Annotated in this window: 46 protein-coding genes and 1 pseudogene (2 of these 47 running past the window's edge); 13 read left to right on the top strand and 34 right to left on the bottom strand. The window is 63.2% G+C overall.

Annotated elements, in window-relative coordinates; all coding sequences use genetic code 11:
• Nucleotides 1-381: the 5' portion of a YidB family protein gene (locus tag KP001_RS18705; protein ID WP_217287050.1), read on the bottom strand. It extends 21 nt beyond the left edge of the window; only the first 381 of its 402 coding nucleotides appear in the window; it begins with the start codon at nucleotides 379-381; its stop codon lies beyond the left edge, outside the window.
• Between the two features lie 168 nt (nucleotides 382-549).
• Between KP001_RS18705 and KP001_RS18710 the strand changes: the two genes are divergently transcribed.
• From KP001_RS18710 to KP001_RS18740, 7 genes are all read left to right on the top strand, one after another.
• A complete protein-coding gene (locus KP001_RS18710) occupies nucleotides 550-999 on the top strand; it encodes a DNA-processing protein DprA (RefSeq protein ID WP_217287051.1) in 450 nt (149 codons plus the stop codon).
• A 273-nt stretch (nucleotides 1,000-1,272) separates the two neighbouring features.
• A complete protein-coding gene (locus KP001_RS18715; protein WP_224959810.1) occupies nucleotides 1,273-1,719 on the top strand; it encodes a Fur family transcriptional regulator in 447 nt (148 codons plus the stop codon).
• 249 nt (nucleotides 1,720-1,968) lie between these two features.
• Nucleotides 1,969-3,402: a carbohydrate porin gene (locus KP001_RS18720; protein ID WP_217287052.1), complete on the top strand. Its 1,434-nt coding sequence runs from the start codon at nucleotides 1,969-1,971 to the stop codon at nucleotides 3,400-3,402.
• Between the two features lie 76 nt (nucleotides 3,403-3,478).
• Nucleotides 3,479-3,733, top strand: coding sequence for a FeoA family protein (locus KP001_RS18725; protein WP_217287053.1), 255 nt, complete (start codon nucleotides 3,479-3,481; stop codon nucleotides 3,731-3,733).
• Nucleotides 3,734-3,737: 4 nt separating this feature from the next.
• The gene (locus KP001_RS18730; protein ID WP_129124708.1) at nucleotides 3,738-3,965 is read left to right on the top strand and encodes a FeoA family protein; all 228 of its coding nucleotides are present in this window, start codon (nucleotides 3,738-3,740) and stop codon (nucleotides 3,963-3,965) included.
• Nucleotides 3,962-6,175 carry a ferrous iron transport protein B gene (gene feoB / locus KP001_RS18735; protein ID WP_217287054.1) on the top strand — a complete coding sequence of 738 codons (2,214 nt, stop codon included), beginning with the start codon at nucleotides 3,962-3,964 and terminating at the stop codon, nucleotides 6,173-6,175. Before KP001_RS18730 ends, feoB begins: the two co-directional genes overlap by 4 nt.
• 2 nt (nucleotides 6,176-6,177) lie before the next feature.
• Nucleotides 6,178-6,303 (top strand): FeoB-associated Cys-rich membrane protein, encoded by a 126-nt coding sequence (locus KP001_RS18740; protein ID WP_183349179.1) that lies wholly within the window; start codon nucleotides 6,178-6,180, stop codon nucleotides 6,301-6,303.
• A 59-nt stretch (nucleotides 6,304-6,362) separates the two neighbouring features.
• Here KP001_RS18740 and KP001_RS18745 read toward each other — a convergent pair whose 3' ends face one another.
• Together KP001_RS18745 and KP001_RS18750 are read right to left on the bottom strand one after the other, a co-directional pair.
• Nucleotides 6,363-6,539 carry a hypothetical protein gene (locus KP001_RS18745; protein WP_217287055.1) on the bottom strand — a complete coding sequence of 59 codons (177 nt, stop codon included), beginning with the start codon at nucleotides 6,537-6,539 and terminating at the stop codon, nucleotides 6,363-6,365.
• A 149-nt stretch (nucleotides 6,540-6,688) separates the two neighbouring features.
• Complete coding sequence (locus KP001_RS18750) at nucleotides 6,689-7,933, bottom strand: bifunctional alpha/beta hydrolase/OsmC family protein (RefSeq protein WP_217287056.1); 1,245 nt, start codon at nucleotides 7,931-7,933, stop codon at nucleotides 6,689-6,691.
• A 267-nt stretch (nucleotides 7,934-8,200) separates the two neighbouring features.
• Between KP001_RS18750 and KP001_RS18755 the strand changes: the two genes are divergently transcribed.
• From KP001_RS18755 to KP001_RS18765, 3 genes are all read left to right on the top strand, one after another.
• The gene (locus KP001_RS18755; RefSeq protein ID WP_217287057.1) at nucleotides 8,201-10,666 is read left to right on the top strand and encodes a methyl-accepting chemotaxis protein; all 2,466 of its coding nucleotides are present in this window, start codon (nucleotides 8,201-8,203) and stop codon (nucleotides 10,664-10,666) included.
• Nucleotides 10,667-10,917: 251 nt separating this feature from the next.
• A complete protein-coding gene (locus tag KP001_RS18760) occupies nucleotides 10,918-11,682 on the top strand; it encodes an endonuclease/exonuclease/phosphatase family protein (protein ID WP_217287058.1) in 765 nt (254 codons plus the stop codon).
• 115 nt (nucleotides 11,683-11,797) lie between these two features.
• Nucleotides 11,798-12,139, top strand: coding sequence for a hypothetical protein (locus KP001_RS18765; protein WP_217287059.1), 342 nt, complete (start codon nucleotides 11,798-11,800; stop codon nucleotides 12,137-12,139).
• Between the two features lie 164 nt (nucleotides 12,140-12,303).
• On the opposite strand, the gene KP001_RS18770 is transcribed toward KP001_RS18765, so the two are convergent.
• A complete protein-coding gene (locus KP001_RS18770) occupies nucleotides 12,304-14,121 on the bottom strand; it encodes a KUP/HAK/KT family potassium transporter (RefSeq protein WP_217287060.1) in 1,818 nt (605 codons plus the stop codon).
• A gap of 88 nt (nucleotides 14,122-14,209) precedes the next feature.
• Nucleotides 14,210-16,030, bottom strand: coding sequence for a KUP/HAK/KT family potassium transporter (locus tag KP001_RS18775; RefSeq protein ID WP_217287061.1), 1,821 nt, complete (start codon nucleotides 16,028-16,030; stop codon nucleotides 14,210-14,212).
• Nucleotides 16,031-16,280: 250 nt separating this feature from the next.
• On the opposite strand from KP001_RS18775, the gene ileS reads away from it, so the two are divergent.
• Together ileS and lspA are read left to right on the top strand one after the other, a co-directional pair.
• A complete protein-coding gene (ileS, locus tag KP001_RS18780; protein WP_217287062.1) occupies nucleotides 16,281-19,058 on the top strand; it encodes an isoleucine--tRNA ligase in 2,778 nt (925 codons plus the stop codon).
• Nucleotides 19,059-19,201: 143 nt separating this feature from the next.
• Nucleotides 19,202-19,708, top strand: a complete 507-nt coding sequence (lspA, locus tag KP001_RS18785) for a signal peptidase II (RefSeq protein ID WP_217287063.1) — start codon at nucleotides 19,202-19,204, stop codon at nucleotides 19,706-19,708.
• Between the two features lie 151 nt (nucleotides 19,709-19,859).
• On the opposite strand, the gene ybgC is transcribed toward lspA, so the two are convergent.
• From ybgC to larB, 26 genes and pseudogenes are all read right to left on the bottom strand, one after another.
• Nucleotides 19,860-20,270, bottom strand: coding sequence for a tol-pal system-associated acyl-CoA thioesterase (gene ybgC, locus KP001_RS18790; protein ID WP_217287064.1), 411 nt, complete (start codon nucleotides 20,268-20,270; stop codon nucleotides 19,860-19,862).
• A 172-nt stretch (nucleotides 20,271-20,442) separates the two neighbouring features.
• Nucleotides 20,443-23,645: pseudogene (glnE, locus tag KP001_RS18795) on the bottom strand (bifunctional [glutamate--ammonia ligase]-adenylyl-L-tyrosine phosphorylase/[glutamate--ammonia-ligase] adenylyltransferase).
• Nucleotides 23,642-24,682, bottom strand: a complete 1,041-nt coding sequence (mtnA, locus tag KP001_RS18800; protein WP_217287065.1) for an S-methyl-5-thioribose-1-phosphate isomerase — start codon at nucleotides 24,680-24,682, stop codon at nucleotides 23,642-23,644. Before mtnA ends, glnE begins: the two are co-directional and overlap by 4 nt.
• A gap of 140 nt (nucleotides 24,683-24,822) precedes the next feature.
• A complete protein-coding gene (gatB, locus tag KP001_RS18805; protein ID WP_217287066.1) occupies nucleotides 24,823-26,262 on the bottom strand; it encodes an Asp-tRNA(Asn)/Glu-tRNA(Gln) amidotransferase subunit GatB in 1,440 nt (479 codons plus the stop codon).
• 172 nt (nucleotides 26,263-26,434) lie between these two features.
• A complete protein-coding gene (gene gatA, locus KP001_RS18810) occupies nucleotides 26,435-27,892 on the bottom strand; it encodes an Asp-tRNA(Asn)/Glu-tRNA(Gln) amidotransferase subunit GatA (protein WP_217287067.1) in 1,458 nt (485 codons plus the stop codon).
• A 139-nt stretch (nucleotides 27,893-28,031) separates the two neighbouring features.
• On the bottom strand, nucleotides 28,032-28,319 hold the full coding sequence (gatC, locus tag KP001_RS18815; RefSeq protein WP_199390778.1) for an Asp-tRNA(Asn)/Glu-tRNA(Gln) amidotransferase subunit GatC: 288 nt from the start codon (nucleotides 28,317-28,319) through the stop codon (nucleotides 28,032-28,034).
• A gap of 89 nt (nucleotides 28,320-28,408) precedes the next feature.
• Nucleotides 28,409-29,179 (bottom strand): fibronectin type III domain-containing protein, encoded by a 771-nt coding sequence (locus KP001_RS18820; RefSeq protein WP_217287068.1) that lies wholly within the window; start codon nucleotides 29,177-29,179, stop codon nucleotides 28,409-28,411.
• Between the two features lie 2 nt (nucleotides 29,180-29,181).
• Entirely contained in the window at nucleotides 29,182-30,558 is a 1,377-nt protein-coding gene (gene argH, locus KP001_RS18825) for an argininosuccinate lyase (RefSeq protein WP_217287069.1), read from the bottom strand.
• Nucleotides 30,559-30,658: 100 nt separating this feature from the next.
• The gene (locus KP001_RS18830) at nucleotides 30,659-31,801 is read right to left on the bottom strand and encodes a hypothetical protein (RefSeq protein ID WP_217287070.1); all 1,143 of its coding nucleotides are present in this window, start codon (nucleotides 31,799-31,801) and stop codon (nucleotides 30,659-30,661) included.
• A gap of 243 nt (nucleotides 31,802-32,044) precedes the next feature.
• A complete protein-coding gene (locus tag KP001_RS18835) occupies nucleotides 32,045-32,482 on the bottom strand; it encodes an NUDIX domain-containing protein (RefSeq protein ID WP_217289656.1) in 438 nt (145 codons plus the stop codon).
• A 61-nt stretch (nucleotides 32,483-32,543) separates the two neighbouring features.
• Nucleotides 32,544-33,764 (bottom strand): argininosuccinate synthase, encoded by a 1,221-nt coding sequence (locus tag KP001_RS18840; protein WP_217287071.1) that lies wholly within the window; start codon nucleotides 33,762-33,764, stop codon nucleotides 32,544-32,546.
• Nucleotides 33,765-33,773: 9 nt separating this feature from the next.
• Nucleotides 33,774-34,133, bottom strand: a complete 360-nt coding sequence (locus KP001_RS18845) for a HepT-like ribonuclease domain-containing protein (RefSeq protein WP_217287072.1) — start codon at nucleotides 34,131-34,133, stop codon at nucleotides 33,774-33,776.
• Complete coding sequence (locus KP001_RS18850) at nucleotides 34,126-34,422, bottom strand: nucleotidyltransferase family protein (RefSeq protein ID WP_217287073.1); 297 nt, start codon at nucleotides 34,420-34,422, stop codon at nucleotides 34,126-34,128. Before KP001_RS18850 ends, KP001_RS18845 begins: the two co-directional genes overlap by 8 nt.
• Nucleotides 34,423-34,447: 25 nt before the next feature.
• Nucleotides 34,448-35,359 carry an ornithine carbamoyltransferase gene (gene argF / locus KP001_RS18855; protein WP_217287074.1) on the bottom strand — a complete coding sequence of 304 codons (912 nt, stop codon included), beginning with the start codon at nucleotides 35,357-35,359 and terminating at the stop codon, nucleotides 34,448-34,450.
• Nucleotides 35,360-35,570: 211 nt separating this feature from the next.
• Entirely contained in the window at nucleotides 35,571-36,764 is a 1,194-nt protein-coding gene (locus KP001_RS18860; RefSeq protein ID WP_217287075.1) for an acetylornithine transaminase, read from the bottom strand.
• A 58-nt stretch (nucleotides 36,765-36,822) separates the two neighbouring features.
• Nucleotides 36,823-37,701 (bottom strand): acetylglutamate kinase, encoded by an 879-nt coding sequence (argB, locus tag KP001_RS18865; RefSeq protein ID WP_217287076.1) that lies wholly within the window; start codon nucleotides 37,699-37,701, stop codon nucleotides 36,823-36,825.
• Between the two features lie 97 nt (nucleotides 37,702-37,798).
• A complete protein-coding gene (locus KP001_RS18870; protein ID WP_217287077.1) occupies nucleotides 37,799-38,932 on the bottom strand; it encodes a hybrid sensor histidine kinase/response regulator in 1,134 nt (377 codons plus the stop codon).
• 136 nt (nucleotides 38,933-39,068) lie between these two features.
• Entirely contained in the window at nucleotides 39,069-41,696 is a 2,628-nt protein-coding gene (alaS, locus tag KP001_RS18875; RefSeq protein ID WP_217287078.1) for an alanine--tRNA ligase, read from the bottom strand.
• A gap of 280 nt (nucleotides 41,697-41,976) precedes the next feature.
• A complete protein-coding gene (locus KP001_RS18880) occupies nucleotides 41,977-42,438 on the bottom strand; it encodes a regulatory protein RecX (protein ID WP_217287079.1) in 462 nt (153 codons plus the stop codon).
• Nucleotides 42,439-43,596, bottom strand: a complete 1,158-nt coding sequence (locus tag KP001_RS18885; RefSeq protein WP_217287080.1) for a type IV pilus twitching motility protein PilT — start codon at nucleotides 43,594-43,596, stop codon at nucleotides 42,439-42,441.
• Nucleotides 43,597-43,599: 3 nt separating this feature from the next.
• The gene (recA, locus tag KP001_RS18890) at nucleotides 43,600-44,616 is read right to left on the bottom strand and encodes a recombinase RecA (RefSeq protein WP_217287081.1); all 1,017 of its coding nucleotides are present in this window, start codon (nucleotides 44,614-44,616) and stop codon (nucleotides 43,600-43,602) included.
• A gap of 252 nt (nucleotides 44,617-44,868) precedes the next feature.
• On the bottom strand, nucleotides 44,869-46,839 hold the full coding sequence (locus KP001_RS18895; protein ID WP_217287082.1) for a sensor histidine kinase: 1,971 nt from the start codon (nucleotides 46,837-46,839) through the stop codon (nucleotides 44,869-44,871).
• A gap of 36 nt (nucleotides 46,840-46,875) precedes the next feature.
• Nucleotides 46,876-48,120 (bottom strand): competence/damage-inducible protein A, encoded by a 1,245-nt coding sequence (locus KP001_RS18900; RefSeq protein ID WP_217287083.1) that lies wholly within the window; start codon nucleotides 48,118-48,120, stop codon nucleotides 46,876-46,878.
• Nucleotides 48,117-48,566 carry a phosphatidylglycerophosphatase A family protein gene (locus KP001_RS18905; RefSeq protein WP_217287084.1) on the bottom strand — a complete coding sequence of 150 codons (450 nt, stop codon included), beginning with the start codon at nucleotides 48,564-48,566 and terminating at the stop codon, nucleotides 48,117-48,119. Before KP001_RS18905 ends, KP001_RS18900 begins: the two co-directional genes overlap by 4 nt.
• Nucleotides 48,563-49,720 (bottom strand): nickel pincer cofactor biosynthesis protein LarC, encoded by a 1,158-nt coding sequence (larC, locus tag KP001_RS18910; RefSeq protein WP_217287085.1) that lies wholly within the window; start codon nucleotides 49,718-49,720, stop codon nucleotides 48,563-48,565. Before larC ends, KP001_RS18905 begins: the two co-directional genes overlap by 4 nt.
• The gene (larB, locus tag KP001_RS18915) at nucleotides 49,717-50,472 is read right to left on the bottom strand and encodes a nickel pincer cofactor biosynthesis protein LarB (RefSeq protein ID WP_217287086.1); all 756 of its coding nucleotides are present in this window, start codon (nucleotides 50,470-50,472) and stop codon (nucleotides 49,717-49,719) included. The genes larC and larB overlap by 4 nt, the downstream gene beginning before the upstream one ends.
• Nucleotides 50,473-51,063: 591 nt before the next feature.
• Between larB and KP001_RS18920 the strand changes: the two genes are divergently transcribed.
• A complete protein-coding gene (locus tag KP001_RS18920; protein WP_217287087.1) occupies nucleotides 51,064-51,813 on the top strand; it encodes an SDR family oxidoreductase in 750 nt (249 codons plus the stop codon).
• Nucleotides 51,814-52,035: 222 nt separating this feature from the next.
• Here the strand turns inward: KP001_RS18920 and KP001_RS18925 are convergent, their stop codons facing one another.
• From KP001_RS18925 to KP001_RS18935, 3 genes are all read right to left on the bottom strand, one after another.
• On the bottom strand, nucleotides 52,036-53,937 hold the full coding sequence (locus KP001_RS18925) for an LTA synthase family protein (protein ID WP_217287088.1): 1,902 nt from the start codon (nucleotides 53,935-53,937) through the stop codon (nucleotides 52,036-52,038).
• Nucleotides 53,938-54,328: 391 nt separating this feature from the next.
• A complete protein-coding gene (locus KP001_RS18930) occupies nucleotides 54,329-56,545 on the bottom strand; it encodes a hybrid sensor histidine kinase/response regulator (RefSeq protein ID WP_239027827.1) in 2,217 nt (738 codons plus the stop codon).
• Nucleotides 56,532-57,671, bottom strand: the 3' portion of a protein-coding gene (locus KP001_RS18935; RefSeq protein WP_217287089.1) for a heavy metal sensor histidine kinase. 300 nt of this gene lie beyond the right edge of the window; 1,140 of the gene's 1,440 nt are visible here — the last part of the coding sequence; the start codon falls outside the window, past its right edge — the gene reads right to left on this strand; the stop codon is at nucleotides 56,532-56,534. The genes KP001_RS18930 and KP001_RS18935 overlap by 14 nt, the downstream gene beginning before the upstream one ends.

Here is a 57,671-nt window from a genome sequence, read left to right on the forward strand (position 1 = left end):
GAAGTCCAGACCCTTGCCGACGAGCCCCCCTTCCGGTGCCTTGCCGTCGGGGGTTGCCTGGTCGACCGCCTCGGGGAGAAGGCGGGTCAGCTTGGTGACGGTCTCATCGGTGGAGAGGCCGGCTTTGTCGGCCAGTCGCTGCACCCGGTCCGCACCCAGGACCCCGTGCAGCTGGTTCGGGGTGACGGGAAGGTTGGGACCGGTGTCGATCCAGGAAGAGATGATGTGTCCGATCCCCTTTTGGTTGAAGGCCTGGATAATCCCGCCCAGTCCGCCGCTTTGGCGGTCGGTCAGCATCTCGATGATCCCTTGCATGAGGCCGGCGTCCCCTCCGCCGGCCATGCCGCGCACCTTGCCGGCTACATCGTCTAAAATACCCATGTTATCCTCCTTGTCTGTGGTGTCCTGCTGGTGAGGGCGAACGCCGCGGCGCCGCACCCGCATCTTGCTTTAGTATTAATCTGTTTTAATGGATTCGGAAGTTTATCATGCAGATGGCCGGATGGAAGTGGCCGGATATACTTTGCCATCATGGCAAGGGGGTGGCGCATGCATTCGATCGGTAACGTGGCATTGCTTGACCTGCGCAAGGTGGCGTTCCTGTGCTCACGCAAGTTTCCCCAGGAGGCGGCTGAAAAGGCGTACCGCTGGGCCGACGCGCAGCGCCTGGCAGGCACCTGCGTCATCTCCGGCTATCACTCGCCCATTGAGAAGGAGGTGCTCTGCAGGCTGCTGCAGGGCAACCAACCCATCATCATCGCTCTGGCGCAGGGGCTGAACCGGCTCGACCCTGAGTGGGAGCGGCACCTGGAGTCGGGACGTCTGCTGGTCATTTCCCGCTACGCCCAGAGTGTCAGCCACCCCTGCGAGTCCAAATGCTATCAGCGCAACAAGATGATGATCGACCTCGCCGACACCGTTGTCATAGCGCATGCCTCCCCTGGAGGGAGCCTGGAGCGGTTGTGCTCCGACTGCGCCGGTAAGGTCATGGTGCTGTGAAGCGACTGGATCGGAAAATTCTAAAAATAAAAATATTGACAATCCCGCCGCCCTTCTCTATAAACGATAACAACTTTCAAAACCAACCACTGCATTCATTCATTTGACCGTTTCACCCATCTGTCAATCAAGGGTTTAGCCGGGATGTGGACACGGCGGGGACGCTCTTGGCTCTACGCGTTTCTGTCAGTGGATTTTCAGGTTGTCAGCTTGAAAGTGAATGTCATTGTATGGAGTGTCAGGAGGGTTCCCTCCGGTACCATGGAGGCGCAGGTGAATCAAACCAGACAGAAGGTGAAAGAGCAGTTCCGCCTTTTTCTTACCAACAAAGGGCTCAAGGCCACCCTGCAGCGCAGCCTGATCCTCGATGCGTTCCTCGACCTTGACCGCTCCACCCATATCGACGAGTTGTACCTGATCTTGCGCGGCAAGCATCCCAACATAGGCCATGCCACCGTCTACCGTGCGCTGCGACTTTTCACCACCGCCGGCATAGCCCGGGAAATAAACCTGGGAGACGGTTTGACCCGTTACGAACTGGCCGGCGGCCGGCGGCACGACTACCTGGTCTGCAGCGACTGCGGCACGGTAACCGAATTCGAGAACAGCTCCATCGAACGGCATCAAGCCGAAGTTGCGCGCTCCATGGGCTTCACGGTTCAGTCGCTGAAGATCGAATTGCGCGGCGTTTGCAACCGCTGCATGGCCCAGCCGGAATGACACTCTAAGGCCACTCGCCAAAGTCACAATCAATGGCAGAAGTCGCTATGACGCTGGTTTCGTTCACGGTGAACCTGTGACGTAAGGGAGAAGTCTTTTTTTTCTCCAATGAGTGAAAGTGGATTTCAGTTTTGAAAGGCCGGGCCGATACGGTGGAATAGTCAACAAAGACCTGCTGATACAGCACATTTATTATGGCTCGTGAAGTTGAGTGAGTTGGAGCCGCAACAGAGAGAAGGGGATAGAGCTATGGTCAAAGTGAAGAAGAATACCGTGTCCGGGATGTTCCTGTTGGGAAGTCTTTTACTTGCTTCAGGGACGGCGTTCGCCCTGCACCCCGATCTCGTAGTGCCTGAGAAGGTGGAGTGCAAAGTAAAGGCCTGCCAGGAGATCCTGCGCCTGGGCAACAAGTACCAGGTAGAGGGGCTCTTCACCAAGGAATTCCAGGAAGGAAAAGCAGCGTGCAGCCGTATGGACGTGGCGCTGGCGGTGCATCTTCTTACCGAGAAGATGGCGGAGAAGGTGGTCAAGGAGGGGAACCAGGCGGTGGACAAGGAGGATCTCGTGCTCCTGAGCGACCTGAAGGAGGAACTCCGCGCCGAGATGCTCCTGGTCGGCACCAGGACCTTCCAGTCGCGCCACGAGGATCTCGGGACCCGGTTCACCGCCCTCACCAAGAACATCTCCCTTTCCGGCGGCATGGTTGGCGTGCTGCATGGCTCCATCGGCAACAAGCCCAAGGACTCAACGGACGTGGTGGGACGTGCCGACCTCGTCTTCAATTTCAAGGTCGGCGAGAACACCATCGCGGTTATCGATGTCGAGGCGACCGGCGGCGACGGCATCGACTCCAAGGCCGCCTCCTTCTCCGGGCTGAACGGCGTGGCCGGCTCCACCGGAGACCGCGTCCGCTTCCGCGAGGCATGGGTCGAGCATTCCGCTTTCAACGACCGCCTGCTGCTGACCGCGGGGAAGGTGGATCTCTCCAATTACTTCGACAGCAACGCCGTTGCGGGCGATGAAAACAGCCAGTTCCTCTCCGGCGCCTTCGTACATTCCGCGGTGCTTCCCTTCCCGGCAAACGGCCCGGGCGCGCGCATCCAGGCCAAGCTGGCGGAGCCGGTCATCTTCGGCCTCGGTTACGGCAGCGGCGACGCCGACAGCGCGGACAGCTCCGACAGCGCCAACATCTTCGACCACGGCTTCGGCATCGCCGAACTGGATTACAAGCACAAGGTGGGTGAGCTGGAAGGAAACTACCGGATCTACGGGGCCTTCGACGGCGCTGCGGCGGACGGCGTCGGCAAGCTGGTCGCCAAAAACGCCTACAGCGTGGGCGTAAGCTTCGACCAGCAGGTCACCGACAAGCTCACCCTCTTCGCCCGCTACGGCCAGCGCGACAAGGACGTCTATGCGGCGACCCGCGCCTGGAGCGCCGGCGGCCACTACCAGGGGCTCATCACCGGGCGCAAGGACGACGTGCTCGGCTTCGCCTACGGACAGGTGAAGGCGGCCCGGACCGTGGCCGACGCCCAGGAGAAACTCGCAGAACTCTACTACCGGTACAAGGTGAGCGACCAGATCGAGATCTCGCCGGTGGCGCAGTACCTGGTGAACCCGGCCGGCATCGGCGCCAGCGACAACGTGGTCGCCCTCGCCCTGCGCGCCAAGATCAGCTTCTAGGAAAGGACGGACTTCGCGGGAAGGGTGCCCGGCAAGGGCGCCCGCCTGCTGCACTGAAACGATGAAAGGAGCATCCATGATACCTCTGGGACTGTTAAGCGCGGGAGAAAACGGCGAGATCGTCGAGATCATGTTCGGCAGGGGGGCGGCCGGCGGCAGCTTGGACCCCGAACATGAAAAGACCATGGTCCGGGTCGAGGAGATGGGGCTCAGGATCGGCAAACGTGTGGAAATGCTGACCAACGGCGGCAACACCATCCTGCTCAGGGTGGACGAGGCGAGGATTGCCTTGGCCCGCCGTATGGCAATGAAAATCATGGTGAGGAGATAGGGTGATGAATCTGGCAAAGCTTAAACCGGGGCAGAAGGGGAAGATCACGTCGATCGGTTCCATCGGGCCGCTGAAAAGGCGGCTGATGGATATGGGAGTGCTGGTGGGCGAGGACGTCAAGGTGCTCAAGGTGGCGCCGATGGGCGACCCGATCGAGGTGAGCATCAAGAGCTACAACCTGTCGCTCCGGAAGAAGGAAGCGGAAGGCATCGCGGTGGAGGTGGCAGGATGAGTAACCAGCTGAAGCACAAGGACGAGGAACTGGATGCCGAGGTTTCCGGTCACAGCGTTGCCGCGCGCACCATCACGGTGGCCGTGGCAGGGAACCCCAACTCCGGCAAGTCGACCCTGATCAACGCCATCGCCGGCACCCGCCTGCACGTCGGCAACTGGGCCGGGGTGACGGTGGAGAAAAAGGAGGCCCTCTTCGAGTTCGGCGGCAGGAAGATCCGGCTGGTCGACCTTCCCGGCACCTACTCGCTCTCCCCGTACTCGCAGGAAGAGATCGTGGCGCGCGACTACCTGGTACACGAGCGCCCGGACCTGATCATCAACGTGGTCGACGCCACCAACCTGGAGCGCAACCTCTACCTCACCGTGCAGATCATGGAGCTGGGCATCCCGGTGGTGATGGCGCTCAACATCTACGACGAGGCCACCGAGAAGGGCTACCGCATCGACGCCAAGGCGATGGAAGAGATGCTGGGGATCGCCGTGGTCCCCACCTCGGCCACAAAGAAGACCGGCCTCGACGAACTGCTGGCGACGGCGCTGCGGGTGGCCGACGCCCCGAAGCGCCGGGCCCCGAAGAAGCTCAACTACGGTGAGGACATAGAGGTTGCCTGCGACTACCTGGCCAAGTCCTTCCGTACCAGCTACCCGGCGCTGATCGATAACTACCCGCAGCGCTGGCTGCTCTTGAAGCTCATGGAGCAGGACAGCCACGTCATGAAGGAACTGGGGCTGGACAACCTCGACTTCCTGGACCAGGCGCTGCACCACCTGAGGAGGGCCCACGGCGAGGACATCGAGTCCATCATGGCCGACGCCCGCTACTCGCTCGCCTCCGGGCTCACCCGGGAGGTGCTGCACAAGCCGGAGCTGCGCCAGACCGAACTGACGGAGAAGATCGACAAGTTCGTGCTGAACCGGTTCCTGGGCATCCCGATCTTCATGGCCGCCATGTGGCTTTTGTTCAAGTTCACCTTCGACCTCTCCGCCCCCTTCGGCAAGTGGATCGGCGCCATGACCGACGGCCCCTTCAAGCGCTGGGCCTCGGCCATCCTGACCCCGCTCGGGGCGCCGGACTGGACCGTGTCGCTGGTGAACGACGGGGTGATCGCCGGGGTGGGATCGGTGCTGGTCTTCGTACCCGTGATCTTCGCCATGATGTTCTTCATCACCTTCCTCGAAGGGAGCGGCTACATGGCGCGCGCGGCCTTCGTCATGGACCGCACCATGCACTCCATCGGACTGCACGGCAAGTCCTTCATCCCGATGCTGCTCGGTTTCGGCTGCAACGTTCCCGGCATCTACGCGACGAGAACGCTGGAGAACCCCAAGGACAAGGTGCTTACCGCGCTGCTCGTGCCGCTCATGTCCTGCGGCGCCCGGCTGCCGGTGTACGTGCTCTTCGTCGGCATCTTCTTCCCCAAGAATTCCAGCACCGTGATCTGGTCGCTGTACATCATGGGGATCCTGCTCGCGGTCGGCATGGGGCTCATCTTCAAGAGGACGCTGTTCCGCGGCGAGGCGCCCATGTTCATCATGGAACTCCCCCCTTACCGCATGCCGAGCCTGCACAGCCTCTGCGTGCACACCTGGGAGAAGGGGAAGCACTTCCTTTTCAAGGCCGGAACCTACATCTTCGCCGTCTCAGTGCTGGTCTGGTTCCTGCTGAACCTCCCCTGGGGCGTCGAGCACAAGCGTGATTCCTACCTGGGCCAGGCGGGCGCCGCCGTAGCCCCCATCTTCCAGCCGGTCGGCTTCGGCACCTGGGAGGCCGCCTCCTCGCTGATCACGGGAGTCATCGCCAAGGAAATCGTCGTGGGGACCATGGGCGAGATCTACGCGCCCAAGAAGGACGAGAAGAAGGAAGTCCCGACCCTGAAGGAAGACCTGAAGGAAGTGGTGACCTCCTTCGGCGATGCCTGCGTCACCGCGGTCAAGACCCTGCTCTATCTGCCCCAGGCGGAGGAGAAGGAGGAGGACCGGGGCGGTCTCAATGTGGCCATCCTCGGTGCGTTCACGCCGCTTAGCGCTTACGCCTTCATGGCCTTCGTCCTGCTCTACATGCCGTGCGTCGTGGCGATAGCGGCGATGCGGCAGGAGTTCGGCACCTGGAAGTGGGCCGGTGTGGGACTGTTCTATCAGACGGCGCTGGCGTGGACCGCAGCGCTCATCATCTACCAGGGGGGACGTCTCCTGGGTCTGGGAGGTTGAAAATGGGAGTTGCTGACGTAATCATTGCCGGCGCCATCGTGGCCGGAGCCTGCTACATCCTGTACGCTACGCTGTGGAAGAAGAAGGGGTGCTGCGGCTGCGAAGGCGGGAGCTGCTGCAAGAAGTAGAGGCTTGAAACAAGGGCCGGGGGAAGTTCCCCGGCCCTTTCACGTGTCTGGATCGGCTTTCAGGCGTAGACCGAGAAGCCCTCCGGCGGGTTCACCGCCGTGGCTTGCTGGGCCAGGATATTGGCCATCTGCATCTGGGCATTGGCCGCGTTCTTCATCAACTCCATGGCGGCCGACTCCCGGGCGAGAGCGGCGGCGCCTGCTATCTGCATGGTTGCTATGGTGGTTACATCCATCTGCGACCTCCTGCTGGGCCCTTACCTCGGGCGCTGCAGCTCTTTTCGGCACCTGAGGGCCAAGTCTTGAGGTAAATTTCGCGACCGGCTCCGGGGTTGTCCGGTCCCCCCTCCCCTTGCGGGAGGGGGAGACAAACCGAAGCTGGGGCCTATTGTTCGACCGTGCTTTCCTTGAGCGTGGTTTCCACCCGGATCTCGCTGGTGAGGGTGCGGTGCACGGGGCATTTCCCGGCGATCTCCAGGAGCTTCTGTCTCTGCTCCTGGTCGAGTTCCCCTATCAGCTCCAGCTCCCGCACGAACGTGTCGATGCGTCGGTCCTGGGACTCGCAGTCCCGGCAATCCTCGGCGTGAACCTTGTGATGGGATAGGCGCACCAGCGCGTCGACAAGCGGCCACCCCTTGCGTCGGGCGTACATCTGCACGGTCATGGTGGTGCAGGCCGCAAGCCCCGCCATGAGGAACTCGTAGGGGGACGGCCCCTCGTTACTGCCACCGTAACTGACCGGCTCGTCCGCCGTCAGGCTGAAGCCGTTGGCGAAGATTTCGGTGCGGAAGCCTTCGGCCCCGGTGCGGGCGGTGACCCTGTTGTCGGCAGCCTGGGACTGCGGTTGCGCCACGGGGCCGGTGCCGGCGGTGTCGAGATAGCGTGTGGCCCAGGAGGCGATCACCTCCCCGGCGTAGCGCGAATCCTCCGCCCCGGATAGGAGATGGTCGGCGGTTCCCAGTGATATGAAGCTCTTGGGGTGGTGGGCCGCCTGGAAGATCTGGGCGGCGTTGTCGATATTCACGATGCCGTCCGCCGGTGAATGGAGCACGAGGAGCGCCCCCTTCAGGTGGGCCAGGGTCTCGGCGGGACGCTGCGCCTCTAGGTCGTCGAGGAGGCTTTTCCTGATGGTGAAGTCGCTGCCGCCGAGGTGCACGGTCGCCTCACCCTGCCGTTCGGCAATTTCTGCGTGCTCGCCCAGCAGGCGGCGCAGGTGGGAGGGGCTGAAGGGGGCGGCGATGGTTGCCACCGCCGCCGCCGAAGGGATCTCGCCGGCGGCCACCAAAACCGCGGAGCCGCCCAGCGAGTGCCCCACCAAGAGCCGCGGCGCCTCGTACTCACGCTCCAGAAAACGGGCCGCCGCCACCAGGTCGCTTACCTGGGAGGAGAAATTGGTGTCGGCGAAATCCCCCTCGCTCTCCCCCAGCCCGGTGAAGTCGAAACGTAAAACGGCGATGCGCCGGCTGCTCATGGCCCTGGTGATGTTGACCGCCGCCTTGATGTTTTTCGAGCAGGTGAAGCAGTGGGCGAAGATGGCATAGGCGACGGGGCGCTCGTCATCAGGGAGTTCCAGCCTGGCGGCCAGCTGATTGCCGTTTGCGTTGGTGAAAGTGATCTTCCTGGTGTTCATGGGAACTCCTCGGCGGGCCTTCCTGCCCTCAGCTTCGCGGTTTCCTAGGCAGGAAAATAATAATAGCCGCCCGTCTCAAGTCAACTTGTTCTGTTAAAAAGACGTCATAAACAAGCTTGGTGTGGCTCATACGGACGCGGAGATTGAAATTTGAGATTCAAATCACAAAAAGGCAACACTTTACCTCTTCTCTCTTTAAGGAGATTGAGTTATAAACATAAACTTCTACCATTATAGTGTGATGCAATGCCAATCGGGAGCCGAAAGATGTTTGCAACGTGGTCCATCAAGAAGAGAGTAGTCACTTCCGTAGTCGCTTTGTGTGTCGCGAGCATCGCTATTCTGGGGCTCTTTGCCTACCAGTACCAGATGCACCAGATGCGGGAAGGGCTGAAGGACGAAGCCACCAACAGCGGGCGCCTTTTCGAGGCCATCCTGAAAGGTGACGCCGAGGGGTTGTCCCGCGCCCACGCCGGCCTCGACAAGCTCGACGTGCTGCTCGCCCCCTTTGCCGCCGGCAACAAGGACGCGCTGCTCGCCGCGGCGAAGCCCATCTTCAGCGAGATAAAGCAGAACAACAACATCACCCACATGTACTTCATCCAGCCCGACGGCAAGGTGCTGCTGCGGGCGCACAAGCCCGAGCAGGACGGAGACATCCTCAAGCGGGAGACGTTCCTGAAGGCGCAGGCCACCAAGCAGCCGGCATGGGGACTGGAGATGGGGAAGAACTTCTTCTCCCTGCGCTGCGTGAAGCCCGTCTCCTACCGGGGTAACGCCCTGGGCTACATGGAGGTGGCCGAGGAGATCGACCACGTCTTCAAGCAGATGAAGCAGATCACGGGCAACGACGTGGCTCTCTTTCTCACCGAGGACTTCCTGAAGAGCAAGGCCACCGACCTGAAGAGCGAGACGGCGCACTCGTTCCGCATTCTCTACCCCACCAACAAGGCGGCCGCCCTCGGACTGGCCGCCAAGGTCGGCCAGGAGATGACCGAAGCGCTCAAGGAGCCCCGCATCGCCATCGTTTCCTACAACGGGGGCAAGTACCTGGTCGGCGTCGGACCCGTGCAGGACGCCTCCGGCGGGACCGTCGGTGTCCTTTTCACGCACAAGGAGATCAGCCCGCTCTTCGCCACCATGTGGAAGGGTGTGGCGGCGCAGCTGGGCATCTTTCTGGCCATCATCCTCGCGGCCCTCGCCCTGCTCTACCTTTCCCTCAAGCCGAGCCTCAACCTCTTCCACACCTTGAGGGAGCACATCGTATCCGTCACCACCACCTGGGATCTGAGCAGGCGCCTGGAGGTCGGCACCCAGGACGAGATCGGCGCCATGGCCGCTGACTTCAACACCATGACGGAGAACCTCGCCCTGACGGTGCGGCAGGTGAGCCACTCCAGCAACGAGCTGGGTTCGGTTTCCCAGGACCTGGTGCAGGTCTCGGGGACGGTCCTTGGGGCGGCCGAGCAGCAGTCGACCTCGGTTCAGGAGGCCTCCAGCGCCATGACCCAGATCACCTCCTCGATCAAAGGGGTGGCCCGGGCGGTGGAAGGGCTGTCGCACTCCGCGTCGGAGAGTTCCTCGTCGGTATTGGAGATGGCTTCCAGCGTCGAGGAGGTCGCGCTCAACGCCGAATCGCTGGCCCAGCAGGTGGACGAGGTGGGGTCCGCCATCATCGAGATGGCAGCCTCCATCAAGCAGGTGGGGAGAAACGCCGACCTGCTCCTCGAGGAAGCGAGCATCAACTCCTCCTCCATCGTCGAGATGGACAGCTCCATAAAGGAAGTGGAAAAGAATGCGCTGAACACGGTGAAGATCTCCGAAGCGGTCAAGCAGGATGCGGAGGTAGGGAGGAGCGCCGTCGACTCCACCATTCTCGGGATCAGCGCCATCAAGGATTCCTCGCGCATCACCTCGGAGGTCATCGCGACCCTTTCGCAGCGTGCCGGTGACATCGGCACCATTTTGTCGGTCATCGACGACGTCGCGGAACAGACCAACCTCCTGGCGCTGAACGCCGCCATCATCGCGGCGCAGGCCGGCGAACACGGTAAGGGGTTCGCGGTGGTGGCCGGCGAGATCAAGCAGCTTGCCGAGCGCACCAGCGCCTCCACCAGGAAGATCTCCGACGTGATCAACGGCGTCCTCGAGGAGACCGACCGGGCCGTGGTCGCCATCAGGCAGGCGGAGCAGAACATCTCGCAGGGTGAGGAACTGTCCCGGAAGTCGGGTGAGGCCCTGGAGAAGATAGTCAACGGTGTGCAGATGGCGACCGAGCAGGTCAATGGCATCGCACGGGCAACGGCCGAGCAGGCGCGCGGCAGCCTGATGATCCGTGAGACCACCGAGAAGGTGACCACCATGGTGCGCCAGATCGCGATTTCGACGCGCGAGCAGGCGGAGGGGAGCAGCCTGGTGCTGAACGCGGTGGAGAAGATGAAGATGCTCACCGAGCAGGTGAAGAACTCCACCCGCGAGCAGAGCAACGTCGGCAGCTTCATCGCCAAGTCCACCGAGAACATCACCGACATGATCCGCCATATCCAGAAGGCGTGCGACGAGCAGAGCAGGGGGGCGGATCAGGTCCTTCCCGCAATGGAAAGCATCAAGGCCGCCACGGAGAACAGCCTCGGCGCGGTCAAGGTGCTCGACGAGAGCATGACGGCACTCGCCGGCCAGATCTCCGTGCTTCAGAACGAGATCGATCGTTTCGACGTCTCCTCCAAGGGGTAGGTTCCCGCTGCTCACCACAATCCCGTTTCACTGTAGGGGCGAATGATCATTCGCCCCTTTTTTCGTCCCGCCAACGGCACCCTCTCCACCCCCTCTAACTCCCTCCCGCAAGGGGAGGGTCAAGGGGGCAGCTTCATGCGCCAATCTCGCCTGCTTGATCTCTTAGGTCCGCACCCCTGGTAAAACCCGGTATAATTCCTGTCGTTGTTTTCTTACTCCGGCTTCCCCCGGCACAAGAAAGGGCGGCTCGTATGTCCGAAATCGATCGCACCTTCACCGTCATGACCTACAACGTGCACCGGCTGACCGGCAACGACCGCCACACCTCCGCCGCGCGCATCGCCCAGGTGATAGAAACCTACCAGCCGGACATCGTGGCGCTTCAGGAACTTCCGGGGGCGCGCTTTCGCCCCGAGATCGGGGGCGCCTGCCAGGACCTGGCGCATGAACTGGCGCTGGTGGTGGCTAGGGACGTTCACTACACACTGGAACGGGAACGGTGGGGCAACGTCGTCTTCAGCCGCTTTCCGATGCGGCTGGTACGCGCGGGGGGGCTGCATCCGGAGAACCGCTACCGGACCATGGTGCCGCGGGGGGTGATGTGGGTGGAGATCGACGTCCACGGGCAGAAGCTGCAGCTGGTGAACACGCACCTGGGGCTCATCCCCCAGGAACGCAACTACCAGGCGAAGGTCTTGACCGGCGCCGAATGGCTTGCGCATCCTGAGTGCACTCCCCCGGTGGTGCTCTGCGGCGACTTCAACGCCCTCCCCAGTTGGAGCATCCACAAGCGCCTCAGAAACGCGCTGCGGGACGAGCAGGAGCTGCTCAAATTCGGGCACACCCAGTTCACCTTCCCGAGCAACATGCCCATGCTCAGGTTCGACCATATCTTCATCTCGCCCGACCTCGCCGTCGAGAGCGAACTCATCCCGCGCACGAAGCTGACCCAGGTGGCCTCGGACCACCTGCCGCTGATCGTGAAGCTGCGCCTGGCCGGCCCGGAGGAGCGTTGACCGTCAGTGAAACAGCAGGGGATTTTGCCAAAAGACCTAAAGTCCAGGAGCCCGTTGGCCGAAGAGAGGGAAGGATCAAACAGATGCCCCGCAGCGGGGAAAACGGAGAGATGCTATGAGCGAATACACGGAGATGCCGGACGATATGGAAGTGCAGGAAGTTATCATCGAGCGCGTGCTGCAGAACACGGGCTCTTTGCTGGAAATCTGCCTGGTGAAGCATGGCCGCCAGTACGAGGCGGCGATTTTCGTGGAAAAGAAGTACAAGCCGGGCCCCCCGCTGCCACGCCCGCTGGAGACCCCCTCCGGCCAGTTCAGCCACTGGATGGGCGTGCGCCCCAAGGTGGGGCTCTCCCAGGAGGAGGCCGACCAGATCTTCTACGAGGTGAACGGCCTCAACGCCCTGCACCGGATCCAGATGAAGGATGAATGGGGACACCTGCTGGACACGGTCTAGCACCCCGGACTACATACGCACCGCGCCACCAATGCAAAGGGCCGCTCCCGTGAAGGGAAGCGGCCCTTTGCTATTTCGTGATTGCCACAGACCTTGTTGCCAGCGACAAAACAGGTGGGGCACACCTCCCCCCGGAGGGGGAGGCTGGGAGGGGGGGGCGGCGGTTACATCTCGACCCGGGTCAGGACCCCCTGCAGTTTGCTGGCGGGAAGCTGGTTGAACTGGACGAAGTTCGGGCTCAATTTCTTGATGGCGTTGAAGATCTTCCAGATGGGGTTGTTGGTGGTTATGTCCTCGACTCCGTAGAAGATGACCTTCTCGTTGATGTTGTTCTTCTTCAGCAGGCTCTCGATGTCGATCACCTCCATGTACCCGGCGTAGATCTCGAAGGAGTCCAGCCCGCTGCCGCGCTTCTCGGTCAGCTTGTAGGAGACGCCGAACGGTTCGTCGGTCCTGATGATGGAGATGAAGACGTTCCTCTCGTAGATGATGTTGCTGCGGATGATGCAGTGCACCACGTAGGGGGGCACCACCGCCCACTCCCGGGTGAAGAACAGGCCGACCCCCGCGATGGTGCGGTTCTTGGCGTAGATCTGCTCGTAGGACATGAGGAAGGTGTCAACATCGAGCGGCTTGAGGGCCCGGTACAGGGCGCGCTGCCCCTTGGTCCAGAGCAGGATGGTCAGGAAGGGGACCGAGGCGAGGATCAAGGACCAGTAGCCGCCGTGCGGCAGCTTGTTCAGGTTGGCGATGAGGAACACGAAGTCGACCAGGGTGACGGCGATGGCGATCGGGACCTTCCACTTCTTGGTGGTGTTGGCGAAGATCAGGGTCATCATGATCCCGGTGATGGTCATGCTGCCGGTGACGGCGAGGCCGTAGGCCGCCGCCAGGTTCTCGGACTTGCCGAAGAGCAGCATGATGAAGATGACCATCACCATGAGGGTCCAGTTCACCGAGCCGATGTAGATCTGGGACTTCAGGTGGCTCGAGGTGTAGTCCACCTTCATGAGCGGCATGATCCTGGTGGTGATCCCCTGGTAGATGATCGAGAACACGCCGCTGATGAGCGCCTGCGAGGCGATCACCGTGGCCAGGATGGTGAGCAGCAGGAAGGGGATGTAAAGGTATGGGGACTGGTCGTGGATCATGGCGAAGAGGGTGTTCTTTTCGTGCTGGTGCTCCAAAAGGAAGGCCCCCTGGCCCAGGTAGTTGATCACCAGCGCGACGAAGACGAAGTACCACGCCCGCACGATCGGCTTTCTCCCCAGGTGCCCCATGTCGGCGTAGAGCGCCTCGCCCCCGGTGGCGCACAGGATCACCTCGGAGAGGACGAAGAAGGCGGACATGCCGTTGTCGAGGAAGAACTTGATGGCGTACCAGGGGGAGATGGACTTGAGCACCTCGGGATGCCCGGCGATGGCGATCACGCCGGAGAGGGTGAGGGCCGAGAACCAGAGCACCATCAGGGGGCCGAAGGCGCCTGCCACCTTGTCGGTTCCCTTGGACTGGAAGATGAAGAGGATGATGGCGATGGTGGCGGCAATGGCGATCACGCCGGCCTGCGACAGGTTTGCCGTGGCCGGTATCAGCTCCAGACCCTCGACGGCGGAAAGTATGGAAATGGCGGGCGTGATGACGCCGTCGCCCAAGAGCAGGGAGACCCCGACGAAGGAGAGCAGGCCGATGACCCCCATGGCGCGCCCCCCCTTGAGCATGCGGACCAGGATCTCCTTCAAGACGATGGTCCCCCCTTCACCCTTTCTCCCGAGGCTCATGGCGAGCCAGGCGTACTCGACGGTGACCAGGACGAACAGGGTCCACACGATCAGCGACAGGATGCCGTAGATGTTGTCGGGCGTCGGTTTGGTAAGGGCGAAGATGACGGAAAGGGTATAGATGGGGCTCGTGCCGATGTCGCCGAAAACAAGGCCCATCGATTTCACTATCCCGCCCCAGTATGATTGTTCGTGTTTCTGCATGGAGCACGCCTCCGGTTGGTAACAGCGCGCAACTTATAGCACCGCTCCGCGCAGCTGACAAGAAAAACCGCGCAAGCAACCGGCGTGTCTACATTTCCACCCGAGTCACGACCCCCTGCAGCTTGGCGGCGGGAAGCTTGTTGAACTGCACGAAGTTCGGCGTCACCTTCTTGATCAGGTCGAACAGTTTCCAGACCGGGTTCCTGGTCTCGATGTCCTCTACGCCGTAGAAGATGACCTTCTCCTGGATGCCGTTCTCCTTGAGCTGCTTCTCTATGTCCAGCACCTCCATGTACCCCGCGCTGATCTGGAAGAACTCCAGGCCCGTGCCGACGTCCTTCTTGTGGTGCACGATGTTGCCGAAGGGCTCGTCGGTGCGCAGGATCGAGATGAGCACGTTCCGCTCGTAGATGATGTTCGAGCGGATCATGCAGTGCACGATGTACGGGGGGATCACGTCGATCGCCTTGATGAAGAAGAGCGCGGTTCCCGGGATGTTCTTCGCCTTGGCGTAGATCTGCTCGTAGGAGAGGAGGAAGATGTCGAGGTCGAGCGGGCGCAGGGCCCGGTAGAGGTGGCGCTGGCCGTTGGTCCAGACCTGGATGGTGATGAACGGGATCGAGGCCAGGATGATGGACCAGTAGGCGCCGTGCGCGAATTTCGGGAAGGTCGCGGTGAAGTAGATGACGTCGATGACGGCGATGACGCAGACGACCGGTACCTTCCACTTCTTGGTGGTCCGCGAGAAGACCATGATCATCATGATGGCGGTGATGGTCATGGAGCCGGTGACCGCCATGCCGTAGGCGGCCGCCAGGTTCCCGGACTTCTGGAAGAAGAACATGACGAAGATGACCGCGCACATGAGGGTCCAGTTCACCGCGCCGATGTAGATCTGCGACTGCATGTGGGTCGAGGTGTAATCGACCTTGAAAAGGGGCATGAGGCGCGTGGTGATCCCCTGGTAGACGATGGAGAAGACGCCGCTGATGATGGACTGCGACGCGATGATGGTGGCGAAGATGGTGAGGATCAGGAACGGGATGTATAAGAGCGATGACTCGCTCTGGATCATGGAGAACAGGATGTTCTTGCTCCCCGGGTGCTGCAGCAGGAATGCCCCCTGGCCCAGGTAGTTCATGTACAGCGCGGCGAAGACGAAATACCAGGCGCGGATGATCGGTTTCTTCCCGAGGTGCCCCATGTCGGCGTAGAGGGCCTCGCCGCCGGTGGCGCACAGGATCACCTCGGAGAGCACGAAATAGCCGGCGATGCCGTTCTCCCGGAAGAAGTTGACCGCGTGGACGGGGTTTATGGCGCCGACGATCTCCGGGGTCCCGGAAACGGAGACCAGGCCCGAGACGAAGAGCGCCCCGAAGTACAGGATCATGATCGGGCCGAAGATGCCGGTGATCTTGTCCGTGCCGCGCGACTGGAAGAAGAAGAGGGTGATGGCGATCATCGCGGCGATGCCGACGAGGACTCCCTGCGGGGTCGCTTCCAGGCCCGGGATGAGCAGCAGACCCTCCACCGCCGAGAGTATCGAGATGGCGGGGGTGATGACGCCGTCGCCCAAAAGGAGCGAGACCCCCAGGAAGGAGAGGAAACCCGCGAAGGCGAGGATGCGCCCCTGCCGGAAGAGCTTGATGATGATCTCCCGGAGCACGATCTCTCCCCCCTGCCCCTTCTTGCCGAGGCTCATGGCGAGCCAGGCGTACTCCGCCGTGACCAGGATGGTCATGGTCCAAAAGACCAGGCAGAGGATGCCGTACACGTTGGAGAGTGTGGGCTTGGTCAGGGTGAAGACGACGGTGAGGGTATATATGGGGCTCGTGCCGATGTCGCCGAACACGAGGCCGAGCGCCTTGACGATGCCGCCCCAGTAGGAAAGTTCGGTTTTCTGGCTCATAAGACTCCAGGATGAAGTAATAGCAACAGTGGCGCACGGCAAAAGCGGCCGGTCTTGCCAGCGTAACAGGACTTATACACTAATGGGTGAGGATTTGTCACGATTCCTGCTGGGAAAACGCCTCTTTCAGGAAGTTTCGGGCGAGTTCCTGATGGCGGAAATCCCTGTTTGCGCTTGACATTACCGCCTATTGCTTGTAGCTTAAGTCGTTTCTCTCATGGCTTGAACTGACAGTGCGGAGGCCGTTTACATGGATTACAAGGACACTCTCAATCTCCCGATCACCAACTTCCCGATGAAGGGAAATCTCCCCCAGCGCGAGCCCGAGATGCTCAAGCAGTGGGCAGAGGTTGACATACACAACAAGATCGAGGAGGCCGGCAAAGGCAAGCCGCGTTACGTGCTGCACGACGGCCCTCCCTACGCCAACGGCCACATCCATATCGGCCACGCCCTGAACAAGATCCTCAAGGACATCGTTTTAAAGAGCAAGCGGATGGAAGGCTTCGCCGCCCCCTATGTTCCGGGGTGGGACTGCCACGGGCTCCCCATCGAGCTGCAGGTGGAGAAGAACCTCGGCTCCAAGAAGCACGAGATCTCGAAGCTGGAGATGCGCAAACTCTGCCGCGAGTACGCGGCCAAGTTCGTCGGCATCCAGCGCGCCGAGTTCGAGCGGCTGGGGATCTTCGGCGACTGGAACGAACCGTACCTGACCATGAACGCGAGCTACGAGGGGGCGACCGCCCGCGAGCTGGCGCGCTTTGCCGAGAACGGCGGCCTCTACAAGGGAAAGAAACCGGTACACTGGTGCTCCTCCTGCGGCACGGCGCTCGCCGAGGCCGAGGTCGAGTACGCCGACCACAAGTCCCCGTCCGTGTTCGTGAAGTTCCCCCTCAAGGAGGACCTCGGCAGCGCGGTGCCGGAGCTTTCCGGCAAGAAGGCGTCCATGGTGATCTGGACCACCACCCCCTGGACCCTCCCGGCGAACCTCGCCATCGCCATCCATCCCGAACTGGAGTACGTGGCGCTCGCACTCACTACCGGCGACGTGGTCATCGTGGCTGACGGACTGAAGGAGAGCTTCCTGAAGGAGATAGGCGCGGAAGGCGAGGTGCTCGCCACGTTCCCCTCCAGGGTCCTCGAGAAGAAGCTGGCCCGTCACCCGTTCTACGATCAGGATTCCGTGATCCTGCTGGGGGAGCACGTAACCCTGGAAGCAGGTACCGGCTGCGTCCACACCGCGCCCGGCCACGGCCAGGAAGACTACGAGCTGGGGCTCGCGGAAGGGCTCGATATCTACAACCCGGTCGACAACCGCGGCCGCTTCTACGAGAACATCGAGTTCTTCGGCGGCCAGTTCGTCTTCGACGCCAACAAGAACGTGATCGAGAAGCTGACCGAGGTGGGCGCGCTTTTGGGTTCCAAGGAGATTTCCCACTCCTACCCGCACTGCTGGCGCTGCAAGAAGCCGGTCATCTTCCGCGCCACCGAGCAGTGGTTCATCTCCATGGAGAAGAACGACCTGCGCGGCAAGTCGCTCACCGAGATCAACAACGTGAACTGGATCCCGAAGTGGGGACGTGAGCGCATCTACGGCATGATCGAGAACCGTCCCGACTGGTGCGTTTCCCGCCAGCGCTCCTGGGGCGTCCCCATCGCCGCCTTCTACTGCAAGAGCTGCGGCCATGTCATGGCCGACGGCAAGATCATGCACCAGGTCGCCGACCTCTTCGCCGAGCACACCTCGGACATCTGGTACGACTGGGACGCCGCGAAGTTCCTCCCGGAAGGGACCAGCTGCCCCTCCTGCGGCAAGAACGAGTTCGAGAAGGAAGGGGACATCCTCGACGTCTGGTTCGACTCCGGCACCTCGCACGCCGCCGTGCTCGAGCTGCGCGACAACCTCGGCTCTCCTGCCGACATGTACCTGGAAGGTAGCGACCAGCACCGCGGCTGGTTCCACTCCTCGCTTCTGGCCAGCGTCGGCACCCGCGGCCGCGCCCCCTACAAGAACGTGCTCACCCACGGCTTCGTCATGGACGGCGCCGGTAGGAAGATGAGCAAGTCCGTGGGGAACGTGGTGGCACCCGAGGACGTCATCAAGAAGTTCGGCGCCGACGTGCTCCGCCTCTGGGTCGCCGCGCAGGACTACCGCGACGATCTGCGCATCTCCCAGGAGATCCTGACCCGGCTCTCGGAGAGCTACCGCCGCATCAGGAACACCTGCCGTTACATCCTGGGCAGCATCCACGACTTCAACCCGGACACCGACTGTGTCCCGTTCCAGGAGATGCCGGAGCTGGACCGCTGGGCCATGCACCATCTGGAGCTTTTGAAGGAGAAGGTGCTCGCCTCCTACACCGACAGCGAGTTCCACATCCTCTACCACGCGGTGAACGGCTTCTGCACCGTCGAGATGAGCGCCTTCTACCTCGACATCCTCAAGGACCGCGTCTACACCTCCAGGAAGGATTCGCTGGCCAGGAGAAGCGGCCAGACCGTCATGTACAAGGTGCTCGACGCCCTGGTGCGCATGGTCGCGCCGGTGCTTTCCTTCACCGCCGAGGAGGTCTGGGCCGAGATGCCCGGCACCCGCGAGAGCAGTGTGCACCTGGCGCTCTTCCCGGCGCTCACCCCGGAGGTCAAGGACGAGGCGCTGGCCGCCCGCTGGGAGAAGATCATCAAGATCCGCTCCGAGGTTTCCAAGGCGCTCGAACTCGCCCGCGTCAAGAAGGTCATCGGGCACTCCCTCGACGCCGCCGTCGCCATCAAGGCGTCCGGCGAGACCGGGGCGCTGCTGAAGGATTACGCGGAGCAACTCGCCGAGATCTTCATCGTCTCGAAGGCGGGGCTTGCCGGCGAAGTCTCCGGGGAGGTTTACGTCGCGGAAGGGGTGGAAGGGCTCGAGGTGGGCGTGAGCGCCGCCCCCGGGGAAAAGTGCGAGCGCTGCTGGTGCTACAGCGAGAAGCTGGGAGAAGATGCCGGACACCCGGGCATCTGCCCGAAGTGTCTCGCGGCCGTGAAATAGGCAGCTAAATCTTTATTGGATTCCCCTCTCCCCCCGGGAGAGGGTGCCCGAAGGGCGGGTGAGGGCGGTGCCGCAGGCGATACCCTCACCCTGGCCCTCTCCCAGAGGGAGAGGGGACCTCGGACCAACTTCTAAAGGACCCTATGAAACCAAAATACATCATCCTCGCGGCGGTATCGGCACTGGTGCTGGTCCTGGACCAGTTGAGCAAGGTCTACATCGACCGGAGCATGACCCTGCACAGCTCCTATCCCGTCATCGAGGGATTCTTCAACATCACCTATCTGCGCAACAAGGGGGCCGCCTTCGGGATCCTGGCCTCCTCGAGCTACCGGCTCCCCTTCTTCCTGATGGTCTCGACCATCGCGGTGATCGTGATCCTGGTTGCGGTCAGCAGGATGCGGGACGACCAGACCTGGAACGTCGCATCCCTGTCGCTCATCTTTTCGGGTGCCTTGGGCAACATGATCGACCGCGTCCGCCTGGGCGAGGTCATCGACTTCCTGGACGTGCACTGGAAGGGGCACCACTGGCCCGCCTTCAACATCGCCGACTCCGCCATCTGCGTCGGTGTCTTCATCCTGGCCGTCGATATGATCCTCGAGGAGCGCAGGGAAAAGCAGAAGACACCACCCACAGAAAGCCAGTAGCTTCGCCGCCCCATCCCGGCGCGTCCATTCTTCCTCTCCCCCTGGGAGAGGGCCGGGGTGAGGGATCTGGCCGTCCCGACAATCTATCTTCGTGGCAACGCCCTCACCCCTACCCCTCTCCCGGGGGGCGAGGGGTTCTTTGCACCCTGCTTCAACCCTCCTGCGGATTCTCCTCCAAGAGCCTCGTGAACAGCTCCCTGATCTCGTTGGGGAGGCGCCGCGCCTTCATCTCCGGACTCACGCACGCCAGCGTCACCTTCGCCTCCACCAGCAGCTTGTCGTCTTCCTTCCTGACCACCTGCTGCGCCACCGTGAACGAACTGTTTTTCAGCGTGGCGATCTGGGTGCGCACCACCAGGAGGTCGTCCAGCCGCGCCGGCGCGCGGAAGTTCGCCTCGATGGCGACCACCGGGAAGATGATCCCCATGTCGTGCATCTCGCGCACCGACAGCCCGTGCCCCCTGAGGAATTCCGTCCTGGCCCGTTCCATGTAGCTTATGTAGTTGGAGTGGTAGACCACCCCCCCCGCGTCGGTGTCCTCGTAGTAGATCCTTACTTCCATGTAGCCTCCTCAATAAAAAAGACCCCGTGAGGGGACGCATCGGACCTGCTCTGTAGGGGCGAATAATCATTCGCCCGGTTTTGGAGATGCCCTTCTTTGGCAAGCGGTCAGCACCCTGCCGAGATGAGCGGCTTGGCTGGGCGAATCATTATTCGCCCCTACAGGTGTTGCCTCACTCCGTGGGGGACGGCGGTGTGGCCGCCTCTTCGCCGGGCCCTTCCCCCCCCAGGATCCTGCCATATACCTCGCGCACCGCCTCGGTAACCCGCTCGTAATCCGCCATGAGCGCCTGCCCCGGGTTCTTCAGCATGGAATCGTAACCAAGCCTCCTGGCCAGCTTGTTCAGGTACTTGAGCGGCCCCCCCAGGTCGTTCATCGAGTAGTCGTGGATGATCCTGAGGCGGTTCTCCAGGCGGCGCAGGAAACGGTACCCCTCGGCAAGGGCCTGGAAATCGGGCTCGGGTATGATGCCGAGCAGGCGCATGGCGTCCATCGCCTCCAGCGTGTTCGATACGCGGATCTCACCGTGCTCGCAGCCGTGCTTGAGCTGCAGGAACTGGATGATGAACTCCACATCGACCATGCCGCCGCGCCCGGTCTTGATGTTGTAGCTCCCGGTCGATTCCTTGGCGAGCTCGTTCTCCATGCGCATCCTGAGACGGTGGATCTCCTTGCGCACCGAGTCGTCGGCGCTGGAGCCGTACACCGTCTGCTCGATGACCTGTTCCACCTTCACCTTCAGCCGCGGGTCGCCGTAGGTCACCCGCGCCTTGGTGAGCGCCTGGCGCTCCCAGATCTGCGCCTCGGAGGCATGGTAGCTCTGGAAGGATTCCAGGAGGTGACCAGGGGGCCGGCGTTGCCGGAGGGACGCAGCCTGGTGTCGATCTTGTAGGCATACCCCTCTCGGGTCTGGGTGGTCAGCACCAGGATGATCTTCTGCCCGAGCTTGGCGAAGTACTCCCGGTTGGTGATGCTCTTCTCGCCGTCCGTGAACCCCTGCCCGTCGTAGATGTAGATGACGTCGAGGTCCGAGTGGTAGTTGAGTTCGAAGCCGCCGAGCTTCCCCATGGCCACGATGGCGAAGGCCGCCTCGTGCCTGGTGCCGTCCTCGTTGACCACCATGGGGCGGCCGAAACGGGCCAGCTCCCCCGTCGCTATGCAGCAGGCCGCGGCGAGGGTCACATCGGCCAGGTCGGTCAACTGCTGCGCCACCTCGGGCTGCTTCATCTTGCCGTAGATGTCGTTCATGCCGATGCGCAGGAATTCCTCGTGGCGGTAGCTCCGGATCGCATCCAGCTGCTCCTCCAGGCCGTCGGCCTGGGTGATGAAATCATCCAGTTCCCTGGCCATGGTGGCGCGCTCTTTCTGCAGGTAGGCGTAGCCGCGCGTGGTCATGCTGTCCAGAAGTTCCGGGTGACCGATGAAGATCTTGGAGAGGAACTCGGACATCCCGAACATCGAGGTGAGGAGCTTCAGGATGTCCCGGTTCTCGGCGAGAAGCGCGTAGATGGAGGAGCGGGTCCGCTGCGAGGAGAGGAAGCGCTCCAGGTTCGCCAGCGCCAGGTCGGGGTCGGGAGAGCTGAACACCTCCTGCAGGAACAGGGGGGCGATCTTCTCGAGGGTGCGCCTCCCCTGCTCGGTCAGGTTCGCCCGTGCGGGGCCGTCGCGCAGCACCAGGAGGTTCTGGTAGGCCGCGTCCGGGTGCTCGAAATGCCTCTCCTCGAGCATGTCCTTGATCAGGTCCGGATCGGCGTTGTGGTCGAAGAAGAAGTGCACCTCCGGGAGCACCTCCTCCTTGATCTTCTCGTCGCGCGACAGGAACAGGTCGCCGTAGATGGCGGAGACGGCGCGCCTGTGACCTTCCAGGGTCTCCTGGAACCGGTGCAGGCCGTCCTTTCTGAGGTAGCCGCTGCGACGTGCCAGCGCGCGCAGCTCCTCTTCCTTGCGCGGAAGGGCATGGGTCTGCCGCTCCTGGACCACCTGGATCCGGTGCTCGACGGTGCGAAGGAAGCGGTAGGCGTCCGAAAGGGCGGCGCAGTCGGCTTCCTTGATGATGCGCGCCTGGTGGAGCGTCTGCAGGGCCTTCAGGGAATTGCGTTCGCGCAGGTGCGGGTTCTTGCCGGCGTAGACCAGCTGCAGCGCCTGAATGAAGAACTCGATCTCCCGGATGCCGCCGCGCCCGAGCTTGATGTTGATCTCCCCCTCCTGGTTCCTGGCCAGCGAGGCGTCGATCTTCTTCTTCATGGCCATCATGTCCTCGATCAGGTTGTAGTCGAGGTAGCGGCGGTAGATGAACGGGGTCAGCGCGGCCAGGATCCTTTCGCCGAGCTCTATGGAGCCTGCCACGGGGCGCGCCTTCATCATGGCGGCACGCTCCCAGGACTGTCCCCACGCCTCGTAGTAGACCTCGGCGGAGCGCATGGAGCTGGCGAGGTCCCCCGCCTTTCCGTCCGGCCTCAGTCCCATGTCGACCCGGAACACGAAGCCATCCTCGGTGACCTGGGAGATGGCCCGGCTCACCATCTCGGCGAGTTTCACGAAGAAGGCGTGCAGCGAGAGCTTGCTCTTGAACCCGCCGCGGCCGTCCGGGATGCCCGTGCTTTCCCCCTTGTCGGAGGAGTAGAAGTAGATGAGGTCGATGTCGGAGGAGAAGTTGAGTTCCCTGCCGCCGAACTTGCCCATGCCGATGATGGTGAATTCCGCCTGGACAGGTCCGTCGGGGGTGTCCTCCATCGGCGTGCCATGCTCCTGCACCAGTTGCGCGAAGGCGGCCTCGTAGGAGAGTTGCAGGGTGACCGCTGCCAGCGAGGAGAGTTCTCCGGTGACTTCTTCCAGGGTCGCCAGGCCGTTGAGGTCGCGTGCGGCGATGCGCAGCATCTCGGAATACTTGAAGCGGCGCAGGTGGGAGAAGATGTCGGCGTAGCCGGTGCCTTGAGGGATGCGGTCGCGCAGGGCCTGCAGCATCTCGTCTTCGCTGCGGCGCTGCATGATCTCGCGTTCGATGAAGAGGCGCCGCAGGCAGGATGGGTCCCTGAAGATGATGTTGGTCAGGAAGGGGGAGGAGCCGCAGATGTTCATCAACTGGATGTTGAGCGCGCGGCGGGAGCAGATCTCCAGCAGGATCTCGCCCGGCACCACGGTGCTGATGCGCTCGAAACCGTTCAGCGCCATGTCGGGGAGCGGCGTGGCGAGTGCGGCGAGCGCCAGCTCGACCAGGCGCTCGCCGGGGAGGAGTTCCGAGAGAAGCCTCAGGTTTTCGACCGAGCGCGCGCCATAGCTGAACCCGACCAGTTCCAGCTGGTGAGACAGATCCCCTTTATCCGGCTCCGAGAGCGCGGAAAGAAGCAGCGCGGCCAGGTCTGACAGGCGGCTCATAGACCTACCAGTGCCTTCAGTTCCCTCTCGTAGTCGCCGCGCACGACCCCTTTTTCGGTGATGATGCCGGTGATGTAGCGGGCGGGGGTGACGTCGAATGCGGGGTTTCTGACCTTGACCCCCTCGGGCGCGATGGTGACCCCCTGCACCCTGGTGACCTCCTCGGAGCTCCGCTCCTCGATCGGGATCTGGTCCCCGTTGGCGAGTTTCAGGTCCAGGGTGGAGATCGGCGCGGCCACGTAGAACGGGATCCGGTTCTCCTTGGCCAGAACGGCGACGGAGTAGGTGCCGATCTTGTTGGCGGTGTCGCCGTTGGCGGCGATGCGGTCGGCGCCGACCACGCAGAAGTCGATCTGCCCGCTCTTCATGAGCCATCCGGCCATGTTGTCCGAGATCAGGGTGACCGGGATGGAGTCCTTCATCAATTCCCAGGCGGTGAGGCGCGCGCCCTGGAGCCAGGGGCGGGTCTCGTCGGCGAAGACGCGGATGTTCTTCCCCGCCTCGTGCGCGGCGCGGATCACCCCCAGGGCGGTGCCGTAGCCGGCGGTGGCCAGCCCCCCGGCGTTGCAGTGGGTGAGGATGGACGATCCCTCCTTGACCAGGGCGGCGCCGTGGCGGCCGATCTCCTTGCAGATGGCGAGGTCTTCCGCCTCGATGCTGATCGCCTCCGCCTTCAGGATTTCACGGATCGAGTTGAGGTCGAGTTCCTTGTGCTGCAGTGCCACCCGTTTCATCCGCTCCAGTCCCCAAAAGAGGTTGACCGCGGTGGGGCGGGTGCGTCCGAGCACTTCGCAGACGTTCTCGAGCTGGCGGTAGAAGGTGTCGAAGCTGTCCGCGATGATCTCGCGCGCCCCCAGCGCCACCCCCATGGCGGCGGCGATGCCGATGGCCGGGGCTCCGCGGACCACCATGCCGCGGATCGCCTCCGCGACTCCCTGGAAGTCCGTGTATTCGTTGTAGACCTCCTCGGCCGGGAGCCTGGTCTGGTCTATCATGATCACCTTGTTGTCGCGCCACTCTATGGTTCTGAAGGACATTGTTACCTCGTTAGAAAGCTAACTTCAAAAACGAACTTTTTAACGCAAAGCCGCAAAGACGCAAAGTGAATCTGGTGCTAAACCCTTTATTCTCTTTTGCTTTTCTTCGCGCCTTTGCGTCTTTGCGTTACATTCCGGTTTTACGCCTGAAGCTTCTTCAGCAGCAGCTCGTTCACCACGGCGGGGTTGGCCTTCCCCTTGGAGGCGCGCATGACCTGACCGACGAAGAACCCGAAGACGGTTTCCTTGCCGCCCCGGTACTGTTCGACCTGGCCCGGGTTGTTCTTTAGCACTTCGTCAACCATCGCCTCGATGGCGCCGGTATCGGAAACCTGCACCAGCCCTTTCTCCTCGACGATCTTCTCCGGCGCCTTGCCGCTCTTGTACATCTCGTCGAAGACGGTCTTGGCGATCTTGCCGGAGATGGTCCCCTTCTCCATCAGCTTCAGCAGGTCGGCCAGGAGCGCCGGCGTCACCGGGCAGTCGGTGATGGAGCGGTTGTTGTCCTCGTTGAGCGCGCGGGAGACTTCACCCATGACCCAGTTGGAGACGGTCTTCGCCTGCGGGAACAGGGCCACCGTCTCCTCGTAGTACTGCGCCAGCTCGCGGCTCGACACCAGCACCTCGGCGTCGTACTCGGGAAGACCCAGTTCCGCGACGTAGCGGGCCCGCTTCGCCTCAGGGAGTTCCGGCAGCGTGGCGCGCACGTCCTCGATCCACTGGTCCGGGATCAATACCGGAACGAGGTCCGGGTCCGGGAAATAGCGGTAGTCGTGCGCCTCCTCCTTGCCGCGCATGGAGCGGGTGGTGCCGGTGTTCGGGTCGAAGAGACGGGTCTCCTGGATCACCTTGCCGCCGTCGTCGAGGATCTCCGCCTGGCGCTCGATCTCGTACTCGATCGCCTGCTTGATGAACTTGAAGGAGTTGATGTTTTTGAGCTCCGCGCGGGTGCCGAAGACGGTGGAGCCGACCGGCATGAGCGAGACGTTGGCGTCGCAGCGGAAGCTACCCTCCTCGAGGTTGCCGTCGCAGATGCCGAGGTACATGACGATCTGGTGCAGCTTCTTGAGATAGGCGATGGCCTCGTCCGGCGAGCGCATGTCCGGCTCGGAGACGATCTCCAGGAGCGGCGTGCAGGCGCGGTTCAGGTCGACGCAGGAGTCGTCCACCCCGGGGATGTCCGCGTGCACCAGCTTGCCGGCGTCCTCCTCCATGTGGATGCGGGTGATGCCGATCCGTTTCTTCTCGCCCTCCACCTCGATGTCCAGGTGGCCGTGCTGGCAGATGGGGAGGTCGAACTGGCTGATCTGGTACCCCTTGGGGAGGTCCGGGTAGAAGTAGTTCTTCCGGGCGAAGACGTTTCTCTGGGTGATCGAGCAGTTGGTGGCGAGGCCGGCGAGGATGGCGTTTTCCACCACCTGCTTGTTGAGGACCGGGAGGGCGCCGGGAAAGCCGAGGCAGACCGGGCAGGTCTGCGAGTTCGGCTCGGCTCCGAAGCGGGTCGAGCAGCCGCAGAAGATCTTGGTGTTGGTGGTGAGCTGGGTGTGCACCTCAAGCCCGATGACAACCTGATATTTCATATGAGCTCCAAAAAACCGAAAGGCTGTTAACCGTTAGCCACGGAGAAAATCTGAGGAAATCTGAGAAAACCAAACACAAAGCTTTTGGGGTTACCCCAAAGTCTTTGAAGTCATTTGGTCACGGTTTGCTCCGAAGTTCTCAGATCTTCTCCGTGGCCAATGGTTTTAGGTTTTACAGCGGCGCCTTTTTCAGGTGCCACTGGGTCTCCCTCTCGAACGCATAGGCGGTGGAGAGGATGCTCGCTTCACCGAACGGCTTGCCGATCAGCTGCAGACCGATGGGAAGACCGGCGGCGCTGAAACCGGCCGGGATGCTGATGCCGCAGGTTCCCGCCAGGTTCACCGGAATGGTGAAGATGTCGGAAAGATACATCTGCAGCGGGTCGGCCAGTTTCTCCCCGATCTTGAAGGGGGGCGTCGGCGCGATCGGGGTCAGCAGTACGTCCACCTCGTTGAAGGCGTTCAGGAAGTCCTGCATGATCAGGGTCCTGACTTTCTGCGCCTTGACGTAGTAGGCGTCGTAGTAGCCGGAGGAGAGGGCGTAGGTCCCGAGCATGATCCTTCTCTTCACCTCCGGGCCGAAGCCTTCGGCGCGGGTCTTGGCGAACATCTCCTTAAGGCCGCGGGCGTCCTCGGCGCGGTGCCCGAAACGGACGCCGTCGTAACGCGCCAGGTTGGAGCTCGCCTCGGCGGTGGCGATCAGGTAGTAGGTGGCCACGGCGTACTCGGTGTGCGGCAGGCTCACCTCGCGCAGCTCCGCGCCCAGGCTCTTGTAGAGGGCGATCGCCTCGTCCATGGCGCGCTTCACATCCGGGTCGAGACCCTCGATGAAGTACTGCTTCGGGAGGCCGATCTTTAGCCCCTTCACGCCTGCCGCAAGGCCGGCGACGTAGTCGGGGACCGGGGTGTTCACCGAGGTGGAATCCTTCGGATCGTGCCCGGCCACGGCACCCAGAAGGAGCGCCGCGTCGGTGACGTCACGGGTGAGCGGGCCGACCTGGTCCAGCGACGAGGCGTAGGCGATCACGCCGTAGCGGGAGACCCTGCCGTAGGTCGGCTTCAAGCCGACGCAGGAGCAATGGGAGGCGGGCTGGCGGATGGAGCCGCCGGTGTCGGTGCCGAGTGTCGCCGTCGCGGTGCGCGCGGCGATGGCGGCGGCAGACCCGCCGGAAGAGCCCCCCGGGGTGCACTCGAGGTTCCAGGGGTTCTTCACCGGGCCGAAGTAGGAGGACTCGTTGGAGCTCCCCATGGCGAACTCGTCCTGGTTCAGCTTGCCCACGATGACCGCGCCCTGCTCCTTGAGCTTGGCGACCGCGGTGCCGTCGTAGGGGGGGACGAAGTTTTCCAGGATGCGGGAGCCGCAGGTGGTGCGGACCCCTTTGGTGATGAAGATGTCCTTGAGGCCGACGGGGATGCCGGTAAGGGGCGCCACGTCGCCGGCGGCGATGCGGCGGTCGGCGGCTTCCGCCTCGACGAGCGCCTGCTCCGGGGTGACGGTGATGTAGGCGTTCACCTGGCCGTCCACCGCCTCGATGCGCTCCAGCATGGCGCGGGTCGCCTCGACGGAGGAGACCTCCTTCGCCGCAAGCTTCTCGTGCAGCTCGTGTATGGTAAGGTCGAAAATTTCCATTGTAATGACTCCGGTCGGTGATAACTCCCTCCCCCCTGGCGGGGAGGGTCGGGGTGGGGGGGAGGTGCCACCGGCTATGCTTCGGGCAGCTTCACCCACCCCCCGGCCCCCTCCCGTCAAGGGAGGGGGAGGGAAAAGGCTATTCTATGACTTTGGGCACCCTGAAAAAGCTCTCCGCGCGCAGCGGCGCGTTGGCGAGGGCGGCTTCCACGCCGATCGAGTCGGCGGGCTGGTCGGGACGGAATGCGTTCTCCATCGGCACCGCGTGCGAGGTCGGGACGATCCCCTCGGTATCCAGTGCGTTCAGCTTCTCCACGTAGGCGAGGATGCCGTCCATCTGTCCGGTGAAGGTGTCCAGCTCGCTGTCGGAAAGCTCCAGGCGGGCGAGTCTCGCCACGTGCTCCACCTCACTTCTCGTGATCTTCATACCTGCTCCAAATGCGCCCAGGTCGGGCGTCGTGATGTTAAAAGATGTTCCCGGTTATTATCATGAAAGGGCTGAAAAGGCAACGGGACCTAGTCCGGAAGCACCAGCCCGGCTTCCGTGACGTTGGAGGGCGCGCTCTCTACGCTTTGCCCGTCGACGGTGGCGACGCTGGTCACGGCGTAGCTGTAGGTGATCCCGAGGATCACTTCCCTGTCCTGGTAGGTGTTGCCGGTCAGCGGCGCCTTGTTGAGCGGGGCGAGCGGCATCGGCTCCCCCTTTTTGCTCCGGTACACGTTGTACCCGGCCGCGCTCCCCTGTTCCGGGGGGAGCCCCACGAAGCTAAGCGTCACCTCGTTGGGCGAGCCTGCCGCCTCCAGCACGGGGGGGAGGGGAGGGGTGACCGCGGTGCGCCGCACCTTGTTGGAGTCCTTGCTCTGCGCGCCCTTCTGCGTGTAGGAGCGCACCTTGTACTGGTAGGTCTGCCCCTTTCTGAGGTCGAAGTCGTCGTAGATCCAGAGGCTCCCCACCTGGCGCACCCCTTGGGGGAGGTCGAGATCGACCCGTGCCAGCTGCTTGTACGCGCTCGGGCACTCTTCGCAGTCCTCCCCGGGAGGGAGCACGTTGCGCCGGTAGAGCAGGAAGCCGGAAAGATCCTCAAGCTTGCCCCCCTTTTCCTGTTTGCCCGGCCCGGTCCAGCTCACCTGGAACTCCGCCCCCTTCTGCGCCGCAGCCAGCGTGGCGATCGGCGCCGGGACCAGCGCCTCGGGCGGGATCAGCGCGCCTTTCTTGCCGCAGCCGGAGCAGACGGCGAGCGCGGCGGCCAGGAACAGGGCGGGCAGGATGCTACGGGAGGCGGCCATGGTTAGCGCCCTTCCTTGGCGCGGGCGATCTCGGCCTTGACCCGCTCGAGCGCCGTGCCGCCGGTCGCGCGGCGTGCGTTGACCGATGCCTCCAGGGTGATGGCGCCGAAAATGTCGTCCTCGATGCGGGGAGAGAAGATCTGCCACTCGGCCAGCGACAGTTCCGGGATGTCCATCTCGTTCTCGATGCAGTAGCGCACCGCCTTGCCGACGATCTCGTGGGCGTCGCGGAACGGGATCCCTTTCCGCACCAGGTAGTCGGCCACGTCGGTCGCGGTGGAGAACCCGGCGGCAGCGGCGGTCTTCATGCGCGCCTCGTTCACCTTCATCTCGCGCACCATGTCGGCGAAGATCTTCAGCGACCCTTTCACGGTGTCGATGGTGTCGAACAGCGGCTCCTTGTCCTCCTGCATGTCCTTGTTGTAGGCCAGGGGGAGGGACTTCATCAGGGTGAGGAGCGCCATCAGGTTGCCGTAGACGCGGCCGGTCTTGCCGCGCACCAGCTCCGGGACGTCCGGGTTCTTCTTCTGCGGCATGATGGAGGAGCCGGTGCAGAAGGAGTCGGAGAGGTCGACGAACTTGAATTCGCTGGTGGACCAGAGGATGAGCTCCTCCGCGAAGCGGGAGAGGTGCATCATCAGGATCGAGGAGGCCGCGCAGAACTCGATGGCGAAGTCGCGGTCGGAGACCGAGTCGAGCGAGTTCCTGGTCACCTCGGGGAAGTCGAGCAGTTCCGCCACGTACTCGCGGTCGATGGGGAAGGTGGTCCCGGCCAGGGCCCCGGCGCCCAGCGGCAGCACGTTGGTGCGCTTCAGGCAGTCCTCCATGCGCCCCTTGTCGCGCTTGAGCATCTCGTGGTAGGCCATCATGTGGTGCGAGAAGAGGATGGGCTGCGCGGTCTGCAGGTGGGTGAAGCCCGGCATCATGACCCCGAGGTTCTGCTCCGCCTGGTAGATGAGCGCGTCGATCAGCAGGTCGATGTAGGCGGAGATCTCCACCAGCTCGTCCCTGAGGTAGAGGCGGATGTCCAGCGCCACCTGGTCGTTCCTGGAGCGGCCGGTGTGGAGCCTCTTGCCCGCGTCGCCGATCTTCTCGGAGAGGCGCGCCTCGATGTTCATGTGGATGTCTTCCAGGGAGACCGAGAAGTCGAACTCTCCCGCCTCGATCCTGTCCAGGATCTCCCGGAGGCCGTGCACGATCTCCTCGACGTCCTTGACCGGGATGATCCCCTGCTTGCCCAGCATGGTGGCGTGGGCGATGGAGCCGCGGATGTCCTGGTGGTACAGGCGCTTGTCGAAGTTGATGGAGGCGGTGAACTCTTCTACGAACTTGTCGGTGGGCTGGGTGAAGCGGCCACCCCACAGCTTGTCTTTGGACATGTTGTTGGATCTCCCTGCTGCTTTTTAGTTCCCCCTCCGCAAGGGGAGGGGGGATGATTGTGTTGTTCTCCCCTTCCTGGGGAGGGAGCTGAATTCTTTGCTACGGTAGGCCTTGCTCCATCTCTCCCCCCGCCTTGATCCACCCGTCGTCGGTCCAGCGCAGCACCGAGTGCACCTTCAACGGCACCCGCGAACTCCTGGGGTCGAGCTCGTGGTAGAGCGGCAGGTTGAAGTAGAAAAGCCTCGTGCCGGTGCCGAACCTGAGCCTGCAGACCGGTGCGCCGTCGAAGTCGTCGCTGGCGAACTCCCGGTCCTTGAACGGTGACATCTTGTGCCTGCCGCTGATGATCACTGAAGCGACGCCGTAACAGCTCTGGCAGCGCACCCCCTCGATCTCGCTCTCGTCGGAGCAGTTGCCGAACACGGTCACCGTCTCGCGCACCCCCGGGGTGTCCTCCAGGTGCTCGCCGTAGAAGCCGGTCAGGACGTCCCGGTAGGCGCTGTGCTCGGGTTTCGGGTTGCACTGGATCACGAAGAGGGCGTCCAGCGACTGCCTCATGGTGAAGAAGAGCCGGTTGGCGTGATCGATGATCTGCTTGATGTTGGAGGAGTAGAGGTCCCGGTAGAGGTAATCAAGGCAGATGATCGTCATGAAATTGAAGCAGGCCGGCTCGCCGCGGAACAGGTAGAAGTGGCGCCCGCGGTACAGGTCGTGGTCCTTGTCGAGGAACTCCTCGCCCCGGAACGGGTGCGTCTTCGCTTCCAGGAAGACACGCAGGCGGCCGCTGGTCTCCTTGATGGCGATGCAGCACCAGTTCACCGGCATGCCGAGGATGTCGCCGGAGTCGATGTCCCGCTCCACGCATTCCAGCGCCTCGGCGTTGTCGTCCCTGAAGCGGGTCAGGAGCGCCCGGTACTGCTCCAGCCGGATCTGCTCCATGCCGAACATGGTGACCGTGTTGGGGCGGAAGCGCTCCGCGATCACGTCGAGCAGGTCGTCGAACCGGGAGAGCGGGACCGAGGTCTCCGGGAACATCAGGAAATGCAGCCGCTTCAGGTTACCCGCCCCCTCCGCCACCAGGTCGAGGACGCTGCGCACCATGCGCCACTGTTCCTCAGCGTCGACCAGCGAGTACAGGTGCTCGCGATGCTGCAGCCGGTTCGGGATCTGCGCGATGAGGCAGTGCAGGTGATGACCCAGAGGGAAATCGAGCTGGACATGTTTCTCGACGATCTTGACCATGGGCAGGGAACCCCGAATGACGATGGACAATGCAAAATTGACAATGAACAGCGAACTGCAAATGAAACCTTGTATTTAACGCAAAGACGCGAAGACGCTAAGACCCCAGGAAAGACCTTAAGGCGGATTGGGCGACTTTCCCCTTTGCGCCTTTGCGTCTTTGCGTTAACAAAAGCATTTAAAGCCTGCAACCCCAACAAGGTTGAACGGCGGGACGTCGTGTCAATCACCAGCCGTTGTCAATTATCCATTGTCAATTGACGTAAAGATCTTGCTCAGGATGAAGCGGGCGCCGGCGGGGATCTTGAAGTCCGGCAACTCGCCCGGCTCGACCCAGCGCGCCTCGGCCACTTCGTCCTGGTTGTGTTTCACGTCGCAGTAAAGCGGTGTGCAGCGGTAGTAGATGATGATGAAGTGGTAGTGGGCCTCGCCCGGCGTCACGTGCTCGAAGACGTCGATCAGCTCGCCCACTTCAACCTCGAGGCCGACCTCTTCCCATACCTCGCGCTTGAGAGCCGCCACGATCGGTTCGCCCAGGTCGATCTTCCCCCCCGGCATGACCCATTCCCCCTGGAACGGGGGGATGTTCCTCTTGGTGAGGAGCACCCGGCCATCGGAATCGATGATGACGGCGACCACCGAAGTGACTATGTGGCTGGCCTTGAAACCGTTTTGCTCCATATAAGCGGATAGGGGCACGAAAGCCTCGTGCCCCTATGACCCTCCTTTACTGCCTGTTCAGCTACTTGTTCTTGTTGGCCTGCATCAGGGAGCGGATACGCAGCCTCAGCGAGTTCAGCTTGATGAACCCTTCGGCATCCGCCTGGTTGTAGACCTGGTCCTTCTCGAAGGTCGCGAAGTCGAGGTTGAACAGGGAGTCGCTCTCGGACTTCCTCCCCACGGTGCGCACGTGCCCTTTGTAGAGCTTCAAGCGCGCCACGCCGTTCACGGTCTTCTGGGAGTCGTCGATCAGGCACTGCATCATCTCGCGCTCCGGGGAGAACCAGTAGCCGTTGTAGATCATCTCTGCGTAGCGCGGGATCAGGGAGTCACGCAGGTGCATGACTTCGCGGTCCATGGTGATCTGCTCGACCGCCATGTGCGCCTCGCGCAGGATGGTGCCGCCCGGGGTCTCGTAGACGCCGCGGGACTTCATGCCGACGGAGCGGTTCTCGAGGAGGTCGACGCGGCCGATGCCGTGCTCGCCGCCGATGGTGTTAAGGTGCGCCAGCAGCTCTGCCGGGGACATGCGCACGCCGTCGACGGCGACCGCGTTACCCTTCTCGAACTCGATCTCGACGTACTGCGGCTTGTTGGGCGCCTTCTCCGGAGCCTTGGTGAGCACGAACATGTTCTCGGGCGGCTCGAGCCAGGTGTCCTCCAGGATGCCCCCTTCGAAGGAGATGTGCAAAAGGTTGCGGTCGGAAGACCAGGGGCGCTTCTTGGTGATCGGGATCGGGATGTCGTTACGCTTGGCGTAGTTGATCAGCGCCTGGCGGGAGTTGAGCTTCCACTCCCTCCACGGGGCGACGACGGTGATGGCCGGGTTGAAGTGGTAGTAGGCCAGCTCGAAGCGGACCTGGTCGTTCCCCTTGCCGGTGGCGCCGTGGGAGACGGCGTCGCACCCTTCGATCTTGGCGATTTCCATCTGGCGCTTGGCGATCAGCGGACGCGCGATGGAAGTGCCCAGCAGGTAGGAACCCTCGTAGATCGCGTTGGCGCGGAACATCGGGAACACGAAATCGCGTACGAACTCTTCGCGCAGGTCGTCGATGTACACCTTGTCGGCGCCGGTCTTGAACGCCTTCTCGCGCACCGGCTCCAGCTCGTCGCCCTGGCCGAGGTCTGCGGAGAACGTCACCACCTCGCAGCCGTACTCGTTTTTGAGCCACTTGAGGATGATGGAGGTGTCAAGCCCGCCCGAGTAGGCGAGGACGATCTTTTTCACTTCTTTCTTTGCCATGGGTTCTCCTTATGCGTTGTTTTGTACTAGTTCTTCCAGGACAGGCAGCAGGTCCTTTTGCAATTCAGGCAGATCTTCCTGTACGGTGCTCCAGACGATTTCCAAAGCGATGCCGAAGTATTCGTGTATGAGTTTGTCCCGCATCCCGGCAATCATGCGCCAGGGGACGCCGGGGTATCTGCCCCTTATCTCTTCATCTATGTGCTTGGCAGCTTCCCCGAGAATCTCGAAGCCGCGTGTCACGGCATAAATGGTTTTCTTGTCGTTGCAGAACTCTTCATAGTTCATGCCTTGCGTGAACTCGAGGATGCTTTGCATCGCATCACTCATGTCTACCAGATAATCTCTGATATCCCTGGAGCTAGACATACTGCACTTCTTGCAGGATCACCCTGCCGATGTACGGCTTCAGAGCTTTGCGGGAAACCAGATCGACTTTGGTGCCACCGAAGAGTTCTTCCAGGTAGTACTCGAGCCTCATGAACTTCATCAGACCGATAGGACGGCTGAAGTCGACGAGTACGTCAACGTCGCTATCCTCCCGTGCTTCGCCCCTGACCACCGAGCCGAACACACCGATTTCGGCGACGCCGTATTCCTCGGCGAGCTCCGTCTTGTGGTCCCGGATGATCTCTTTGATCTCGTTCAGAGGTTTCACTTCAAAGCCTCCTTCAGCTTTGAAACTATTTCATCAGCGTGGCCATGATGGCCTTCTGCACGTGCAGGCGGTTTTCCGCTTCGTCCCAGACAACCGAGTTGGGGCCTTCGATGACCCCGTCGCTGATCTCCTCGCCGCGGTGCGCCGGGAGGCAGTGCAGCACCAGCGCGTCCTTCTTGGCGAGGGCGAGCAGCTTCTCGTCCAGCTGGTAGCCGGCGAAGGCCTTCTCGCGGATCTTCTGCTCCTCTTCCTGCCCCATGCTGGCCCAGACGTCGGTGTTCAGGACGTCGGCGTCCTTGGCGGCCTCCCTGGGGTCGCGGGTGACCACGATCTTCGCGGAGCCGTTCGCCTTGGCCCATGCCAGCACCTGCGGGTTGGGATCGTACCCTTCCGGGCAGGCGAGCGTCAGGTCGAAGCCGAAGATGGCGGCGGCCTCGATCCAGGAGTTGGCCATGTTGTTGCCGTCGCCGATCCAGGCGAACTTGAGCCCGTCGTAGCTACCCTTGTGCTCGATCACGGTGAAGACGTCCGCCATGATCTGGCAGGGGTGGTGCAGGTCGGTAAGCCCGTTGATGACCGGGATGGAGGCGTATTTCGCGAACTCCTCCACGGTTTCCTGGGCGAAGGTGCGGATCATGACGCCGTCGCAGTAGCGCGCCATGACGCGGGCGGTGTCCTTGATCGGCTCGCCGCGCCCCATCTGCGAGTCCTTGCTGGAGATGAAGAGCGGGTGCCCCCCCAGCTGGTACATGCCGACCTCGAAAGAGATCCTGGTGCGGGTCGACGACTTCTCGAAGATCATGGCCAGTGACTTCCCCTTGAGGAGGTGGTGCTCCTCGCGGTTCTTGGTCTTTGCTTTGAGGTCCTTGCACAGGGCGAACATGGCGTCCAGTTCGGCCTTGGTGAACTGGCTCAGCGCCAGGAAGTCTTTTTTCATATTCACTGGTTCTCGCTTCTCTTTTTAATTGGCCGACAGGCGGCTTACGGCTGTTTATTCATACTCCCTCTCTTTGCCAGAGGGACGGGGCTCTATCCCCCCTCCCCTTGCGGGAGGGGGCTAGGGGGTGGGGGCAGGTGCCACCTCGACCGCTGTCGGCAGCTTCACCCACCCCCCGACCCCCTCCCGTTAAGGGAGGGGGAGGGATTAGCTACAGTTCGGCGAGGATCTCCCTCAAGGTGGCGATCATCTCGTCCACTTCCTTCTTGCCGACGATGAGCGGCGGAACGAAGCGGAGCACCTTCTCCTGGGCGCAGTTCAAAAGGAGCCCGCGGGAGAGCGCGGCCTTGACGATGTCGCCGCCGGGGATGGCGAGTTCCACGCCGATCATGAGGCCGATGCCGCGCACCTCGGTGATCAGGCTCGGGAACTTCTTGCCCAGCGTCTCCAGTTCGCCCATCAGGTACTCGCCGATCTCCTCGGTGTGGTTCAGGATCCCTTCCTCCTGGATGGCGCGTACCGTGGCCACCGCGGCGGCGGTCACCAGCGGGTTGCCGCCGAAGGTGGAGCCGTGGGTCCCCGGGGTGAAGGATTCCGCCAGCTTGTCGGTGGCGAGCATGGTCCCGATCGGGGCTCCGCCGGCCAGCGCCTTGGCGAGGGTCATGATGTCCGGGGTGATGCCGAAATGCTGGTGGGCGAACATCTTGCCGGTGCGTCCCATCCCCACCTGGACCTCGTCGAAGATCAGGATCAGGTTGTTCTCGTCGCAGATCTTGCGCACTTCCTGGAAGTAGGAGGCGTCCGGTACCACCACGCCCCCCTCGCCCTGGATCGGCTCCAGCATCACGGCGCAGGTGCCGGGTCCGATGGCATCGCGGAGCGCCTGGGCGTCGTTGAAGGGGATGTGGCGGAAGCCGTGCAGGAGCGGATCGAAGAACTTCTGCACCTTCTCCTGGCCCGTGGCGGAAACGGTGGCCATGGTGCGGCCGTGGAACGAGGAGATGGCGGTGATGATCTCGTAACGGTCGAGCCCGTACTTCTCGCGGCTGTACTTTCTGGCCAGCTTGATGGCTGCCTCGTTCGCCTCGGCGCCCGAGTTGCAGAAGAACGCCTTGTTGGCGAAGGAGAGGTTGCACAGGAGCTCGGCCAGCTCGATCTGGCTCGGGATGTGGTAGTAGTTCGAGCAGTGGATCAGCTCCGCCGCCTGCTTGGCGAGTGCCGCGGTGACCTTGGGGTGGCAGTGCCCCAGGTTGTTGACGGCGACCCCGGCCAGGAAATCGAGGTAGCGTTTGCCGTCCGCGTCCCAGAGGTAGCACCCCTCGCCCTTCACCGGCACCAGCGGGTACCGTCCGTACGTCTTCATGATGTATTTGTCAGCCTTCTCGATCCAGGCAGATGAATTCATATCTAGCTCCTTAAAAGCGGGACTAGGGCCCCCAATCTCCAGCCCCTAGCCCCTGCAGTTACGCCTGTATCTCCGTCCCGATCCCGACGTTGGTGAAGATCTCCAAGAGGATGGCGTGTTCGATCCGGCCGTCCACGATGTGGGCCTTCTTGACCCCGGCGGCAAGCGCGTCGGTGCAGCAGGTCACTTTCGGAATCATGCCGCCGGTGACGGTGCCGTTTTCGATCAGCTCGGGGACATCGGCCAGCGGGATGCTCGAGAGCAGCTCCCCTTCCTTGTCCTTCACGCCGGAAACGTCGGTCAAGAGGATCAGCTTCTCCGCGCCCAGCGCAGCGGCAACCTTGCCCGCCACGACGTCCGCGTTGATGTTGTAGCTCTGCCCGTCGCGACCCACACCCACCGGCGCGATGACCGGAATGAAACCACCCTTCTCCAATGCCTGCAAAATGGCGGGGTTCACTTCGACGACGTCGCCCACAAAGCCGATGTCGACCATCTCGACCCCGCCGTCCTCTCGTCGGATTTCCTGGAGCAGCTTCTCGCAGAGCAGGAGACTCCCGTCCTTGCCGGAAAGACCGGCGGCGCGCCCGCCGTGCTGGTTTATGTAACCCACCACCTCGCGGTTCACCTGGCCGGTCAGGACCATCTCTACGACACCCATGGTTTCGCCGTCGGTGACGCGCATCCCTTTGACGAACTCGGACACTATCCCGTAGCGCTTCAGTGTCTCGTTGATCTGCGGACCACCGCCATGCACTACCACGGTGTTGATGCCGATGTATTTGAGCAGGATGATATCAAGGGCAAAAGACTTTCTCAGCTTCTCTTCTGCCATGGCGTGCCCGCCGTACTTGATGACGATGGTCTTCCCCGAGAAACGCCTGATATAGGGAAGAGCCTCCATGAGTGTGCTCGCCTTCTCTATGAGATGCTGCATGAGTGCCTCTTCTAGCGTTAATTAGTGCACAGAAAGTCGTTAATATAGCAGATAGGGGGAAATAATCAACTTCAAACAGGGGGAAGCCTCAGGGTTTTCAGGGGCTTTGGCTGGTTTTGCTGGGGAGGGTGATGACGACCCGGGTGCCGACGTTTTCCTCGCTGTCGATGCTGACGGTGCCGCCGTGCATACGGATGAACTCGCGCACGTAGAACAGGCCGAGCCCGAAGCCGCGCACCTGGCCGGTATGTTCGGCGTCGACCTGGTAGAACTTCTCGAACAGCTTGGGCAACTGCTCCGTGGGGATGCCGATGCCGTTGTCCTGGACGGTGATCTCGCACTGCCCCTCGAGGTTTCTGAGAGTGACGCAGACGATGCCGGTTTCCTTGGAGAACTTGATGGCGTTGTCGATTACCTGGCGCACCGCAAAGCTGATCTTGTCGCGGTCCAGCATCATCTCGGGGACCGTGTCCTGGGTGATGTGGGTGGTCACGCCGGGGCGGTCGGAAAGTTCCTGGGCTTCCTGCAAGAGTTTGGGGAGCAGCAGGTTGAGGGTGCAGGGCTCAAGGTGCAGCCCGGCGCCACTGTCCATGACCGAGGAGAAGGTGAGCAGGTCGGTGACCAGGTTCCCCAGGTAACAGGCCTCGTTGTAGATCAGCTTGATGTGTTCCTTGGCGCCGTCGTCGGAAGGGTCGATGATCCCGGCGGCGAGGTTCTGCAGGAACAGCGATATCGAGGTGATCGGGGTGCGGAACTTGTGGGAGACGAGCGACAGGAACACGGTCTTGAAGCGGTCCAGGTTCCTCAGGTTGGCGATCTCTTCCTTGAGGGCCTTCTTCACCAGCGCCTTGCTGATGGCGCTCTTCAGCTGCAGCAGGTTGAGCGGTTTGGTGATGAAGTCGTCCGCATCGGCCTTCAAGGCCTTGAGGATCAGGTCCTTGTCCGCGAAGCCGGTCATGATGATCACCACCATGGTCGGCTCCCGCTCCTTCAGCTTCTTGAGCAGCTCGATGCCGTCCATCCGGGGCATCATGACATCGCTGAGGATGACGTCGATGCCGCCGCGCAGGAAGATCTCGTACGCCTCCTGCCCGTCCGCCGCCTCGACTATGTCGTAGTCGTTGAGCACTCTCTTGCAGAGGTCGCGGATCACCCCTTCATCGTCGACGATGAGGATGGTCTTCTTGTCCTGCGAAAGCTCCTGGCTGTTGTGGGCGGTCAGTTCGAGCATAGGGATGTCCCGGTTGTGCTGAATTATCTGCCTGTTTTGCTTCTCGCCTGGTTAGTCGCTATCTTCCCCCTCCTGGGGAGGGGACGACGGTCGAAGCTCCTCCCCCGGAGGGGGAGGGGGGAAGGGGCCGGATGATCTACCCTACGATGCGGTACACGGCCTCCAGCGCCTCGGCGAGGTTCTCCGGCTTGGTGCCGCCGGCCTGGGCCAGCTCCGGCTTGCCGCCGCCGTTGCCGCCGACGATCGGCGCGATGGCCTTGATGATGTCCCCCGCCTTCCAGCGCGAGGTGAGATCGGAGGTGACCGCGACCAGCAGGTTCGCCTTGGCGGCATCGCCGGCGCCGAGCACGATGATGCCGGAGCCGATCCGCTCCTTGAGCGTGTCGGAGAGCTCACGCAGCCCCTTGGCGTCGCCGTCGACCTTGACGGCGAGGATCTTGATGCCGTTTTGCTCGCGCACCTGCTGGATCAGGTCGGCGGACTTGGAGGCGTTCAGTTTCGCCTGCAGCGTCTCGAGCTCCCTCTGCAGTTCGCGCTGGCCGGCCAGGAGCTTCTCCACGCGGTCGAGGGGGCTGGCGCCTTCGGCCTTCAGCAGTGTCGCGATCCCGCGCTGCTCGTCTTCCATCTGGTGCACCACGGCCAGTGCGCCATGCCCGGTCTGCGCCTCGATCCTCCTCACGCCGGCGGCGATGCCCGCCTCCGAGATGATCTTGAAGAAGCCGATCTCGCCTGCGCCATGCACGTGGGTGCCGCCGCACAGCTCGGAGGAGACCTCGCCCACGCGGACCACGCGCACGATGTCGCCGTACTTCTCGCCGAAGAGCGCGGTGGCGCCCGCGGCCATGGCCTCGGCGGCCGGCATCTCGCGGGCGTCGACGGCATCGTTGGCCATGATGTGACCGTTAACCAGGATCTCCACCCGGCGGATCTCCTCCGCGGTCATCGGGCTGAAGTGGGTGAAGTCGAAGCGCAGGCGGTCCGGGGTGACCAGGGAGCCGGCCTGCTTGACGTGATCGCCCAGCACTTCGCGCAGCGCCGCCTGCAGGAGGTGGGTCGCGGTATGGTTTCTCGCGGTGGCGGTGCGGTTCGCCGAGGCGACCTTCAGATCGACGGCCTCTCCGTTGCGGATGTTGCCGGACACCACCTTGCCGCGGTGCACGATGAGATCGGTGAAGGGGCGGGTGGTACTTTCCACCGCGACGTGCGCCGCCCCGGTGGAGATGGTGCCGGTGTCGCCCGCCTGGCCGCCGGACTCGCCGTAGAAGGGGGTCTTGGCGGTGACGATTTCGACCTCGTCCCCGGCGTTGGCCTCCTCGACCAGGACGCCTCCCTTCACGATGGCGCTCACGGTGGAGTATGCGGTCTGCTCGGCATAGCCCACGAACTCGCTCGTGATGCCGGAGCCGTGCAGCTCCTTGTAGATGGCGGCGAGCCCCTGCTCGCCGGAGCCCTTCCAGTTCTCCCTCGCCTTGACGCGCTGCTTCTCCATGCAGAGGGCGAAGCCGTCCTCGTCGAGGGTGAGCGCCTCCGCCTCGACGATGTCTGCGGTCAAGTCGACCGGGAAGCCGAAGGTGTCGTAAAGCTTGAAGATCACTTCGCCGGAAAGCACCGTCTCGCCTTTGGCCTTGAGCGCCGCGGTCTCCTCGTTGAGGATGGCGAGGCCGCGGTCGAGGGTCTCGATGAAACGCTCCTCCTCCGCCTTGATCACCTTCTTCACGTAGTGTTCGCGCTCGAGGAGTTCCGGGTAGGCGTCGCCCATCATCATGTTGACGGCATCGACCACGCGGTACAGCATCGGCTCGGACACGCCCAGCATCTTCGCGTGACGCGCGGCGCGGCGCATGATGCGGCGCAGCACGTAGCCGCGCCCCTCGTTGGAGGGGAGCACGCCGTCGCAGATCAGGAAGGTGGTGGCGCGGGAGTGGTCCGCGATGACGCGCATGGAGACGTCGTCCTTCTCGTCGGCCCGGTATTTCTTGCCGCAGATCCCCTCGATGTGGCGGATGATCCCCTGCAAGAGGTCCGTGTCGTAGTTGGAGGTTACCCCCTGCATGACGGCGGAGATGCGCTCGAGCCCCATGCCGGTGTCGACGGAGGGTTTCGGGAGCGGCGTCAGGGTGCCGTCCTTGTCACGGTTGAACTGCATGAAGACGTTGTTCCAGATCTCCATGTAGCGGTCGCAGTCGCACCCCACGGCGCAGTCCGGGGAGCCGCAGCCGGTGCCGGGGCCGTTGTCCCAGAAGATCTCGGAGCAGGGGCCGCAGGGGCCGGTGTCTCCCATGGACCAGAAGTTGTCTTTCTCGCCGAAGCGGTAGATGCGCTCGCGGGGCACTCCTTCCTGGTGGTGCCAGATGTCGGCGGCCTCGTCGTCGTCGTTGTAGACCGTGACGTAGAGGCGGTCCTTGGAGAGGCCGAGATCGACGGTGAGCAGTTCCCACGCGTAGGCGATCGCTTCCTTCTTGAAGTAGTCGCCGAAGGAGAAGTTGCCGAGCATTTCGAAGAAGGTGTGGTGGCGCGCGGTGCGGCCGACGTTTTCCAGGTCGTTGTGCTTGCCGCCGGCGCGGACGCATTTCTGCGAGCTGACCGCCCTGATGTAGTCGCGCTTTTCAAGGCCCAGGAACACGTCCTTGAACTGGTTCATGCCTGCGTTGGTGAACAGGAGGGTGGGGTCGTTCTTCGGGATGAGGTTCGAGCTCTCCACCAGGGTGTGACCCTTTTTCTGAAAGAAGTTGAAGAACTGCGCCCGGATCTCTTTGCCTGTCATAAAAAAACCTCAGTAAAATGGAATATCTGAACCTGGTAACGGTTGTGCGTTGTCATTCTCCCTCTCCCCCCGGGAGAGGGGCGGGGTGAGGGCGCTCCTTCCATCACGTACGCCGGCCCGGGGGATCGCTCCCCATGGCACTTCCCTCACCGAGGCCACCCTCTCCTGCAGGGCGGGATGTGGGGCGGGCGAATGATCATTCGCCCCTACAGGTGCTGTGTGCTCCACACCTTTCCCGGGACCATCGCCTCAGTAGGGGCGAATAACTATTCGCCCGCCTTCAATCCTCGTGCGCCTTCAACTCGCGGAAGATGGCGGAAAGCGAGAACCCCTTTCTCTGCAGGTACCCCACGATGCGCCGCTTTTCCTTGTCGGAAGCCGTGGCGGCGTCGAAACCGGGATAGCGCCGCTCCATCAGCTGCGCCAGCAGCCCGGCCTCGCTGTACTCCTGCGCCAGCTCGTCCAGCACCTGGTTCACGATGGCACCCGCGACGCCGCGGCGAGAGAGCTCCAGCTTCAGCCTGGGGCCGACCCCCTTGCCGTTTCTGAGCGCCGAAGAGGCATAGCTGCGGGCGAAGCGCAGGTCGTCCAGGTAGCCCAGCTCTTTCACGCGGGCCACGCTCGCCTCGATCTCCGGTTCTTGGTACCCCTTGGCGGAAAGCTTCTTTCTGAGCTCCCCCTCGGAATGGTCGCGCAGGGTCAGGATGCGGAGGCAGCAGTCGAAGGCCGTGCCGCGCTGCACCTAGTACTTCTCGATGACCAGCTCCTTGTCGCCACCCTCGGCCGGCGCTTCCGCTTCCTCGAAGTTGTCCCAACTGGAGTCGGAGGTGGAGGAGATGCCGGAGACCTTGAGAGCGAAGTCGTCTGGATTGCTGGACTGGCGCAGGGCCTCTTCGTAGGTGATCAGCTTCCTGCTCAAAAGCTGCATGAGCGACTGGTCGAAGGTCTGCATCCCGTAGCTGGTATGCCCCTGGGCGATGGCGTCCGGGATCTGCTTGGTCTTTTCCTTGTCGTCGATGCAGTCCCTGATACGGGCGGTGCCGATCATGACCTCGACCGCGGGAACGCGCCCCTTGCCGTCGATGCGGGGCACCAGGCGCTGCGAGACGACTCCCCTCAGTATGCCGGCCAGCTGCATCCTGACCTGCCTCTGGTGGAAGGGGGGGAAGACGGAGATGACCCTGTTCACCGTCTCGGCGGCGTCCAGGGTGTGCAGGGTGGAGAGGACCAGGTGGCCGGTCTCGGCCGCGGTGAGCGCGGTCTCGATGGTCTCGTAGTCGCGCATCTCGCCCACCAGGATGACGTCCGGGTCCTGGCGCAGAGCCGAGGTGAGGGCCTTGCCGAAGGTGAGCGTGTCGAAGCCCACCTCGCGCTGGCTGATCAGGCTCTTCTTGTCCTTGTGCAGGTACTCGACCGGGTCCTCGATGGTGATGATGTTGCAGGTCCGGTGCTCGTTGATGTAGTCGATGATGGAGGCGAGCGTCGTGGACTTGCCGGAGCCGGTGGTGCCGGTGACGAGGATCAGGCCACGCTGCTCGAGCGCCAGCTTCTTCAAGACCGGCGGCAGGTTGAGCGTCTCCAGCGTCGGGATGGCGATCGGGATGGCGCGCAGCACCATCGCGACGGTCCCGCGCTGGGCGAAGGCGTTGACGCGGAAGCGTCCGAGACCCGGCACGCCGTAGGAGAGGTCCGTCTCGTAGTTCTCCTCGAAGATCCGCTTCTGGCGCTCGTTCATGATGGAGAAGGCCATGTTCCTGACCGCCTCGCTGGAGAGCCTTTCAGCGTTGGGGATGGCACGCAGGGAGCCGTCGATCCTGACGATGGGGGGAAGTCCCGCCTTCAGATGGATGTCCGACCCCTTCGCCTTCATGGCTATGGCGAGGATCTCGTTGAGTTGCATGGTTTAGGCTGCGCCGGGTGCTGGGGCGTCTTGTTCTGGAGCGGTGAGTTTGGCCCTGATCTCTTCGGTGATTTCCGGATGCTCCTTGAGGAAAAGCCGGGAGTTTTCGCGTCCCTGGCCGATGCGCTCCTTGCCGTATGAGAACCAGGCGCCGCTCTTCTCCACCACGTTGCGCTCGACGGCCAGGTCGAGGACGTCACCTTCCTTGGAGATCCCTTCGCCGTAGAGGATGTCGAATTCCACTTCCTTGAACGGGGGCGCCACCTTGTTCTTGACCACCTTGACCCGCGTTCTGGAGCCGATCATGTCGTTGCCCTGCTTGAGGGCCGCGATCTTTCTTATGTCCATGCGCACCGAGGCGTAGAACTTGAGCGCGTTGCCGCCGGTGGTGGTTTCCGGGTTGCCGAACATGACGCCGATCTTCATCCTGATCTGGTTGATGAAGATGACGCAGCAGTTGGACTTGGAGATGATGCCGGTGAGTTTCCTGAGGGCCTGGGACATAAGGCGCGCCTGGAGCCCCATGTGCGAGTCCCCCATGTCACCCTCGATCTCCGCCTTCGGGACCAGGGCGGCGACGGAGTCGACCACGAGGACGTCGATGGCGCCGGAGCGGACCAGCGTTTCGGCGATCTCGAGGGCCTGCTCGCCGGTGTCCGGCTGGGAGACCAAGAGGTCGTCGGTCTTGACCCCCAGTTTCCTGGCGTAGCCGATGTCGAGGGCGTGCTCCGCGTCGACGAAGGCGGCGATGCCCCCCAGCTTCTGGGCCTCGGCGATGACGTGGAGGGCGAGGGTGGTTTTACCGGAGGATTCCGGTCCGAAGATCTCGATGACGCGGCCGCGGGGCACGCCACCGACCCCCAGCGCCAGGTCCAGCGAGAGGGAACCGGTCGGGATGGCCGCCACGTCCGGGAGTGCCTCCTCGTTGCCGAGCCTCATGATGGCCCCTTTGCCGAACTGTTTTTCGATCTGGCTCATGGCCAGGTCGAGGGCTTTTTCCGCTTTTTCCTTGTCGAGCATCCTTTATATCTCCTTAGCCTTGTCAGGCGCTGTTTTGAGTCTGGTTCTGGAACCAATCACACATAACACAACTAAAACCGCAAAGGCAAATGCAAAGGCGACCAAAGGCATCTGTTCTACGTTCTATGTTCCACGTTCTACGTTAAAACCTCGAAAATCGACCTGCCCACCCCGGCGCGAGCGCCGGTTTTCCCGCGCCGCCGCCCAAAGCAGTTAACGTAGAACCCGAGAACGTAGAACCTGGAACGTGTTTTAAAACAGCGCCGGCTGGATCAGCTCCTGCTCCAGCGGCAGCACGAGGAAGAAGGAACTCCCGTCGTCGCTCTCCACCCAGACCATGCCGCCGTGCGCCTCGACCATCCCCTTGACGATGGCGAGCCCGAGCCCGGCACCCTTGCCTTGCCGCCTGCCGCTGGAATGGTGCCTGATGTCCCCCACCTCGTAGAAGATCTCGAAGATGCCCTGCTGCTCGTGCAGCGGAATGCCGATGCCGCAGTCGCGCACCTCGACTTCGAGGTAACAGCGCTCGCCGCAGCGCTTGAGGAAATCGGGGTTGAAGCGCTGGAGGGTGTGGGAACGCTGGTGCAGGTCTTCCCGCTGGACCACCCGGCCGTTGACCACGATCTCGCCCCCCTCGGGGCTGAAGCGGATGGCGTTCAAAAGGAGCTCGTAGAAGACCCGCTCCAGGTAGCCGCAGTCCCCCTGGAAAAAGGGGAGGTGGTCCAGGTCGCGCAGCGTCACCACCTGGCCGCGCTCCTCGAACAGGGGCTGGAGCTGGTCCAGGAGGTTTTCGAGCAGCATCCTCAGGTGGATCGCGGAGGTCTCCAGCCCTTCCCGGCGCGACTCCAGCCGGATCAGCTTCAAAAGGTCGGCGACCAGCGCCTTTAGCCTCAGCCCGCCGTCGCGCACCATCTCCAGTACCCGGCAGGCGTCCTCCTGCGAACTCCACCCCTGCTGCAGCAGGTGGTCGACGCCTGAGATGATGCTGGTCAGCGGCGTGTTGAACTCGTGGGAGACCATCCCCAGGAACTGGTTCTTCATGCGGTCGAGCCGGACCTGCTCCAGGTGCGCCCGCTCCACCAGTGCAAGGTTCTGCTTCAGTTTCGACTCGGAAAGGGAGAGGTTGTGGCTGCTCTTCTCCAGGAGCCGGTGTGAGCGCAGCAGCTCCTCGCTCTTCCACGTAAGCTCGGAGAAGAGCCTCATCTGCTCGATGATGCTCCCCATCTGCTTGCCCACCGTCTCCATGAAGCGCAACTCTTCCGGGGCGTAGCTGTGGGGGGGGCGGTGGATAAGGTGTATCACCCCGACCAGGTGCTCCTGCGAACTGATCGGGATGGAGGTGAGGCTCCCCCATTCCGCGCCGGCATCGCCCAGCGGCACGATGGAGACCTCGCGGAAGCTGTCGGGGTTGTTCAGGCTTTCCTCGAGCACCTGCGCGAGGTCGGGGGAGGCGTGCATGGAGGCGCACAAGGTGGGGGAGGGGGGCTCGGAGGCGGCGAGGTGCAGGGTTCCCCCTTCGGCACGGAACAGCTCCATCAGCTCGAGCAGTGTCCCTTCCTGCACCGCCTTCAGCTCGGTCCCCACGTTCATGCTGGTCAGCATGTTGTTGAGGATGGAGAGTTCGCGGTTTCTCTGCCAGATCTCCCGCTCGGTGCGGCGCTTGTCGGTGATGTCGCGCAACAGGCAGTGCGCCACCTGCTCGTCCCCGAGGTCGATCAGCCGCGCGTTGATCTCGCCCAGGAAGCAGGAGCCGTCTTTTCGTATCAGCCGCACCTCGTCCCAGTCGGCCTCCCCCTGCCGCACCAGCTGGTACAGGAAGGTGCGGAGACGCTCGTGCTCGCAGGTGTCGAGCAGGTCGCGCACCGCCATGGTGCGAAGCTCGTCCTTGGTGAAGCCGAAAAGCGCGCGCCCCAGCCGGTTCTCCTCCTCGAGCTCGGCCGTTTCCACGTTGAAGATGAAGATGGCGTTGCCCGCCCCTTCCAAAAGGCTCTTGTAGCGCCGCGCGCTCTTGGCCGCCTCCTGCTGCATCTCTCCGATCTCGCGGCGCAGGCCGTCCACCATGGTGGCCTCACGCTGCTTGAAGAGCGCGACGAAGCACAGGAGCACAGCCGCCAGCGAGACCGAGACGCCGAAGTGCAGCAACCCGGACAGCGGCGTGTACTGCTCGATCAAAAGGAGCAGCGGTTCGCAGGCGACTATCAGTAACAGCGGCGCGAAGTGCAAGGTAGTTTCCCCTGTACCGGCATTGTTATGGCCCCGTCAGTCGGGGACCGCTGCTCCGTGGCGGATGAGGAGGTATTCGCGCAGCATGTTGAGCGCGGTGAAGCAGGTGATGGCGCGGACCCGGGTCCGGTCTCCCTGGAAGTTGCAGCGTTCGACCCGGCACGTCCCGCCGTCGGCCAGCGCGATGTACACGGTGCCGACCGGTTTGTCCTCCGTGCCGCCGTCCGGCCCGGCGATGCCGGTCACCGAGAGGGCCAGGTCGCTGCCGGCGGCCTCGCGTGCGCCTTGGGCCATGGCGCCGGCGACTTCGGCGCTGACCGCCCCGTGCCCCTCGATCAGCCCGGGCGGCACCTGCAGCATCCGGCTCTTGGCGGCGTTGCTGTAGGTCACGTTTCCTTCCAGGAAGTAGGCGGAGCTTCCGGCCACGGCGGTGATGCGCGCGGCGATCAAGCCGCCGGTGCAGGATTCGGCCAGCGCCAGGGTGAGGCCGCTCTCCCGGAACAGGCGCGCCAGCACGTCGTCCATGGTATCGGCGCCCTCGGCGAAGAGGAACCGGGCGAGCCGCTGTCTTACCTCGGCGGCCCCTTCCCGGAGCGGGGCCTCGTCCTTGGCGGCCGCCCGCAATATCACGTGGATCTCCGGGTACTTCACGCAGTAGGCGAGCTCCACGCCCCCCCCTTCCGGGATGGCGCCGTGCAGGCGCTCCGATATGGCCGCTTCCGGGATGCCGAAAACCTTCAGGGTGATCCTCCGCCACGGCGCCGGGAGCCGTTTCGCCAGCTCGGGGAGCACCGTTTCCGCCAGCATCCGCTCCATCTCGAAGGGGACGCCGGGGAGGAAGAAGAGTTCGGCGCTCCCGATGGCGACCACGAAACCGCAGGCGGTTCCGAGGGGGTTCGGGATCAGCCGGCACCCCTTAGGGACCAGCGCCTGGCGGCGGTTGGCCGGGTGCAGCGGCTTCGCGATCCTCTTTTCGAATGCGGCCAGGTGGTCCAGCGCCGTTTGCGATAGTTCCAGCTCGACTCCTGCGGCCCGCGCCGCCGCCTGCGCCGTGTAGTCGTCGGGCGTGGGGCCGAGCCCGCCGGTGACGATGACGGCATCGCTGACGAGGGCCAGGTCGCCAAGGGCCTGCACGATCGCCTCCTCGTCGTCCGGTACCGTGATGTGCCTGAAGACCCGGGCGCCGCAGTCGTAGAGCCGGTCCGCGATGTGGCTCGCGTTGGTGTCGGTCACCTCGCCGGTGAGGAGCTCGTCCCCTATGGAAAGGATGGCGATCTTCACAAAAGCCTCAGCGCCAGGTGCGTGGCGGCGCAGGCGTAGACCCCGGCGGCGATATCGTCCAGCACCACGCCGTAGCCGTTTTTCAGCGAGCGGTCGAACCAGCGCGCCGGCTGCGGCTTCAGGATATCGAAGATGCGGAACATGATGAACCCGGCGAGGATCCCCTGCCACGTCGCCGGGACCGCGGTCATGGTCACCAGGTACCCGGCGACCTCGTCGATCACGATCTTGCCCGAGTCGTGCTCCCCCCACAGCTCCTCGCCAAAGCCCGCGCACCAGCAGGCGAACAGGGTGAAGGCGGCCGTGGTGATGAGGTAGAGCCACAGCGGCATGCCCGAGAGGAGCAGGAAAAAGGGGATCGCGCCGAGCGTCCCGACGGTCCCGGAGGCGAAGGGGGAAAAGCCGGTGCCGAACCAGGTGGCGGAGATGATCACGAATGCTTTCATTTGTCGCCGCACTCCCTCTCCACGGTCCGGTACACCTCGAGAAGCGGCATTCCCTTCTGAAGGGCGATCTCCCGGCACGACTCGTATTCCGGCGTCACCCGCCCGTTACCGAGTACCTTGACCCGCACCCCGCCCAGCGACGTCGCGCGGGTTTCGCAGCTGCGGGGGAGGGTGATCCGGCTGGCCGGGTAGTAGCGCAGGCCGATGGCGCTCGACTCCGAGAGGATGATGCCGGAAAGCTTCTCCAGGTCCCCCGGTCTCGCGATCACCGTGAGCCCCGTGCCCGGGCGGTTCTTCTTCATCTGCAGCGGCGAGAAGGCGACGTCCAGCGCCCCCGCCTCCATGAGGCGCTCCATGAGGAAGCCGAAGATCTCGGCGGGCATGTCGTCGATGTGGGTCTCAAGGACCAGCACCTCCCGGGCCTCCCTGGAGCCGGCAGTTTCACCGAGCACCAGCCGGAGCAGGTTGGGGAGTTCGGGAAAATCCTTTTCACCGGCACCGTAACCGGTCCCCTCGACCGTCATGACCGGTGGCGGGCCGAAGCTGTCGGCGAGCGCCGCCACGATGGCCGCGCCGGTCGGGGTGACCCGTTCCCCGGGGCCGATGTCGGCGGTGAGCGGGATCCCCTCCATGAGCTTCGCGGTGGCGGGCGCCGGGACGGGAAGGAGGCCGTGGGCGGTCTTCACGAAGCCGTGCCCGTAGGGAAGCCCCGAGGCGCAGACCCGGTCGATCCCCAGGTAATCGAGCCCGATGGCGGTCCCGACGATGTCGACGATGGAGTCGACGGCGCCCACCTCGTGGAAGTGCACCCGCTCCAGCGGCACGCCGTGCACGCCCGCCTCGGCCTGCGCCAGCTTCAGGAAGATGCGCTGGGAGAGTTCCTTGACCCGCGGTTTGAGCTCCGATTTCCCGATCATCGCCGAGATGCCGGAGTAGTGGCGGTGCGGCTGGTCCTCTTCGGTGAGGGTGACCTTGAAGGAGGTTCCGGCGACGCCGAGGCGCTCCACCTTGCGGCTTTCCAGCGTGTAGCCGCAAAGCGGCAACGAGGAGAGTTCCCGTTGCAGCGTCTCCAGCGGGAGCCCGAGTTCGATGAGCCCTGCCACGGTCATGTCGCCCGCGATACCCGCGAAGCAGTCGAAATACAGTACCTTCATCCGTGAATCCTGTTCATGAGGCTTGCCGCGTAGGCCGCCCCGAAACCGTTGTCTATGTTCACCACCGTGACCCCGGCGGCGCATGAGTTGAGCATGCCGAGCAGGGCCGCCACGCCGCCGAAGGAGGCGCCGTAACCGACCGATGTCGGCACCGCGATCACCGGCTTGTCCACCAGGCCGCCCACGACGGAAGGGAGCGCCCCCTCCATCCCCGCCACCACGATGATCACCGAAGCCTCCGCGAGGGTGCCGCGCCGCGCCAGCAGGCGGTGCAGCCCGGCGACGCCCACGTCGTAGACCTTCTCCACCTCGTTTCCCATCATCTGCGCGGTGAGGACCGCCTCGGCCGCCACCGGGATGTCCGAGGTGCCGGCGCAGACCACCAACACCTTGCCCCGGCCCCGCAATGCGACCGGATGCTGTTCGATGGTGAGCGCGCGGGCGTCGGCGTGGTAGACGGCCTGCGGGAAGAACTCCTTGAGCTTCGCCCCCTTGGCGCCGTTCACCCGCGTTGCCAGGACGTTGCTTCCCTTTTCCAGGAGTGCGGTGATGATGGTGCGCATCTGGGCGACGCTCTTGCCCTGCCCGAAGATAACTTCAGGAAAGCCCTGGCGCAGCGTGCGGTGATGGTCCACCGTGGCGCAGCCCAGGTCCTCGAAGGGGAGGTGCTTGAGTTTCTCCAGGGCTTGGGAGACCTCGAGTGCCCCCTCGCTCACCTCCTGGAGAACCTTTTCAATTGCCTTGTTTTGCATGAATGTGAAGCTGCCTCCGGAGGTTGCAAAATGGGATTAAGGCTAACATACAAAGCGCGGATTCGCTGCTAAAAAATGTTATTTTTGGCAGGAGCGGGGAATTTTCTGAGAGATGGAAGGGCGGGTTGTGTCACTGTGCCGCAACATGCCGGAGTACAAAGGAAAAGTCTCACTGTGAAGGAGGCTCTTGAGAGGGGGTGGAAAGAGCCGGATCTCTTTTTGCCGGCAGAGGTGCCGGTACCCTTCGTTTGCTGTGCCTGCATCACCGTCCCAAGGATCGTGTTGGTCCTGGTCTGATACCCTTTGCCCGCTCCTTAAGCCGTGTCACGACATCTGAATCAAGCCGTATGATTGGATACTGAGGCAGAGGATCTGTTTGCCAGAAGAACCGGGTGAGGCCATTACGTCGCTCCCCCTTTGACGCCTCCCCTCCCTTGACGGGAGGGGGCCGGGGGGTGGGTGAAGCCGCAAGGGGAGGGGAGTAAAGGTGCACCTTTCCCGTAATTCCCGGATGAACCTTTCATTGCGAAGCCGCCATCGCTGTTGTACGTTTGGAACCTGCAGCATGAGCCAACAAAGCGGAGGTTGAAGATGGCACAGGGGGAGAAGAAGATGGTGGCGCTGGTGACGGGAGCCGCGCGCGGGATCGGCAGGGGAATCGCGCAGCGGCTACTTGCGGAAGGGTATGCCGTGGTGCTGGCCGATATCGACGGCGCAGCGGTTGCCGGGGCGGCGGCCGCACTCGGCGCACCTGATGCGGTCCTGGCGCTGGAGGCGGACGTCGCTGACGAACAGCCGGTGCAGGCGCTCGTCGCGCGGGCGCTGGAGCGCTTCGGGCGGCTGGACCTCCTGGTGAACAACGCGGCGCTGGCCCGGGCCCACGCGGCGCCGGTGCACGAGCTATCCCTCACCGAGTGGAACCGCGTCATCGGCACCAACCTGACCGGCGTCTTCCTCTGCACCAAGCACGCGGTGCCGCACCTCAAAGAGAGTCGGGGCAGCATCGTCAACATCGCCTCCACGCGCGCTCTGCAGTCGGAGCCGGATACGGAGGCCTACTCGGCGAGCAAAGGGGGCGTCGTTGCCCTCACCCACGCCCTCGCCATGAGCCTCGGGCCTGAGATCCGCGTCAACTGCGTGAGTCCCGGCTGGATTCACAACGGCGACGAGGCGGAACTGCGACCGGTGGACCATCAACAGCATCCGGCGGGGCGGGTCGGCCGCGCCGGGGACATCGCGGAGCTCGTGCTCTACCTCGCCTCGCCGCGCGCCGGTTTCATCACCGGCCAGAATTTCGTGGTCGACGGCGGCATGACCCGGAAGATGATCTACGAGGAATAGCGTCGCCCCCTATCCCCCCATCCGCACCACAGCCGTCTTCCCCCTCCCCGTCGAGGGAGGGGGGACGGTGCCGGCTTTGCGGTACCAGTGCGGCAAGGAGGGGGGCACAAGGGCAGGCGTACCGCTGAACGAAATCCAAAAGAAAACGGGACGCGGCCTCTCATCTGGCTGCGTCCCGTTTGTCGTTGTAGCGGCTATCCGCCGCTTATCCCCGTCCCGGCTCTAGCGGATCCGGTTCAACCGGTGCTGGTACAGGTAGTCCGCCCCCTGGTAGTAGGCAAGCATGTCCGCCAGCATGTTGCCGGTAACCGGCTCACCCTTGGCGTCGCCGGTCTTGCGGTCCACCTTGTACTGCGCCGCGTACTGGCGCGGGCCCAGCACCAGGAGCTCGTTCTCGGTCAGGTAGCCCAGCTTCTGGTACGTCGAGATGAAGGCGCGCGGGGGCTGCCCGGAATCCTTCAGCGCATCGCGCCCCAAAAAGTCGCTCTTGTAGCTCATGTTCATCAGGCCGAGCACGGTGGGCGCTACGTCGATCTGGCTCATCATCTTCTCCATCCGGGCCGGCTTGATGTGGGCCGGGGAGTAGACCAGCAGCGGGATTTCGTACCTCTTGATGGGGATGTCCGACTTCCCCGCGCTGCCGGCGCAGTGGTCGGCCACGATGACGAAGATGGTGTCCTTGAACCATGGTTTGCTGCTCGCCTCGGCGATGAGCCGGCCGATGGCGTAGTCGGCGTACTTGACCCCGCCGTTGCGCCCTTTCTTCGGCGGGATGTCGATCCTCCCCGAGGGATAGGTGAAGGGGCGGTGGTTGGAAGTGGTCATCACCATGGAGAAGAAGGGCTTGCCCGCCTCGTAGGACTTGGTCCCCTCCCTGATCACCTTGCGGAACAGGTCCTCGTCGCAGACCCCCCAGACGTTGGCGAAGGTGATCTCGTCCTTGGCGAAGTCGGTGCGGTCCACGATGGAATAGCCGTTCGCCGAGAAGAAGGCGTTCATGTTGTCGAAGTAGCCGTGCCCGGCGTAGATGTACTTGGACTGGTATCCCTTGGAGTTCATGATCTCGCCCCAGGAGCGGAACCCTCCGTTGTTGGGGCGTTTCACGATCGAGGTGCCGGGGAGCGGCGGGACCGAGAGGGTGAGGGCCTCAAGCCCGCGCACGGTGCGGGTGCCATTGGCGTAGAGGTTGGTGAAGAACAGCGACTGGGAGGCCAGGCGGTCCAGGTTCGGGGTCAGCCCCTTCTTGTTACCGAACACCCCCAGGTACTCGGCGGAAAGACTTTCCTCGATCACCACCACGACGTTCAGGCGCTTCTCCGCCCCTTCGCCGTGAATGGCGCGGGTGAAGCGCTCGGACTTGGGATCGACGAAGCTGTTGTTCCTCTCCGCGACCAGGGTCCTAAGCCGCGCGTTCACCTGGTTTTGCGGCAGGGTGCGGTAGAACCTGGTGAAGGGGAGTTCGTTGTTTATGAAGGCGGCGAACAGGTTGTAGACCCCGTTGCCGGCGATCTCGTTGGCGTAGTTGTTCTTCGATATGGCGGACTGGGAGATGTTGACCGCGCCGTAGGAGAGGACGACGGGAAGCAGCAGCAGCGCGCCGGTGCGGTGGTAGGCGCCGTTGAAGGTGAGTTCGGCACCGCGCGCGAGCGGCTTTCTCAAAATCCAGGAGATCGCGGCTGCGACTGCGCCGATGCCGGAGAAGATCGCCGTCAGCGGGTACGACTCGCGGATATTGCCGACCACCTCCTGGGTGTAGACCAGGTAATCGATGGCGATGAAGTTGAAGCGGGTGCCGAACTCGTCGAAGAAGATGAACTCGGCGCAGACGTCGAAGATGAGCACACCCAGCAACAGGGCGAAGAGAACGCGCACCACCCACAGGTGCCAGCGGTGCGTGGCCACCCGACGCGGGACCAGGATCAGGTAGAGCGCCAGCGGCACGATGGCATAGGCGAGCGTGGCGAGGTCGAAGTAAAAACCGGTCGCCGCGGCCTTCAGAATCAGCGAGAGCTTGAGTCCGGCCCCTTTGGGAGTCATGGCCATCAGCATGACGCGGGTGGCGGTGGAAACGGCGAGGAAGATACAGGAGACGAAGGCGACGAGCCCCAGTCGGCGTTGCGGCATAGGTAAACCTCTTAATGTTCTGATGGTAAAACGCTGTCCATGGTACTGCAACTGTCCTTGCTGTTGGATTGCAGGAAGATGACATTTCTGTCATCTCTCGACGCGAAGATCCCCTCGGTCCCCTTTCGCAAGGTGCTCTCCCCCTCCCCTGGCGGGAGGGGGACGGGGGGGTGAAGCCGCAAGCAATGGGAACAGTGGAAGCAGTGGCTACTTCCCCCACCCCCTAACCCTCTCCCGCAAGGGGAGGGGGGACCAATGGCATGTCGCCGGAATTCTGAAGCCCCCCCGCAAGGGTACGGGGCCATCGGGAAAACATTCGATGAGCATATGCATGTCCCTTGCCCGGACACACCCCACCCCTTGGCGCGGTTCGCGGCAGGCCCGCGTCCGGCTAGGGGGCGTCCAGCACCGCGCGCACTTTCGCTGCCAAATCGTTCATGGTGAAAGGCTTGGAGATGAAGTTCACACCCTGGTCCAGCACGCCGTGGTGAGCGATCACGTTGGCCGTGTAACCCGACATGTAGAGGCACTTCACCCGGGGGCAGAAGGGGAGCAACCTGCGCACGAGGTCCCTCCCGTTCATCTCCGGCATCACCACGTCGGTCACCACAAGGTCGATCCGGTCCCGATACTGGCGTGCCGCTTCCAGCGCCTCGCCCGGCGTGGATGCCGGCAGCACCTGGTAACCCTGCAACGTCAGGAGCGACATGGCGACGTTCAGGATGCTCGGCTCGTCCTCGACCAGGAGGATGGTCTCGCTCCCGCCGGAGGCCGGGGCGGCCGCGGCCTCCGCGCTCGGCCCGGCCGCTGTCTCCGTGTCGCGCGGCAGGTAGATCCTGAAGGTGGTCCCTTCGCCCGGTTCGCTGTAGGTGTTGATGAAGCCGTTGTTTTGTTTGACGATGCCGTACACCGTGGCGAGCCCGAGCCCCGTGCCCCGTCCCACCTCCTTGGTGGAGAAGAACGGCTCGAAGATCTGGGCCATGGTCTCCTTGTCCATGCCGCAGCCGTTGTCGCTCACCGCGAGGAGAACGTACTCGCCGGGGACGAAGTCGGGTTGCGCGTTGCAGTACCTGGCGTCAAACGCGATGTTGCACGTCTCGATGGTGATCTTGCCGACGTCGGCGATGGCGTCGCGGGCGTTGACGCAGAGGTTGGCCAGGATCTGGTCCAGCTGGGAGGGATCCATGCGCACCTTCCAGAGCTCCTGTCCCGGGCTCCAGGCGAGGTCGATATCCTCCCCCACCAGGCGCTTCAGCATCTTCAGCATCTCTTCCACGCAGGCGTTGAGGTTCAGAACCCTCGGGGAGATGGTCTGCTTCCTGGCGAAGCCGAGGAGCTGGCTGGTAAGGGCAGCCGACTTTTCCGCCGCCTGCCGGATACCCTCCAGCCGCACCAGCGCCGGGTGTCCCGGCCCCAGCTCTTGCATCCCCAGCTGGGCCAGCCCGAGGATCACGGTCAGCAGGTTGTTGAAGTCGTGCGCGACTCCACCCGCGAGCCTTCCAACGGACTCCATCCTCTGGGCCTGCTGCAGCTGGTTCTCCAGCCGCTGCCTTTCAGCCTCTCCCTTTTTCAGCTCGGTCAGATCCGAGATGAGGACGTAGAAGCCGCGGGGGGAGCCGTTTACCATGTCGGGTATGTAGTGGGCCCAGACGTGGGCGACCTCGCCGTCCTTCTTTACGAGCGTCCTCTGGAAATGCTGCGGCTCTCCGGCCAGGGCCCCCAGGACATACGGTTCGTTTTGGGCGAACAGTTCCTCCCCAAGCAGTTCGCGCATCCCCGATCCGATGATCTCCTCTGAGCTCTTGTCGAACCACTCACGGTAGGTCCTGTTGGCGAAGCCGCAGGTGAGGTCGCTGTGCCAGTAGGCGACCAGCCCGGGGAGTTGGTCGGTCAGAAGGCGCAGAAAACGCTCGTTGGCGCTCAGCGCGTTCTGGAACATGATCCGCTCGGTGATGTCCTCGCTGAAGATGACGATCCCCCCCACTGCGCCGGCGGCGTCGTACCAGGGACGGATCTCCCACCTGACGTACTGATGCGACCCGTCGGCGCGCACGAACAGGTCCGCCTCTTCCCGTAGCGTCTCGCCTGCCAGGCCGCGGCGGTGGAACTCCTTCCAGCGCTCCGGGACCTCGGGGAAGACCTCGTAGTGCGACAGCCCCACGAGGTCGCGCTCGCCGAGTCCGTACATGGCGAGCCAGCGGCGGCTCACCTGGAGATAGCGCATGTCCCGGTCGAACATCGCGAGCGAGGCGGGCGCCGACTCGAAGAAAAGGCGCAGGTGGGCGTTTTTCTGCTCCAGGCCGGCCAGGTTCTCCAGGCGCTTGGCGTCCATCGCGGCGAGTTGATCCAGCAGGCGGGTGATCAGGAAGTAAAGGAGGGTGGCCGTGCAGATGATGAAAACGAAGCCTTTGCCCACGGCGATCCGCAACAGGGTCGCCTTGTCGTCGACGAGCCAGTCGATGATGCTGTCCGAGCCGTAGATCCAGGCCAGCCCGAACAGGGCGTAGATGGCGACGATGCGGACCGCCTGGCTCTTCAACGGGGGCGCGCCGGGAGAGGAGTCTCCGGACCGGATGGGGCGCGGGGTCTTCATCTCATTTCTGGACAACGGACACTCCTGTCTCCCCGCGGGGGGGTGCCGGGAAACGCAGCGTCACCACGGTCCCCTCGCCGGGGCGGCTGACCACCGAGGCGCTGCCGCCGTGCAGGTTCATGATGGAACGCACGATGGCCAGCCCGAGGCCGCTCCCCTGGTTGTAGATCTGCCGCGCCTGCGGAGAGCGGTAGAACCGGTCAAAGACGCGCGGCACCTCGGCGGGGTCCATCCCCATGCCGCTGTCCTCGACCGATAAATCCAGGCCGCCGTCCACGGTCTGCAGCAGCTTCACCCTGATCTGCCCGAACTGCGACCCGTAGTGAAGCGCGTTGGAGATCAGGTTGCCGACCGCGCGCTGGAACAGGTTGGGATCGACGCTCACCTCGCCGTCCCCCTCGATCACGATGGCCGTGTGCTGTTCGTCGGCCAGGTTGCCGTAGTACTCGGCCAGGCGCTCCACCTCGAGCCGCGCGTCGATGAGCACCGGCTGGTGGGCCCGGTCCGGCCGCGCCAGGAACAGGATGTCACCGACCATGCGGGAGAGCCGCTCGTACTCCTCTATGGCCGATTCGATGATGCGGCGGTACTCGTCCTCCGAGCGTGCCCGGGAGAGCGCCACTTCCGCCTCGCCGCGCAGGTTGTTGATCGGGGTGCGCAGTTCGTGGGCGAGATTCGCGGAGAATTCGGAGAGGCGCGCGAACGATTCCTCCAGCCTCCCCAGCATGGCGTCCAGGGCCACGGTGAGCTGGTCCAGCTCGCGAGGCCAGTTCGCGGTCCGGATGCGCTGGTGCAGGTCGGCCTCGGTGATCCGGGCCACCTTCTGCGCCATCTCCTGCAGCGGGCGCAGCCCCCTGCGCGTTATGGTCACCCCCAGAAGCGCCGCGACAAACAGGCCGGCCACGACGGAAACCCCGGTGCGGACCAGGTACTTGGACATCAGCGCGTCCTCGTCCGTGACGTCCAGGGCCACCTGGATCAGGCGATAGTGCGGATCATCTCCGCGAGCGGCCCACCCGGCATTCAGCAGGTACCGTTTCCGGTCCGGGGCCCGGTACTTCCGGCCGCGCCCGATCTTCTCCGCGCTGGTGACGGCCGGGGGGAACAGTTCCACCGCCAGTCCCGCCATCTCCGGGGACTG

It is taken from the genome of Geomonas subterranea (assembly GCF_019063845.1).
GTDB lineage: Bacteria > Desulfobacterota > Desulfuromonadia > Geobacterales > Geobacteraceae > Geomonas > Geomonas subterranea.

Excerpts from the sequence above, each read along its gene's own strand:
- KP001_RS18710 (WP_217287051.1), top strand. The coding sequence starts at position 550 with ATGCATTCGATCGGTAACGTGGCATTGCTTGACCTGCGCAAGGTGGCG.
- KP001_RS18720 (WP_217287052.1), top strand. The coding sequence starts at position 1,969 with ATGGTCAAAGTGAAGAAGAATACCGTGTCCGGGATGTTCCTGTTGGGA.
- KP001_RS18725 (WP_217287053.1), top strand. The coding sequence starts at position 3,479 with ATGATACCTCTGGGACTGTTAAGCGCGGGAGAAAACGGCGAGATCGTC.
- KP001_RS18730 (WP_129124708.1), top strand. The coding sequence starts at position 3,738 with ATGAATCTGGCAAAGCTTAAACCGGGGCAGAAGGGGAAGATCACGTCG.
- feoB (WP_217287054.1), top strand. The coding sequence starts at position 3,962 with ATGAGTAACCAGCTGAAGCACAAGGACGAGGAACTGGATGCCGAGGTT.
- KP001_RS18740 (WP_183349179.1), top strand. The coding sequence starts at position 6,178 with ATGGGAGTTGCTGACGTAATCATTGCCGGCGCCATCGTGGCCGGAGCC.
- KP001_RS18745 (WP_217287055.1), bottom strand. The coding sequence starts at position 6,539 with ATGGATGTAACCACCATAGCAACCATGCAGATAGCAGGCGCCGCCGCT.
- KP001_RS18750 (WP_217287056.1), bottom strand. The coding sequence starts at position 7,933 with ATGAACACCAGGAAGATCACTTTCACCAACGCAAACGGCAATCAGCTG.
- KP001_RS18755 (WP_217287057.1), top strand. The coding sequence starts at position 8,201 with ATGTTTGCAACGTGGTCCATCAAGAAGAGAGTAGTCACTTCCGTAGTC.
- KP001_RS18760 (WP_217287058.1), top strand. The coding sequence starts at position 10,918 with ATGTCCGAAATCGATCGCACCTTCACCGTCATGACCTACAACGTGCAC.
- KP001_RS18765 (WP_217287059.1), top strand. The coding sequence starts at position 11,798 with ATGAGCGAATACACGGAGATGCCGGACGATATGGAAGTGCAGGAAGTT.
- KP001_RS18770 (WP_217287060.1), bottom strand. The coding sequence starts at position 14,121 with ATGCAGAAACACGAACAATCATACTGGGGCGGGATAGTGAAATCGATG.
- KP001_RS18775 (WP_217287061.1), bottom strand. The coding sequence starts at position 16,030 with ATGAGCCAGAAAACCGAACTTTCCTACTGGGGCGGCATCGTCAAGGCG.
- ileS (WP_217287062.1), top strand. The coding sequence starts at position 16,281 with ATGGATTACAAGGACACTCTCAATCTCCCGATCACCAACTTCCCGATG.
- lspA (WP_217287063.1), top strand. The coding sequence starts at position 19,202 with ATGAAACCAAAATACATCATCCTCGCGGCGGTATCGGCACTGGTGCTG.
- ybgC (WP_217287064.1), bottom strand. The coding sequence starts at position 20,270 with ATGGAAGTAAGGATCTACTACGAGGACACCGACGCGGGGGGGGTGGTC.
- mtnA (WP_217287065.1), bottom strand. The coding sequence starts at position 24,682 with ATGTCCTTCAGAACCATAGAGTGGCGCGACAACAAGGTGATCATGATA.
- gatB (WP_217287066.1), bottom strand. The coding sequence starts at position 26,262 with ATGAAATATCAGGTTGTCATCGGGCTTGAGGTGCACACCCAGCTCACC.
- gatA (WP_217287067.1), bottom strand. The coding sequence starts at position 27,892 with ATGGAAATTTTCGACCTTACCATACACGAGCTGCACGAGAAGCTTGCG.
- gatC (WP_199390778.1), bottom strand. The coding sequence starts at position 28,319 with ATGAAGATCACGAGAAGTGAGGTGGAGCACGTGGCGAGACTCGCCCGC.
- KP001_RS18820 (WP_217287068.1), bottom strand. The coding sequence starts at position 29,179 with ATGGCCGCCTCCCGTAGCATCCTGCCCGCCCTGTTCCTGGCCGCCGCG.
- argH (WP_217287069.1), bottom strand. The coding sequence starts at position 30,558 with ATGTCCAAAGACAAGCTGTGGGGTGGCCGCTTCACCCAGCCCACCGAC.
- KP001_RS18830 (WP_217287070.1), bottom strand. The coding sequence starts at position 31,801 with ATGGTCAAGATCGTCGAGAAACATGTCCAGCTCGATTTCCCTCTGGGT.
- KP001_RS18835 (WP_217289656.1), bottom strand. The coding sequence starts at position 32,482 with ATGGAGCAAAACGGTTTCAAGGCCAGCCACATAGTCACTTCGGTGGTC.
- KP001_RS18840 (WP_217287071.1), bottom strand. The coding sequence starts at position 33,764 with ATGGCAAAGAAAGAAGTGAAAAAGATCGTCCTCGCCTACTCGGGCGGG.
- KP001_RS18845 (WP_217287072.1), bottom strand. The coding sequence starts at position 34,133 with ATGTCTAGCTCCAGGGATATCAGAGATTATCTGGTAGACATGAGTGAT.
- argF (WP_217287074.1), bottom strand. The coding sequence starts at position 35,359 with ATGAAAAAAGACTTCCTGGCGCTGAGCCAGTTCACCAAGGCCGAACTG.
- KP001_RS18860 (WP_217287075.1), bottom strand. The coding sequence starts at position 36,764 with ATGAATTCATCTGCCTGGATCGAGAAGGCTGACAAATACATCATGAAG.
- argB (WP_217287076.1), bottom strand. The coding sequence starts at position 37,701 with ATGCAGCATCTCATAGAGAAGGCGAGCACACTCATGGAGGCTCTTCCC.
- KP001_RS18870 (WP_217287077.1), bottom strand. The coding sequence starts at position 38,932 with ATGCTCGAACTGACCGCCCACAACAGCCAGGAGCTTTCGCAGGACAAG.
- alaS (WP_217287078.1), bottom strand. The coding sequence starts at position 41,696 with ATGACAGGCAAAGAGATCCGGGCGCAGTTCTTCAACTTCTTTCAGAAA.
- KP001_RS18885 (WP_217287080.1), bottom strand. The coding sequence starts at position 43,596 with ATGCAACTCAACGAGATCCTCGCCATAGCCATGAAGGCGAAGGGGTCG.
- recA (WP_217287081.1), bottom strand. The coding sequence starts at position 44,616 with ATGCTCGACAAGGAAAAAGCGGAAAAAGCCCTCGACCTGGCCATGAGC.
- KP001_RS18905 (WP_217287084.1), bottom strand. The coding sequence starts at position 48,566 with ATGAAAGCATTCGTGATCATCTCCGCCACCTGGTTCGGCACCGGCTTT.
- larC (WP_217287085.1), bottom strand. The coding sequence starts at position 49,720 with ATGAAGGTACTGTATTTCGACTGCTTCGCGGGTATCGCGGGCGACATG.
- larB (WP_217287086.1), bottom strand. The coding sequence starts at position 50,472 with ATGCAAAACAAGGCAATTGAAAAGGTTCTCCAGGAGGTGAGCGAGGGG.
- KP001_RS18920 (WP_217287087.1), top strand. The coding sequence starts at position 51,064 with ATGGCACAGGGGGAGAAGAAGATGGTGGCGCTGGTGACGGGAGCCGCG.
- KP001_RS18925 (WP_217287088.1), bottom strand. The coding sequence starts at position 53,937 with ATGCCGCAACGCCGACTGGGGCTCGTCGCCTTCGTCTCCTGTATCTTC.